Below are 56,650 nucleotides of genomic sequence, written 5' to 3'. Positions count from 1 at the left end.
GCCACCGCGATCATCGCATTGGTCGTGCCATAGGACAGCGTGATGGCCCCGCCAATGGCTTCGAGCGCCAGGAACGAGATGGCCCCTATCGCGGTTTGCGAGATGGTGTCGCTGGAATATCGGCGCGCCGATTTTGCGGTAAAGCGCAACGCATAGTCTTCAAGCGTCTGGTCGGCGACCCAGCGATTATATTCGCGCCTGATCGGAATAATTCGCTGCCGCGCCATGGGCCCTGTCTAATTGTTAATCGCGTTGCGGGACTGCCCAAAAAACTATCGTTGTTATCTCTGCCACGCAATGCACCGCAAAGCCAAGCCAGCCCTGCATTTTTCGCCATAGGACCCGAGCGCGTCCCGGCCGGGTTACGTCAATCGACGTATACGCCAGCGTTAACAATGGTCCCAAGGTCAGCCTCCGTGACCCATCGCCGCCTGGGGGCGTGTTGGGCAAGCGAAATGAACGAGGGACAATAATGATGACTGGAAAACGCCTGATGCGCACGCTCATGGCAGTGGGCCTGCTGGCCGGCACTGCCCTGCCAGCCGTGCCGGCACTGGCGCAGGAAGACACCATCAAGGTGGGCATCCTGCATTCGCTTTCGGGCACGATGGCGATCTCGGAAACCACGCTCAAGGACACGATGCTGTTCCTGATCGACGAGCAGAACAAAAAGGGCGGCGTTCTGGGCAAGCAGCTCGAGCCGGTTGTCGTCGATATCGCTTCGGATTGGCCGCTGGCCGCCGAACTGGCCCGCCAGCTGATCGAAGTCGACAAGGTCGACGTGGTGTTCGGCTGCTGGACTTCGGTGTGCCGCAAATCGGTGCTGCCAGTGTTCGAGGAACTGAACGGGCTGCTGTTCTACCCCGTGCAATATGAGGGCGAAGAAAGCCAGCGCAACGTGTTCTACACCGGCGCCGCGCCCAATCAGCAGGCCATTCCGGCCGTCGATTACCTGGCCAATGAAGAAGGCGTCGAGCGCTGGGTTCTGGCCGGCACCGACTATGTTTATCCGCAAACCACCAACAAGATCCTTGAGCAATATCTCAAGGACAAGGGCGTGGCCGCTGAAGACATCATGGTCAACTACACCCCATTCGGGCATTCCGATTGGCAGACCATCGTTTCCGACATCAAGGCCTTCGGCTCGGCCGGCAAGAAGACTGCCGTGGTCTCCACCATCAATGGCGACGCCAACGTGCCGTTCTACCGCGAACTGGGCAACCAGGGCATCGACGCCGCCGACATTCCGGTCGTCGCCTTCTCGGTGGGTGAAGAAGAACTCGCCGGTCTCGACACCGCTCCGCTGGTGGGGCACCTGGCCGCCTGGAACTACTTCATGTCGGTCGATACCCCCGAAAACGAAGAGTTCATTGCCGCCTGGCAGGCCTTTATCGGCAGCACCGACCGCGTGACCAATGACCCGATGGAAGCCCATTACATCGGCTTCAACATGTGGGTGAAGGCCGTGGAAGCCGCCGGCACCACCGATAGCGATGCCGTCATCGACTCCATCATCGGCGTCGCCGTGCCGAACCTCTCCGGTGGCCTCGCCTCCATGGCGCCGAACCATCACATCACCAAGCCCGTGCTGATCGGCGAAATCCAGGATGATGGCCAGTTCGACATCGTCTACGAAACTCCTGGCCTCGTACTGGGCGACGAGTGGAGCGACTTCCTGCCTGAATCCAAGCCCCTGATCGCCGATTGGCGGGCGCCTCTGTCGTGCGGCAATTTCAACACCGCCACCATGACCTGCGGCGGCGCGACCACCCCATAAGCTGAAATCCCGGGGAAGGCGGCACACGCTGCCTTCCCCATTCTTGCCGTCTAACACCTGGAGAATGCCGATGTCCGTCAAGCGCCTGTCCGCCACCTTGCTGGCGCTGCTCATGCTGCTGATTGGCATTGTGCCCAGCCTGGCCCAGCCATCGGATGCCGAGCTCACCACCCTGATCGACGCCTTGGCGCCCGGCAGCTATTCCGACCGCGAAGCGGCCATTGCCGCCCTCGTCGCCACTGGCGACACCCGCGTCTCCCCCATTCTCAATACCCTCTCCGAGGGCAATCTCTATGTCGTGGAATCGACCGGCCGCGTCGTCTATGTCGAGCGCCAGGGCGACAATTACGCCACGACCGATCCGCTGACCGGCGCAGACCTGGGCGAAGTAGGCCGCCGCGACGCCGAGAAGGTGCGCGTCAACAATAACCTGCGCCGCGTCATCCGCTCCGCTATCGGGCAAATGACGCTGCTCAGCGACAATCCGGCGACACGCCGCGCCGCAACCCAATCGATCATGCGCGATGCCGACCCGGTCAATCTGCCGCTACTTGATGAAGCGCTCGCCGCCGAGACTGATCCCGGCATCAAGACGCTGATGCAAACCGCCCGCGCCTTTATCGTCCTGCAAGACCCTGCTGCCAGTATCGAGGAGCGCGAAGCCGCCGCGCCCGTGGTCGCCAAATCCGGCGATAGCTCGGCCATCACCGTGCTGCGCGGCGCCTTGGCCAATGCCCCAGATGCACTCAAGGCCGATATTCAGGCCAGCCTTGATGGCCTGAGCCGCGATGCGGCCGCCTGGGGCGCCGTGCAAAACGTCTGGTATGGCATCTCGCTCGGCTCGGTGCTGCTGCTGGCGGCCATTGGCCTCGCCATCACCTTTGGTGTGATGGGCGTGATCAACATGGCGCACGGCGAAATGGTGATGTTGGGCGCCTACACCACCTTCATGACGCAGGCGCTGATCCGCCAATATGCGCCGGGGCTGGCCGAATATTCGCTGGCCGTCGCCCTGCCTGCAGCATTCCTCTTCACCGCTTTGGTCGGCATCGCCATCGAACGCGGCGTGATCCGCTGGCTCTATGGAAGGCCGCTCGAAACCCTGCTCGCCACCTGGGGCATTTCGCTGATCCTGCAGCAATCGGTGCGCACCATTTTCGGGCCGACCAACCAGATGGTGTCCAATCCCAGCTGGATGTCGGGCTCGGTCGCCTTTTACGGGCTGTCGATCACCTGGAACCGCTTCTGGATCGTCATGTTCGCCATCGCGGTCTTCCTGATGCTGCTGATGATCCTCAACCGCACCCCGCTTGGCTTGCAAATGCGCGCCGTGACGCAAAACCGGCGCATGGCCTCGGCCATGGGAATCCGCACGCCGATGGTCGACGCGCTGACCTTCGGCCTGGGCTCGGGCATTGCCGGCCTCGCCGGCGTGGCGCTCAGCCAGATCGACAACGTCTCGCCCAATCTGGGCCAGGGCTACATCATCGATAGCTTCATGGTCGTGGTGTTCGGCGGGGTGGGTAATCTGTGGGGCACGCTGGTCGGCGCGCTCACGCTCGGCGTCGCCAACAAATTCCTCGAACCCTATGCCGGCGCCGTGCTCGGCAAAATCCTGATCCTGGTCATGATCATCCTCTTCATCCAGCGCCGGCCGCGCGGCCTCTTTGCCCTCAAGGGAAGGGCGATCGAGCAATGAGAATTTTGCCTAACACCAATTTTTCGGCCGTCGCCTCCCTCCCCCTTGAGGGGAGGGATCGAGGGTGGGGGTCCATCGGTGATCACTGCACCACCCCCTCCCTCAGCCCCTCCCCTCAAGGGGGAGGGGAGCACCAGGCCCGGAGCACCTCACCATGCTGACACAAGCCCTGTTCCGCGCCCTCGACACCAAAGCCTGGTGGCTGATCGGCATTTTGATTGCCGCTGCCATTCTGGTTCCAGCCAGCAATCTCCTGCTCTCGCCCGGCCAATTCGGCTATGTGCCGACCTACCTCGTGTCGCTGTTCGGCAAATATCTGAGCTACGCCATGCTGGCGCTCGCGCTCGACCTGGTCTGGGGCTATTGCGGCATTCTTTCGCTGGGCCATGGCGCCTTCTTCGCGCTCGGCGGCTATGGCATGGGCATGTATCTGATGCGCCAGATCGGCCCGCGCGGCGTCTATGGCAATCCCGTGCTGCCCGATTTCATGGTCTTCCTCAATTACAAGGAATTGCCCTGGTACTGGCTGGGCTTCGACAATTTCTGGTTCGCCATGCTGATGGTCATCCTGGTGCCGGGCATTCTCGCCTTTATCTTCGGCTTCCTCGCCTTCCGCAGCCGCGTCACCGGGGTCTATCTCTCCATCATCACCCAGGCGATGACCTTCGCCCTGCTGCTGGCCTTCTTCCGCAACGATATGGGCTTTGGCGGCAATAATGGCCTGACCGATTTCAAGGACATTCTGGGCCAGCCCATCGCAGCCCAGACCACTCGTGCCTCGCTCTTTGCCGCAACGGCCATCGCCTTGGCGCTGTCGATCTTCGTCTGCTCGATGATCGTCAATTCCAAGCTGGGCAAGGTCATGGTTGCCATCCGCGACGCCGAAAGCCGCACGCGGTTCCTGGGCTATCGCGTGGAATATGTGAAGCTTTTCGCCTTTACCGCCTCGGCCATCATGGCGGGCATTGCCGGCGCGCTCTATGTGCCGCAAGTAGGCATTATCAACCCATCCGAATTCGAGCCATCCAATTCCATCGAAGTAGTGATCTGGACGGCCGTGGGCGGGCGCGGCACCATTATCGGGCCGATCATCGGGGCCATCCTGGTCAATATGGGCAAATCCTACTTCACCAGCGCCCTGCCCGAATTCTGGCTCTTTGCCCTGGGCGCGCTCTTCGTCTTCGTCACCCTGTTCATGCCCAAGGGCATTGTCGGACTGATCGGCCAATGGCGCACCATGACCACCAAGCGCGAACAGGCGCCGCCCAATGCGGCCCTGCAGCCTTCTTCGCCGGAAACCTCGCAAGCCGCCGAACGCGGCGAAGACCCCTCGACCATGCTGGTCGAACCCAAGCCCGCGGAGTAAGACCATGGCCAAAGCAACAGACACCATGCTCTATCTCGACGGCGTCTCGGTCGCCTTCGACGGCTTCAAGGCGATCAACAATCTCTCCATCATCGTGCGGCCCGCCGAAATGCTCGCCATTATCGGCCCCAATGGCGCCGGCAAAACCACGATGATGGACATCATCACCGGCAAGACCCGCCCCGACTCTGGGGAGGTGCTGTTCGACGGGCGCACCGACCTGACCAAGCTCGATGAAGCCGCCATTGCCAATCTGGGCATCGGCCGCAAATTCCAGAAGCCCACCGTGTTCGAAAGCCAGACCGTGTGGGACAATATCGAAATGGCGCTGAAAAAGCCGCGCGGGGTCTTCGCCACCCTGTTCTATTCGGCCAGCGCCGACGACGTCGCCCGGATTGACGAAATCCTCGACACAGTGCGCCTCTCGGCCCGCAAGAACGACTTCGCCGCCAATCTCAGCCACGGACAAAAGCAATGGCTGGAGATCGGCATGCTGCTGGCACAGGACCCCAAATTGCTACTGGTCGACGAACCGGTGGCCGGCATGACCGATAGCGAAACCGTGGAAACCGCCAAACTGCTCAAGCAAATCGCCACCACCCGTTCGGTCGTGGTGGTGGAACACGACATGAGCTTCGTGCGCGACCTCGGCTCACGTGTCACCTGCCTCGCCGAAGGGTCAGTGCTGGCCGAAGGCAGCCTGGCTCAGGTCAGCGCCAATCCGGTGGTGATCGAACGCTATTTGGGACGCTGACATGACCGCACTCTCCATCCAATCCATCGATCTGCATTATGGCGCGGCGCAAGCGCTCAAGGCGGTGTCGCTTGAGTGCAAGCCCAATCGCATCACCGCCGTGCTTGGCCGCAACGGGGTCGGCAAATCATCGACGCTGCGCGCCATTACCGGGATCAATGCGATCTCGGCGGGCGACATCACCTTTGGCGATCAAGTGCTGAAAAAGTCCCCGCCCTATCGGCGCGCGCGCATGGGCATCGGTTATGTGCCGCAGGGGCGCGAGATTTTCCCGCTGCTGACGGTCAAGGAAAACCTCGAAACCGGCTATGCCGGCCTCAAGCGGGCCGACCGCAACATTCCCACCTACATTTTCGAGCTGTTCCCCGTGCTCAAATCCATGTTGAGCCGGCGGAGCGGCGACCTCTCGGGTGGCCAGCAACAGCAATTGGCCATTGGCCGTGCGCTGGTCACCCGACCCAAGGTTCTGGTGCTGGACGAGCCCACCGAAGGTATCCAGCCTTCCATCATCAAGGATATCGGCCGGGCGCTGCAATTTCTGCGCGACGAAAAGGGCATGACCATTCTGCTGGTCGAGCAATTTCTCGATTTCTGCCGTGAAATCGCCGACGATATCTACGTCATGGACCGTGGCGAAATCCAGCATGCGGGTCCCGCCAGCGATCTCGATCTGCCGGAGGTGCGACGCCATTTGATGGTCTAGAAACGCAAAACGCCCGGCACGAATGCCGGACGCCTTTTCTCAAGGGAGATCGAACCCCTGATTACATGGCCGTCACCAAGCCTGCTTCTACGCAGGCTTCCAGGGTCAGGTTGTCGAGATCAACCGTAGTGGTTGCGTTGGCCGCCTCGTTTGGAAGCGGAGCATCCGGAGTGGCAGCGTCACCAGCGTCTTTTACCGTCTCGTCGCCGGCTTTGGTATCGGCCAGCGATGCAGTATCGTCGGCAGTCTTGAGTTCATCGCAGCGTTGCTGCACGGCAGGAAGGTCAGCTTCCGGAACAGCCGCTCCGTTGAGCATGGTCTGGGCGAAAGCCGGACCGGACACAGCGAACGCAGCGGTAAGCGCAAGGGCCGACAGAGTAGTTTTGAGGTTCATTTTTCTTTTCCTATCAAAATTATCCAAGGCAGAGCCTGTGCACCCACCAGAAACGCCGTCCCGTGCAAATCGTTGCCAATAACATCGTGAAAATGCAGCGCGCACGCGGAGTTGGTAGAATTACAACCAAGCTTCGCGACGACGCCACGCACCTGCAAACGCTCTATCAGGAAGGCTGCGCCAAGATCCGCCTGCCCCATACGCATGACCTCAGTCTCGATGCCGTTTTGATCAATACAGCAGGCGGTTTGACCGGCGGCGATCACATGCGCTGGGAGGCCGAAATCGCTCCCGGCAGCCGGGCCACAATCACCACCCAGGCCTGTGAACGCATCTATCGTTCTACCGGCGCGGTCGCAGAGGTGGAAACCCAACTCAAGGTCGGGGCGGACGCCCATCTCGATTGGCTGCCGCAGGAAACCATTCTTTTTGCCGCCAGCCGCTTCCAGCGCCGCATCGACATCGACCTCGCACCAGGCGCCAGCCTCACGGCCATCGAGGCGGTATTGCTGGGGCGCGATGCCATGGGCGAAGAGGCCCGCGACGCCATTTTCCGCGACACCTGGCGCATCCGCCGCAACGGTCGGCTGGTGCATGCCGAGGCCACCCATATCGACGGCTCCGGCCCTGCCCGTGACAATCCGGCGCTATTGGCGGGCACGCGGGCCTTCGCCACCATCCTCCATTTCGGCCCCAATCTGGCGGGCCGGCTCGATCAGGTCCGGGCGCTGCTGCCCGCAGATGCCACGGCCGCCGCCAGCGTCACGGGGGAGCGTCTTGTCATACGAGCCATGGCAAATTCCGGGCTTGCGCTCCGCCGCATGATCGTTCCAATTCTTGGCGCACTTTCCCGCGCCGGCAGCCTGCCGCGACTTTGGCACCTTTAGGACATTCCGATGAACCTCACCCCGCGCGAAAAAGACAAATTGCTGATCGCCATGGCCGCGATCGTGGCTCGCAAGCGCCTCGAGCGGGGCGTCAAGCTCAACCATCCCGAGGCCATTGCGCTGATCACCGATTTCGTCGTCGAAGGCGCCCGCGACGGCCGCCCGGTGGCCGAACTGATGGAAGCCGGAGCCCATGTCATCAGCCGCGAACAGGTGATGGAGGGCATCCCCGAAATGATCCACGACATCCAGGTGGAAGCCACCTTCCCCGACGGCACCAAGCTCGTCACCGTCCACCAGCCCATTCGTTAGGAGCCCCGGCATGATCCCCGGTGAAATCATCCCCAAATCCGGCGACATCGAACTCAATGTCGGCGCACCCCAGATCACTATCGAGGTCGCCAATACCGGCGACCGGCCGATCCAGGTCGGCTCGCACTATCATTTCTACGAAACCAATGCCGGATTGCGCTTCGATCGCGAACAGGCGCGGGGCATGCGGCTCGATATCGCCGCCGGCACGGCAGTCCGCTTCGAACCCGGCCAGACGCGCGAAGTCCGGCTGGTACCGCTCGGCGGCAGCCGCATCGTCTACGGCTTCCGCCAACACATTATGGGACAACTCTAAGACAATGACCGACAAGACTATCTCCGAGGCCGCCATTCTCGACCTGCGCCAGCGTCTCGCCGCCATCCTCACCGACCTCAATGCAGCCGGCCTTGAAGATGGCGAAGCCATGTTCCTGCTGGGCGGAACCGTTACCGGCCTTGTCGATCGCGGCGGCGCCACCGATTGGAAAAGCTTCAAGCAGGGCCTGCCCGCCGCCGATTTCGCGCGCCTGCTCAAGCAGGTCGAAACCGAGGGCAACCAATTGGTCGCCGATGGCAAGCACAAGGCCGCCTATGCATTGCAGGCGCTCGCCGTATCGCTGGTCGCGAGCCGCCAGGACGACAAGGTGCTGCGCGATGGCGAGCAATTGCTGGATGCCGTGATCGACACCACCGTCGCCAATTTCCGCAAGCACGCCAAGCCCACCCCGTCCAAGGCCCACTAAGCCGGAGTTACCATGCCCGCCCGCATTTCCCGCGCCACCTATGCCGACATGTATGGCCCGACCACCGGTGACAAGGTGCGCCTGGCCGATACCGAACTCTTCGTCGAGGTGGAAAAGGATTTCACCATCTATGGCGAAGAGGTCAAATTCGGCGGCGGCAAGGTGATCCGCGACGGCATGGGCCAGAGCCAGCGCACGCGGGCCGAAGGCGCCGTCGATACGGTCATCACCAATGCGCTGATCATCGACCATTCCGGCATCTACAAGGCCGATATCGGCCTCAAGGACGGGCTGATCGCTGGTATCGGCAAGGCGGGCAACCCCGATACCCAGCCGGGCGTCACCATCATTATCGGCCCCTCGACCGAAGTGATCGCCAGCGAAGGGCGCATCATCACGGCAGGCGGGTTCGACGCCCATATCCACTTCATCTGCCCCCAGCAGATCGACGAAGCCCTGATGAGCGGAGTGACCACCATGCTGGGCGGCGGTTCAGGCCCCGCCCATGGCACGCTCGCCACCACCTGCACCGGCGCCTGGCATGCCCAGCGCATGATCGAAAGCTTTGACGGTTTTGCGATGAACCTGGCCCTGGCCGGCAAGGGCAATGCCTCCCTGCCCGCCCCGCTGGCCGAAATGATCCTGGCCGGCGTCTCCTCGCTCAAGCTGCACGAGGACTGGGGCACCACCCCGGCGACCATCGACAATTGCCTCTCGGTTGCCGACGAATATGACGTGCAGGTGATGATCCACACCGACACGCTCAACGAAAGCGGGTTCGTGGAAGACACCATCGCCGCCTTCAAGGGCCGCACCATCCACGCCTTCCACACCGAGGGCGCGGGCGGTGGTCATGCGCCCGATATCCTGCGGGTTGCCGGGCTGCCCAATGTCATCCCCTCCTCCACCAACCCCACCCGGCCCTATACGCAGAACACCATTGCCGAGCATCTCGATATGCTCATGGTGTGCCACCACCTCTCGCCCTCCATCCCCGAAGACGTGGCTTTCGCCGAAAGCCGTATCCGCAAGGAAACCATCGCGGCCGAGGACATCCTGCACGATATCGGCGCGCTCTCGATCATCTCCTCGGACAGCCAGGCCATGGGCCGGGTCGGCGAGGTGATGATCCGCACCTGGCAGACCGCCGACAAGATGAAGAAGCAGCGCGGCCGGCTGGCCGAGGAAACCGGCGAAAACGACAATTTCCGCGTCAAGCGCTATATCGCCAAATACACCATCAACCCGGCAATCGCCCATGGCCTCAGCCGCCATATCGGCTCGGTCGAGGTCGGCAAGCGCGCCGACCTGGCGATGTGGAGCCCCGCCTTTTTCGGCGTGAAGCCCGAAATGGTGCTGCTGGGCGGCTCGATTGCCGCCGCGCCCATGGGCGACCCCAATGCATCCATCCCCACGCCCCAGCCCATGCATTACCGGCCGATGTTTGCCTCCTTCGGCAAGCTGCGGACCAGTTCGTCGGTGACCTTCGTTTCCCAAGCCGCCCATGACGATGGCCTGCGCGGCAAGCTGGGCGTCGAAAAGCAATTGCTGCCCGTCTCCAATACGCGCGGCGGCATCGGCAAGTCGGCCATGATCCACAATTCGGCAACCCCAGTCATCGAGGTCGATCCCGAAACCTATGAAGTGCGTGCCGACGGCGTTTTGCTGACCTGCGAACCGGCAACAACGCTGCCCATGGCGCAGCGCTACTTCCTGTTCTGAGGCGATTGCGCTTGGCGTAGAACGGAATAGTCTCGGCCCCGCGGCAATGGGTCCGCTGGGGTTTGGGGCATTCAAATGATCTACGTTTTTGCAGTGCTTATCGGCGTGGTGGCAGGCCTGCGGGCCATGACACCGCTGGCGGCGATCAGCTGGGGCGCCTATCTCGGCTGGCTCGACTTTTCCGGCACCGCTTTCAGTTTCATCGGCGCGCTGCCCACCGTCATCATCCTGACCATCGTGGCCATTGCCGAATTGGTCAGCGACCAATTGCCGAACACGCCCAGCCGCAAGGTGCCGATGCAATTCGGCGCCCGCATCGTGCTGGGCGCGCTCAGCGGCGCTCTGCTTCTGCCGGGCAACTGGATCATTGGCGCCATATTGGGCGCGGTCGGCGCCGTTCTCGGCACTCTCGGTGGCGCCGAGGCCCGCTCTCGCCTTGCCGCTTCCTTTGGTAGTGATCGCCCCGCGGCCCTCCTGGAAGACGCTGTGGCAATTATCGCGGCTCTGCTGATCGTCTATCTCGTGTGATGGCTTGGTGGCGGCGATCCGGATGCGCTAAGCTCCTGCCAGCACAGGAGACTTGCCGTGATCTACGTCGTCGCCACCCTTCGCATCAGGCCGGAATCGCTGGAGGCCATGGCTGAAGCGGCCATTCCGGCGATAGCGGCAACACGGCGCGAACCCGGCTGCCGCTTTTATGACATGCATGCCAGCATCACCGACCCGGAACGCGTGACCTTTATCGAACGCTGGAGCACCCGCGCGGCGCTCGAAGCCCATTTCGCCAGCACCCATGTCGCGGCCTTTCTGGCAGCAAGCCAACGGCATGTGGTCGCCAGCACGATCGAAATCATCCATCCCGAGCGGGTGGAAAGTCTCTGATCCAAATTCTGCCGCCTGCACGGTCCAGCATCCGCCTTGGACAAAAGAGGAGACAGCGCCAAGATGACGACCATGACCAAGACGATTCTCGCCGCAGTATTGCTTCTGGCCGGCGCCGCAACCGCCGCGCATGGGGTCGAGGCCTCCCTGTCGATCACCCTGGGAACCGACGCTTCTGCCGATATCCAAAAACGCACCGTGAACTATGAATGCGGCGACGGCGCCCCCATCTCCGCCGATTATATCAATGCCTCGCCCAATTTCCTGGCCTTGCTCAACGTGCCCGAGGAAACCGAAAAACTGGTCTTCGCCTCCACCGTTTCGGCTTCCGGCGTGCGCTATGTGTCGGGCAAATGGGCCTGGTGGACGCAAGGGCCCGAAGCCAGCCTCTACGACACCACGTTGGGCGAAGACGCGGCCGCGGTCAGCACCTGTTCCGAAGCCAGCGACGCACCCTGAGCCAGCATGGATCCCCAGCCCATCCATCCGGAGCTTTTCCCGCATATCCGCATCGTCATGGGCATGGTTATCGGCCTTGGCATCACCCGTCTGCTGATGGGTGTTGCCGGGTTGATCCAGCATCCTCATCGCAACAAGCCCTCGACCATTCACCTGCTATGGGTCGGCTCCATCCTGGTGGAACTGGTGCTGTTCTGGTGGTGGGAATTCGCCCTCTTCCAGATCAATAGCTGGTCATTCGGGCTCTTCTTCTTCCTGATTTTCTATGCCGTGACGCTGTTCCTGCTGGCGGCGCTGCTCTTTCCCGACAACATCACCGAATATGCCGGCTATGAGGACTTTTTCCTCAAGCGCCGCAAATGGTTCTTCGGACTTCTTGCTGCGACCTTCGTCTTCGATTCCATCGATACGCTGATCAAGGGCGAGGAACATTGGGAACGCTTCGGGCCGGACTATTTCCTGCAGGTGCCGTTTGGCCTGGTATTGTGCGCGCTGGGCATCTGGTCGGGCAAAAAACGCCTGCACGTCGCCATACCGTCCCTGCACATCGGCTATCAGCTCTATTGGATCATCAAGGTCTTCAACACGATGACCTGACGCGCTAGGGTGTTTCCGGGCCGGGAAGCCTCGTTACCGTCGGAAAGTCTATGATGCTTCGTGCCGTTTCCATCCTGCCGCCAGACCATGGGCAGGGCGCGCCTTTCGACCTCGTTGTTCTCGAACATGACGAACGCCGCCTGCGGCGCAAATTGCTGCGCCTGCGCGGGGGTGCCGAAGTCATGGTGGATTTCCCCCAGACCGTCACCCTCGAACACAAGAGCGCCCTCCTGCTCGATGATGGCAGGCTGGTGGAAATCATCGCCGCCGAGGAACTGCTCTATGAGGTCCGCGGCCGCGACGCGGCCCATCTCGTGCGGCTGGCCTGGCATATCGGCAACCGCCACACTTCGGCGCAGCTCGAAGCCGGCCGTATCCTGATCAAGCGCGATCATGTGCTCAAGGCCATGCTGGAGGGCCTGGGCGCCAGCGTGAGCAATGTCACCGAGCCCTTCTATGCCGAGCATGGCGCCTATCACAGCCACGGCGATGCCGGCCACGCGCTGCTGGCGCGATGAGCGATCTGCAAAAACTGCTCACCTGGCTGTCGCCGGCCTTCCCGGTCGGCGCCTTCGCCTGGTCGGCAGGGCTCGAAGCGGCCATCGTCAAAGGCGTGGTGATTGACCGCACCACGACCCAGCAATGGGTCGAGGGCATTCTCGCCCATGGCGGCCTGCGCACCGACGCCATCCTGTTCGCGCATGCCCATCGCGGCAGCACGGACGCGACGGCCCTGCGGGAGCTTGCCGATCTCTGCCTCGCCCTGACGCCGGCCCGCGAACGCCATGACGAAACGACGATCATCGGCGAGGCCTTTGCGACCGCCGCCAAGGCCTGGCCATCGCCCGTATTCGATCTGCTGCCGCATCCCTGCCCCTACCCCATCGCGGTTGGTGCAATCGCAGCAGCGCATAGCATCGAGCTCAATGCCGCGCTCACGGCCTATCTCACCGCCAGCGTGCATAGCCAGGTCTCCGTGGCCGTGCGCCTGATCCCCATCGGCCAGTCCGATGGCCTTGCCATCATGGCCGCGCTGGAAGGTCCCATTTCCGAAATGGCTGTGCTGTGCGAGCATGCGGTGCTGGACGATATCGGCTCCATCGCCTATGCCGCAGATATTGCCCAAATGGCCCACGAAACTCTGACCACGAGAATTTTCCGCTCATGAGCATGCTGATTTCCGCATTCATGTTCATCGCCTTGCTGGCCGTGTCCTTTGCCCATCTGCTCTGGTCCTTCGGTCGCACCTGGCCGATCCGCGACGAAAAGCTGCTCGCCCAGACCGTGGTGGGCTTTCGCGATGTCCAGCGCATGCCCCCGCGCCTCGCTTCTTTCGCGGTAGCAGTTGCGACCTTGGCCGCCGGCATTATTGCCCTCGCCCTGGCCGATCATGACAGCGGCGGCACGGCCCTGACGCTGCTCGGCATTCCCCTCGCCGCCGTTTTCCTGGCCCGCGGCATCATCGGCTACACGCCCTGGTGGGCCAACCAGACGCCCGAGCCGAATTTCCGGCTGAACGACAGCCGCGTCTATTCGCCCCTCTGCCTGTTCCTGGGCATAGGCTTTATCGCACTCGTCATCATGAGGCTGCTATGAAATCACTGAATGGCCCCCTGCGCATCGGCATTGGCGGCCCGGTCGGCTCCGGCAAGACGACGCTTTGTGAAATGCTGCTCAAGGCATTGCGTGACCGCTATTCCATGGCCGTGGTCACCAATGATATCTATACCCGCGAGGACGCACTGATCCTCGCCCGGGTGCAGGCCATTTCCGAAGACCGCATTGTAGGTGTCGAAACCGGCGGCTGCCCGCACACCGCCATCCGCGAAGATGCCTCGCTTAATCTCGCCGCCATCGACGATCTCAACCGCAAATTCCCCGATCTCGACATCATCCTGATCGAAAGCGGCGGCGACAATCTGGCGGCAACTTTCTCGCCCGATCTGGCCGATCTCACCATCTATGTCATCTCGGTCGCCCAGGGCGAAAAAATCCCGCGCAAGGGCGGCCCCGCCATCTCGCGCTCCGACCTGCTGGTGATCACCCATACCGATCTGGCCCAATATGTCGGGGCCAGCCTCGACGTCATGGAAAGCGACACGCAGAAGGTGCGCGAGAGCCGGCCCTATGTCTTTACCGACCTGTTGCGGCGCGAAAGCCTCGACCAGATCATCGCCTTCATCGAAAAGGCCGGCGGGTTCGTCGACGCCCAGGCCGCCGAATAAAAAGGCGCCGGACCCTGTGCATAGTCCGGCGCCATTTATCAACCCGCAAGGGACGAAGCAGGCGACAGCGGCAAGGTGCGCTGCGGTCGCGGCGAATGTTCGGGCAATTAGCGGAATTGTTCAGGCGTGATTGCGGCTTTGCGGTGGTGCACCCCCATAGGGGCAAGGCTAAGCCCTGACCAGTGCCACCACCGAGCGGGGCGTCAGCGTCGCGGTGCCTTCCGAAAACGCGACATCGACCATGCTGTCCGATTGCACCCCCACCGCCCAATTCCCCTCGGGCAGGCGCGCCACCACCGGCTCGGCGCGGCGGTTGAACCAGACCAGCACCTCGTCATCCTTGTTGCGCAGATGCATGCCCAGCACCGATCCGGCTGAATCGCGCCAATCGCCTTCATTCATCTCGCGCCCTTCCGGGTGCAACCAGACCACGTCGCGCACGCCATTCTTGTCCTGGCCGGTGAGGAAATGGTCATGCGTCAGCGCCGAATGGGCCTTGCGGAAGCCATTCACGGCAGCGACGAAATCCACCAGGTCCCCATCGGCGGCTTCCCAATCGAGCCAGGTGATTTCATTGTCCTGCGCATAGGCATTGTTATTGCCCTGCTGGGTGCGGAACATTTCGTCGCCCTGCTGCAACAGCGGGGTGCCGCGCGACAGGAAAAGCGTGGCCAGCAGCGCCCGCACATCGCGCTTGCGCGCCGCATTGATGGCCGCATCATCCGTCTCGCCCTCGACGCCACAATTCCACGATTGATTGTGGTTGTGCCCGTCGCGATTACCCTCGCCATTGGCCTCGTTGTGCTTGTCGCTATAGGTGACGAGGTCCCGCAGGGTGAAACCGTCATGCACGGCCAGCATGTTGACGCCATTGCTGGGCTTGCGGCCGGCGCTGTCGAAAATCTCCGCCGAACCCGCAGCCTTGCCGGCCAGCGCGCCGATCTTGCCATCCTCGCCCCGCCAGAAGCCGCGGATCTCGTCGCGATAGGTATCGTTGTGCTCTTTGAATTCCTTGCCGAACTGGCCCAGGTGATAGCCACCGGGACCCGGGTCCCAGGGCTCGGCGACCAGGATGCACTGGCTCAGGATTGGATCGGCCTTGATCTTCTTGAGCATTTCGGCGTTCGGATTGAACCCCGGCTCGCGCCCCAAAACGGTCGCCAGGTCGAACCGGAAGCCGGAAACGCCCATCTCCTCGACCCAATAGCGCAAGCTATCGATCACCAGCCGTTGCGTCGCGGGATGATCGCAGCGCAGCGTATTGCCCGTGCCGGTATCGTTGACGAGGTGCTGCTTGCCGTCGACTTCGACAAATCGGTAATAAGTCTTGGCGTCGAGACCCATGAGGCTGAGCATCGGGCCATCCGCATCCCCCTCCCCGGTATGGTTGTAAACCACGTCCAGGATCACCGAGATGCCGTTCTTGCGGTAGAGATCGGTCATATTCCGCAATTCATGCGGCCCGCGTGGCGCCAGGCGCGGATCAATGGCCGAATAGGCCACCGGATTGTAGCCCCAGGCATTGGTCAGGCCCAGCGCGGGCAGATGCCCCTCATCGATCCAGGCCGCCGTCGGCATGAGTTGCAATGTATCGACGCCAATGAATTTCAGATGATCGATCACCCGCTGGGTGGTCAGCGCAGCAACAGTGCCGCGCAACGGCCCCTGTACGCTGGGGTGCCGCATGGTGTAGCCACGCACATTCATTTCATAGAACAGCCCCGGCGCCTTCTTGCGCGGCAGCACCAATTCGTCATTGGGCGTAACCACAATGGCCTTGGGCACCAGCGGGGCCGTATCGACCGCCTCGGCCCGATCCAGCCGCAGCCGGGGCGAACGGACAAAGACCCGGTCGAGGCGTTTCGCATAAGGATCGACCAGCAGCTTTTGCGGATCGAAGAACAGCCCCTGATCGGGATTGTATTCGCCGTCCGCCCGCAAGCCATAGCGTGTTCCCGCACCCAGCCCGGCAATGAGCCCGGCATGGATGTGATCGCGATGCACGTCCAGCTCGAACCGGTCGGTTTCCTCGTCCTGCTCGTTATAGATCGACACCCAGATCGCAGAGGCGCTTTCGGAATAGACGGCGAAATTGACGCCCTCCCCGGTCAGCGTTGCGCCAAGTCGATCCGTCGTCCCGCCATTGGGGACCAGTTCTGGTTTCATAAGTCGTCCGATATCAGGGCAAGCCGCGAGCACCGAAAATCGATGCTCGCGGAACACTTGCGACTACAAAAATCTAGAGCCGGGGCTTTGACGCCGTCAATTCGGCCGGCATTCAGGTAATGACGCTGGGCTGCTGCCGGCCGGTGCGCTGCTTGATCCCCGCCAGGGTGTCGGACAGCGCGATGAGCGGCTCGAGAGCGGCCTGCGTATCAAGGTCGTGCCGTCCGCCGGCGGCTTCGTAACGTTCGAGGTAGAGCCGCAACGTCGCGCCGACCGTACCGGTTCCGCTCAGCCGCAAGACGATGCGCGAACCATCGGTAAAGCCGATGCGAATACCCTGCTTGGCGCTGGTCGAACCATCCACCGGGTCGTGATAGGTGAAGTCGTCGGCATAGGCGACCTGCAGGTCTTCGCCGAAATTCTTGCCCGGCAGCGCCGGCAATTGCGCGCGCAGGTCATCGACCAGCTTATTGGCGATACCAGCGTCGACCTCTTCATAGTCGTGGCGGGTATAGTAGTTGCGCCCGTAAGTAGCCCAATGCTCGCGCACAATCTGGTCCACCCCCTGCTTGCGCGCAGCAATGATGTTGAGCCAGAGCAGCACGGCCCAGAGCCCATCCTTCTCGCGCACGTGATTGGAGCCGGTGCCGGCACTCTCCTCGCCGCAGATCGTAACCCGGCCGGCATCGAGCAGATTGCCGAAGAACTTCCAGCCGGTCGGCGTTTCATGCATTTCGATGCCGAGCTTTTCGGCGACACGGTCGGCCGCAGCGCTGGTCGGCATGGAGCGGGCAATGCCGGCAATCCCGGCCTTGTAGCCGGGCGCGAGATGGGCATTGGCCGCCAGCAACGCGAGCGAGTCCGAGGGCGTCACGAACCGGTTCTTGCCGATGATCAGGTTGCGATCCCCGTCACCATCCGAGGCGGCACCAAAATCGGGACCTTCCGGCGTCATCAGCAGGTCGAACATGTCCTTGCAATAGACCAGGTTCGGATCGGGATGCCCCTTGCCGAAATCCGGCGATGGCGTGCCATTGACGACTGTGCCCTTGGCAGCGCCCAGCTTGCCTTCCAGAATGGCATGGGCATAGGGGCCGGTAATGGCATGCATGGCGTCGAACGTCATGGTGAAGCCGGAGGCGAACAGCGCGCGGATCGCATCGAAATCGAACAGCGTCTCCATCAGCGCCGCGTAGTCGGCCACCGGATCGATGACTTCGACCACCATGTCGCCAACCTGCTGGGTGCCGATCTGCCCCAGCGCGATATCGGGCGCATCGACGATTTTGTAGCTGTCGATCACCTTGGAGCGCTCGAACACCGCATCGGTGATCTTTTCGGGCGCCGGGCCGCCATTGGAAATATTGTACTTGATGCCGAAATCGCCATCCGGCCCACCCGGATTATGGCTGGCCGACAGCACGAGCCCGCCAAAGGCCTTGTGGTGGCGGATCACATGGCTGGCGGCAGGTGTCGAGAGCAGGCCATTCTGCCCCACCAGCACCTTGCCGAAACCATTGGCGGCGGCAATGCGGATGGCTTTCTGGATGGCCACGTCATTGTAGAACCGGCCATCGCCGCCAATGACCAGCGTCTGGCCCTCAAACCCCTCGAGGCTGTCAAAGATCGCCTGGATATAATTCTCGACGTAATTGGGCTGCTGATAGACGGTCACCCGCTTGCGCAGGCCGGAGGTCCCGGGCTTCTGATCGCTGTAAGGCGTGGTCTTAATGGTCTGAACTGTCATCTATTTTCTGCCCGATAAGGGTGGCGTAGAGACCGGCATAGCGCGCCGCGCTCGCTTCCCAGGAAACGTCCGATTTCATTCCTCGCCGTTGGATTTTCTTCCAGAGCTTGTCGTCGGCGAATAGCCGGACCGTGCGCCGGATGGCTTCGTAGAGCGCATGCGCGCTATTGGCGTCGAACATGACGCCGGTGGCAACTTCCGCGGCAATTGCGGCAGGATTGGCATCGATCACCGTGTCGGCCAGTCCGCCAATGCGGCTGACCACCGGCACGCAGCCATAGCGCAACCCATAAAGCTGGGTCAGCCCGCAGGGCTCGAACCGGGAGGGGATCAGGATTGCGTCGCATCCTCCTTGCATGAGGTGGGAGAGCTCTTCGTTATAGCCGGTGATGATGGAAACCTTGCCCGGATGGCGCGCCCAGGCGTGGCGGAAACCGTCTTCGAGATACCCCTCGCCCGATCCCAGCACGGCCAGTCGCGCCCCCAGATCGACCAGCCCATCCACGATCTGCAGCAGCAGGTCCATGCCCTTCTGGTCGGTCAGCCGGCTGACCACGCAGAACAGCGGCCCATCGATCCCGTCGAGGCCAAATCGCTCGGCGACCGCCAGCTTGTTGGCCCGGCGCAGATGGACATTGTTGATCCCATAGGGCTGCGCCAGCGCCTTGTCCGTCGCCGGGTCCCAGGCAGCGATATCGATGCCGTTGAGAATGCCCATGACGGTATCGGCCCGGCCATTGAGCAGCCCTTCCAACCCCATGCCGAAAGCCGGCGTGCGGATTTCGTCGGCATAATTGGGGCTGACCGTGGTGACGAAATCGGCACATTCCATGCCCGATTTAAGATAGGAAATACCGCCGTAATATTCGACGCCATTGACCCCGAAGGCATGTGGCGGCAAGCGCAGCTGCGAGAATATCTCGGGGCCGAAAAAGCCCTTGAACGCGATATTGTGGATCGTCATCACCGTTTTGACGCGGTCGGACGGACCATATTTGATATAGGCGGGCGCCAGGCCCCCCTGCCAGTCATGCGCATGGATGATCTGGGGGTGATAGCCCTCGACCAGCCCCTGACCCAGCTCGGCGCCTACCCAGCTTAGGGCGGCGAACCGCTTCCAATTGTCCGACCAGTCCCAGCCATCGGGGCTGACATAGGGATTGCCCGGCCGGTCATAGAGCGCGGGCGCGTCGATCACGATGATATCGACACCCGCCACGCGGCCCGCAATCAGCTTGGCCGGCACACCGAAGAGATCGGCAATCTCGGCGACAACCCGCCCGCCCGTCAGCTTGTTCATGACGGCAGGATAGCCGGGCACCAGGGTCCGCATATTTATGTCGTTATGCGCCAACGCCCCCGGCAAGGCGCCGGTGACGTCGGCGAGGCCGCCAGTCTTGATCAGCGGATAGAGCTCGGAGGCAACCGAGAGAACTTCGATCATCGGCTCGCCAGGTATTTGTTGACCATGGCCTGGGTGATGAGCGTCACCCCGTCCTCCGTGCGGCGGAACCATTTGGCGTCGAATTCGGGATCGTCACCCACCACGAGCCCTTCCGGAATGTTGACGCCGCGGTCGATCACCACCTTCTTCAGCCGCGCATTGCGGCCAATATCGCAATAGGGCAACACCACCGCCTCATGCAGTTCCGAATAGGAATGAACGCGCGACCCGGTCGACAGCAGCGTCTTCTGCAAATGTCCGCCCGAAATGATGCAATCGCCCGAAACCAGCGAATTGACCGCCGATCCGCGCCGCCCATCGAAATCATGCACGAACTTGGCCGGCGGCGTGATCTCGGCATAGGTCCAGATCGGCCAGTCGCGGTCATAAAGATCGAGCTGCGGCTCGATATCGGTCAGGTCGATCGAGGCCTTCCAATAGGCATCGATCGTCCCCACGTCGCGCCAATAGCTGACCTCTTCCTTGCTGGAGCGCACGCAGGAGCGGGTAAACCGGTGCGCCCAGGCCGTGCCGTTCTTGACGATATAGGGAATGATATCCTTGCCGAAATCGCGGCTCGATCCCTCGGTCGCCGCGTCGCGCCGGAGCTGTTCCATCAGGAACCGCGTCTCGAACACATAAATGCCCATCGAGGCCAGCGCATAATCGGGCTTGTCGGGAATACCCGGCGGATCCTTGGGCTTCTCGACGAAATTGACCACCCGGTCGCGCCCGTCCACATGCATCACGCCAAAGCCGGTGGCCTCCATGCGCGGCACTTCCAGGCACCCGATGGTGACATCGGCTCCGGTGTCCACATGCTGGCGCAGCATGATTTCATAGTCCATCTTGTAGATATGGTCGCCGGCCAGGATGACGATGTAGCGGGCGCCGTAATCCTCGATAATGTCCATGTTCTGGTAAACGGCGTCGGCGGTGCCGGCATACCACATGTCCTCGGCCACGCGCTGGCTGGCGGGCAGGACATCGAAGCTTTCGTTACGTTCCTGGCGCAGGAAGTTCCAGCCGCGCGACAGGTGGCGGATCAGGCTATGGGCCTGATACTGCGTGGCCACCGAAATACGGCGAATGCCCGAATTGATGGCGTTGGACAGCGCAAAATCGATGATGCGCGACTTGCCGCCGAAATAGACGGCCGGCTTGGCGCGCCGGTCGGTCAGTTCCATGAGCCTGGTGCCGCGCCCCCCCGCAAGCACATAGGCCATGGCCTCGCGGGCCAGTGGTGATGGAACTCTGTAGTCTGCCATATCTAACCCTCCACTCGTCGCCCGGATTGGTCCGGGACGTATCCCTCATGCCCGATCACTCAGGCTCGAATTTCAAGAACAGCGTCGATAGCGGCGGCAGGTAAAGTTCTGCCTCCGCCGGCCAATGCTGCCCCTCGACAGCATGGGCAGTCACGGCCCCCTGGTTGCCCGTGTTGGATCCCGAATACCAACCGGCATCGGTATTGATGCGCTCGACCCACCGGCCAGCCTGCGGCATGGGTATCTTGTACCCACTGCGTGGCACTGGCGTGAAATTGGAGACGACCAGCACCGGATCGGCGCCCGGCGCCTTGCGCAGCCAGGCAAAGACGGAATTGGCGTGGTCATTGCCGATCACCCATTCAAAGCCATCGGGCTCGCAATCGCGCTCATGCAAGGCAGGCAATTGGCGATAGGCCAGGTTAAGATCGGCAATCAGCCGGCGCATGCCTTCATGCATGCCCGCTTCGAGCAGATACCAGTCCAGCGACTTGCCATCGGCCCATTCCTCGCGCTGCGCGAATTCCTGGCCCATGAACAACAGCTTCTTGCCCGGATGCCCCCACATGAAAGCGTAATAGGCTCTGAGATTGGCGAATTGCTGCCAGTCATCGCCCGGCATCTTCTCCAGCAGCGAGCCCTTGCCATGCACCACTTCGTCATGGCTCAGCGGCAGCACGAAATTCTCCGAAAAGGCGTAGACCGTGCCGAAGGTCATGTCGTTGTGGTGGAATTTGCGATGCACCGGCTCGCGGCTCATGAAGCGCAGCGTGTCGTTCATGAAGCCCATATTCCACTTGAAGCCGAAGCCCAGCCCGCCGGTATAGGCAGGATGGCTGACCCCCGGCCAGGCCGTGGATTCCTCGGCAATCATGAACGTGCCGGGATGCAGCCGATAGGCCTCCGAATTCACCCGGCGCAGGAATTCCACCGCCTCCAGGTTCTCATTGCCGCCGTGCCTGTTGGGCACCCATTGTCCCGGCTGGCGGGAATAATCGAGGTAGAGCATGGAGGCCACGGCATCGACACGCAGCCCGTCGATATGGAATTTTTCGAGCCAATAGAGCGCGTTATTGACGAGGAAACTCACCACTTCCTTGCGGCCGAAATTGTAGATCGCCGTGTTCCAGTCGGGGTGATAGCCCTGTCGCGGATCGGCATGCTCATAAAGCGCGGTGCCATCGAAATGGGCCAGGCCATGCGCGTCGGTCGGGAAATGCGCCGGCACCCAATCAAGGATGATGCCAAGCCCCGCCTCATGGGCGGCATTGACGAAACGGGCAAAGCCCGCCGGATCGCCAAAACGCGAGGTGGGCGAATAAAGCCCCGTGGGCTGATAACCCCAGCTCGGATCGAACGGATGCTCGGTGACCGGCAGCAGCTCGATATGGGTATAGCCCATATCTGCCGCATAGGGCACGAGCTGCTCGGCCAATTGGTCATAGGTCAGGAAGCCGCCATCGGGCCGCCGGCGCCAGCTGCCCAGATGCACTTCGTAGATCGACATCGGCGTGCGCCGCCAATCACGCGTCGCCCGCTCCTCGATATATTTGTCGTCGGTCCAGGTGAACGGCGTCGGATCTGGCACCACCGAAGCGGTGCGCGGCCGCAATTCGGACTGGCGCGCGAACGGATCGGCCTTGAGCGGCAGCACGACCCCGTCCGGCCCGACGATCTCGAATTTATAGAGCGTACCGGTGCCCAGAACCGGCACGAACACTTCCCAGATGCCGTTCTCGAAGCGGTTGCGCATCGGGTTGCGCCGCCCATCCCACTCGTTGAACGGGCCGACCACGCTGACGCGCTGCGCATTGGGTGCCCAGACGGCAAAATGGGTGCCGTGGATACCCTCGAATTCCATTTCGTGGGCGCCCAGCTTGTCGAACAGGCGAAGGTGACTGCCTTCGCCCATATAATAATCGTCCATCGGCCCCAGCACCGGACCGAAGGAATAGGGATCGTAGATATCCCATTCGCCACCGGCATTCTTGGCGCGATAGCGGATCGGCTGGCGCCGGTCCACATTCACCTTGCCCTCGAAGAACCCGCCCGGATGGCGCGGGAACAGATGTCCCAGCTCGGTGCCCTCCAGCGTATAGGCCGTGACCATTTCCGCGTGCGGAATGAAGGCACGCAGCACCCAAGCGCCCCCGGCTTCCTGCAGGCCCAGAAAGGCGAAGGGGTCCGGGTGGCGGCCATTGACGATGGCCTCCACATCCCCGGTATCGGCTTGCCAGATTTCCTTAGTCACAGGCGCGTCCCCCCATGGACCGCCGCAGGCCGATGGCACTGCGGGTTCCAGATTCATTTATCAAGCGGGTCCGCTCTTGCATGTCGGTTGCCTCGCTGCTCACAATCATGCCGGCGTCGCGGTAACGCCCCAGATTTCCTTGGCATATTGCCGGATCGTGCGATCCGACGAGAAGAACCCCACGCTCGCCGTGTTGCGGATGGCGATGGCATTCCAGCGCTTCTTGTCGTTCCACAGCGCATCCACCTCGGCCTGGGCAGCGACATAGGCGTCGAAATCGCGCGCCACCATGAACCAGTCATGGTCACGCAAGCCGCCGATCAGATCGCGATAGCGGTTGGGGTCATCCGGCGAGAACACGCCCGAAGCGATCGAATCCAGCGCTTCCTTGAGCCGCGGCGAAGCCTCGATGGCAGCAGCAGGCGCTATGCCCTTGGCCCGCTGTTCATTCACCTCGGCCGTGGACAGCCCGAAAATGACGATATTGTCGGCCCCCACTTCCTTGTGCATTTCCACATTGGCGCCGTCCATCGTGCCGATGGTGATGGCGCCATTGGCCATGAACTTCATATTGCCGGTGCCCGAGGCTTCCATGCCGGCAGTGGAAATCTGCTCGCTGAGATCGGCGGCGGGAACGATCACCTCGGCCAGGCTCACATTGTAATTGGGCAGGAACACCACCTTGAGCAGGCCGCGCACCGCCGGGTCGTGATTGATGACCTTGGCGACGTCGTTGATCAGCTTGATGATGAGCTTGGCGTTCCAGTAACCCGGCGCCGCCTTGCCCGCGAAAATCTTGACGCGCGGAACATAGTCGCGTTCCGGATGCGCCCGAATTTCATCATAGGCGGCAACGGCCTGGATGACGTTGAGCAGCTGCCGCTTATATTCGTGGATGCGCTTGATCTGCACGTCGAACAACGCATCGGGCGACACCGTGATATTCGTGCGATCCTTGATCAGCTTGGCGAGCCGCTGCTTATTGGCCTTCTTGACCCCCGCGAACTGCTCCTGGAATCCCGGGTCCTCGGCATGCGCCTTGAGCCCCTGCAGCAGGTCGATATCGTCGAGGAACCCCTGGCCGATCCGGTCGCCGATCAGCTTGGTCAGCCCCGGATTGCATTGCATCAGCCAGCGCCGCGGCGTGATGCCATTGGTTTTGTTATTGATGCGGTCGGGGTAGAGCTTGTGCAGGTCGGAAAACACCGTCTGCTTCATCAGCTCGGTATGCAGCGCCGAAACGCCATTGATCGAATGCGAGCCGACAAAGGCCAATTGGCCCATGCGCACCCGGCGCCCGCCCGCCTCGTCGATCAGCGACACGCTGGCAATCTGGCCATCGTTGAACTTGGCGCGCTGCCGCGCTTCCGCCAGCACATCGGCATTAATCTGGTAGATGATCTGCATGTGCCGCGGCAACAGCCGCTCGAGCAGCGCCACCGGCCAGCTCTCCAGCGCCTCGGGCAGCAGCGTATGGTTGGTATAGCCAAAGGTGCCGCGCGTCAGCTTCCAGGCATCGGCCCATTTGAGACCATTGTCGTCGACCAGGATGCGCATCAGCTCGGCAATCGAAATCGCCGGATGCGTATCGTTGAGCTGAATGGCCACCTTGTCGGGCAGCGAGCCCAGATCGCCATATTGCTGCAAATGCCGCCGGACGATGTCCTGCAGCGAGGCCGAGGAGAAGAAAAACTCCTGCCGCAGCCGCAATTCCTGCCCAGCCGCCGTTGAATCAGCAGGGTAAAGAACCCGCGTAATGGCTTCTGCCCGCGCACTTTCTTCCAGCGCGCCGATATGGTCGCCCGAATTGAACTTGTCGAGCAGAATGGGGTCGATCGGCTGCGCGCTCCACAGCCGCAGCGTATTCACCCTGGCCCCGCGCCAGCCCACAATAGGGGTATCGAAGGCCACGGCCAGCAGATGGTCATTGGGTCGCCATTCCTGGCGCACAGTGCCATCCGGATCGGTCACCGGCTCGACATGCCCGCCAAAACCGATCTCATAGGCGCTTTCGCGCCGCTCGAATTCCCAGGGATTGCCATGCGCCAGCCATTCCTCGGGCAGTTCGACCTGCCAGCCTTCGCTCATTTCCTGGCGGAACAGGCCATGCACATAGCGGATGCCATAGCCATAGGCCGGGATCTTCACCGACGACATGGATTCAAGGAAACACGCAGCCAGACGGCCGAGGCCGCCATTGCCCAAAGCCGCATCGGGCTCGAGATTGATCAGGTCGCCCAGATCGACATTGAGATTCCTAAGCGCGTCGCGCACCGGCTCGATCAGCCCGACATTGCTCATGGCATCGCGCATGAGCCGGCCGATCAGGAATTCGAGGCTCAGGTAATAGACCCGCTTGTTGGACGTCCGCCACGTCTCGCGCGAGGACTCCATCCACAGGTCCATCACCCGGTCGCGGACTGCCAGGATCGTCGCCGCCAGCCAGTCATGCGGCCGGGCGACGATGGGGTCCTTGCCAACGGAATAGATCAGTCTTTCGAGGATCTCGCCCTGGATGGCCTCAACACTTGCCGCCGGGCGTTCGGGGGTGGGCGCGTCGTAAACGATTGGCTTTTGCGGCATATCGCAATCCAGTTTTCATGACGAACAGTTCCCCTCTGTCGTAGTCAGCATTGCACTTAATTTGGGCATGCGGAAGCCCCCTCGCGCAGCCCTACCATGTCTAGGACGCAGGCTGGGCGCTCTTGGCGACGGAGTCCTCCACCGCTTCTTCCGATAGCACGACCCCGCCTTCGCGGGCCTGATCGCGGGCATTGCTGAGCAGCAGATTCTGCCCGGTCCAGTCCTCGCCGGCCAGTTGCAGCTCGAAGCGCTGCCGGTCCCGGTCGCGCACGCCGGCCACCACTTCGGCGGCCTCCTCCTCGGTCGCGCCCAGCATCTGCACCACGTCGCCGCCAAAGGTCAGCGCGGATTCGAACAATTCGCGCAGCTGATACTCCACCCCGGCCTTGACCAGTTCGATGGCATGGCCGCGATCGAAAGCCCGGGCCATGACCCGCACCAGCGGAAATTCGTCGCGCAGCAATTCGGCGATCCGGGTCGTCTGCTCCTTCTTGTCGGTGCAGATCAGGATCACGTCGGCCGTGCCGGCGCCCGCGGCATGCAGGATATCGAGCCTGGTGCCATCGCCATAATAGACCTTGAAGCCGATCTGGGCGGCGACCCGCACCATTTCGGTATCATTGTCGATGATGGACACCGAATGATGCATAGCCAGGAGCGGCTGGCTGGCAATCTGCCCAAACCGGCCAAAGCCGATAATGAGTATCTTGCCCGAAAGCCCGTCGGCCTTCTCGACGCCCTCCATCGACTGCGTCTCCCCCTTGGGCATCACATAGCGCAACCCGATGATGAAGAAGGGCGTCAGCACCATGGAAATGATGACCGTGGCGGTGAAGATCGCATTGGTCGGCGCGTCGATCAGCCCGGCCGTGGCCGCGGTCGTATAGAGCACGAAGGCGAATTCGCCGCCCTGCCCCATGAGCACGGCCCGCTCCAGCGCCTCGCCATGGCTCGATTTCAGCACCCGCGCGATGCAATAGATCGCCGCGGCCTTGACCAGCATATAGGCCACCACGCTGAGGGCGATAATGCCCCAGTTCGCCCACACCGTCGCCAGACCGAGCGACATCCCCACGGCCAGGAAGAACAGGCCAAGCAGAATGCCGCGGAAGGGCTCGACATCGGCCTCCAACTGATGCCGGAAGGTCGAGGTCGACAGCAGCACGCCGGCAAGGAAGGCCCCCATGGCCATGGAGAGCCCGCTGACCTGGAACAGCAGCGCCGCCCCCAGCACCACTAGCAGGGCCGCGGCCGTCATCACCTCGCGCAGCTTGGTCGAGGCCAGCAGCGAAAAGAACGGGTTCATGATGCGGCGGCCGAGGAAAATCAAAAGGCCAATAGCGCCCAGCGCGATGGCAATCCCGGTCAACCGGGTCACCAGCGTCTCTTCCCCGCCGGTCGGCGCAAGAATGGCGACAACAGCCAGTAGCGGCACGATGGCGAGGTCTTCGAGCAGCAGGATGGAAACCATGCGCTGCCCGCTATCGGTCGACAGCTCCCCCCGCTCGCCCAGAATCTGCATGACGATGGCCGTGGACGTCAGCACGAACCCCATGCCGAAGACGAAGGCCACAGCCGGCGCAAAACCGAGCAGAATACCGACCCCGGTCAGCAACAGCCCGCAAATAGAAACCTGAATCACGCCCAGACCAAAAATCTGCTTGCGTAGCGACCACAGCCGCGACGGCTCCATTTCGAGCCCGATGATGAACAGGAACATCACCACGCCCAATTCGGCCAGGTGCAGCACCGAAGCCGGATCATTGATGACTTCAAGCCCCGATGGCCCCAGCAGCAGGCCCGCCGCCAGATACCCCAGCACCGAACCCAGGCCCAGCCGCTTGAACAGCGGCACGGCGATCACCCCGGCAGCCAGCAGCGCCACGACCGGCAGCAGGTCGATCCCGCCATGCGATGCGGCTTCTGCCGCGTGTCCAATCGCTTCGCCCGCCACCAGATTCTCCCGCTACAAATCCGAACCACAATAGGCAGTGTTCCGATCCGTCCCGGCGCGTCAAGCGCCGCGATCGCAGGGCAGCTTCACGTTGCCGGTTCCACCCCGCTTGGCGCGGTCCCTTCGGGAGGCTGCATCCGCTCTTCCTTGCGTTTGTCTTCGGCCTTCTGCTGCTCCTCGCTCTGTTCGCGAATAGCCACCGCGGCATTGGCCAGCAATTCCTCCCGGTCCGTCATATTGCGCGTCCGCCGCACGGGGCGCTTGGGTTTGACCGGCTTGCTGGGCACCGCATGGGTGAGGATGGAATGGGCGATCAGCAGCGTCGGCACGGCGATGAGCCCGCCCACCGGCCCCCAGGCCCAGAGCCAGAAAGTGATCGAAAGAAAGATGATGAAGGGGTTGAGCGTCATCGTCCGCCCGATGAAATGCGGCGTAACGATCTGCCCTTCGACAAAGTTGATGGCCACATAGCACCCCACCGGCAGCAGGATATTTTCGAGGCCGGTTTGCGTGCCCAGGCCCACGGCCAGCAACACCAGGATCATCACCCCCTGCCCCACATAGGGAATGTAATTGAGCACCGCCGCCATCGCGCCCCACAGGATCGGCGACGGCATGCCGATGGCCCACATGGCCAGCGCCACGGCGCAACCGACACAGGCATTGATGAAGGTGATCGACAGCAGAAACCGGCTGACCTTGGTCTCCACATCGAGAAAGATATGCGCCGTGCGCCAGCGCATCCGCCGGCTCACGCAGAGCGAGAGCACCGAGACGCGAATATGGTCCCGCGTCGCCACGAAGAAATAGAGGCTGGCGAGGAAAATCAGCACCTGCGCCCCAATGGCGGGCGCCAGCATGGCAAGGCCAATCACCTGCCCGCCATCCTCCACCGTCACCGCCATGGCCGAGGCGCTGCCGAACAGCGAGGTCAATTGCTCCTGGAACGCGGCCACCGATTCCATCGGCTCGCGCAGCGCCGAGATTTCGTTCTGCAGCTTGTCCCAGATCGCCGGAGCCCGCGCCACCCATTCCGAGAGCGGCACGGCAAACAGCGCCACGCCGCCGAATATCACCGCCAGCAACAGCAGGACGACCACACCTGCCGAGAGCGCCGGCGGAATTCCAAATCCCTCGAGCCGGTCGGCCACCGGCCCGAACATCAGCCCGATGACAATGGCCAGCGTCACCGGCGCCAGAATGACCTTTCCGGCCTGCAATACCACGAGCAATACCGCAAATCCGATCAGCACCAGCGCGATCCGGGCCGTGTTGGTCAGTATCCGCTCGAACTGGCTTTCGTCCATTTCAGTCGATGCAGCGGGTCGGCCCATGCGTGCCATATGGCTTCCAATAGGTGGGAGAAACTGTGCCCATCAGAACGCCCATTCCGATCCAAACGTTCCTCTGCACAAGCCCAGATCGCCAGTCGACCGGCGACGAGAGCGCCGGTACCATCCCCCGTTTTCAACGCCAAGGTTCCGACATGCCCCGCAAAATCATTATCGACACCGATCCTGGCCAGGACGATGCCGTCGCCATCCTCCTGGCGCTGGCATCCCCGGAAGAGCTCGATGTGCTGGGCATTGTCGCCGTCGCGGGCAATGTCGGCGTCGCCCAGAACGCCATCAATGCCCGCAAAGTGGTGGAACTGGCCGGACGCCCGGATATTCCCGTCTTTGCCGGTTGCTCGCGCCCGCTGCGCCGCCATCTCGTCACCGCCGAACATGTGCATGGGCAAACCGGCCTCGATGGCCCCAACCTGCCCGAGCCGCAGATCCCGCTGCAAACGCTCCATGGCGTCGACTACATCATCAACACCCTGATGGCCGCCGAGCCCAAAACCATCACGCTTTGCACCCTGGGGCCGCTGACCAATATCGCCCTGGCGCTGATCAAGCAGCCCGCCATTGCCGAGCGCATCGCCGAAATCGTCATGATGGGTGGCGCCTATTTCGAAGTGGGCAACATCACCCCCGCCGCCGAATTCAACATCTATGTCGATCCCGAAGCCGCCGATGTCGTGATGCGTTGCGGCGCTCCCATCACCATCCTGCCGCTCGACGTGACCCACCAGATTCAGTCGACGCCCGAACGCCTCGCCGCCATCAAGGCCATCGGCAACCAATCCGGCGCGGCCGTCCACGCCATGCTCACCTTCTCGGAAACCTTCGACCTCAAGAAATACGGCTGGACCGGCGCACCGCTCCATGACCCCACCGTCATCGCCCATCTGCTGCAGCCCGAGCTGTTCGAGGGCCGCCACTGCAACGTCACCATCGAAACATCAAGCGAGCTGACCGTGGGCATGACAGTGGTGGACTATTGGCACGTCACCGGCCGTGCCAAGAACGCGACCTACCTGCGCAATGGCAATGCCGATGGATTCTATAAGCTGCTGACCGAGCGATTGGCCCGGCTGCCGTGATGCGATGGGCCTGGTCCTCTACCTCTTTGGCGCAGTAATATTCGTCCTGGTAGTGGGCTGGGCCGTCTATGTGCTGCCCACGCCGGGCCCGCTTGGCCCGGCCTCGCTCGCCACCGCCCTCATTCCCGTTGGGATCATCGTGGGGTCGGTGTTTGCCACCGTGCTGCTCGCCTGGCTCCTGCTGGTACTGGCCCGGGCGCTGTTTCGCATCTGGCGGCACCTCACCAGGTCCTCCTGAAGAAGCCGATTGGCAACCGGCACGGGCAAGCGTAGTGTCCGCCTCCCGAACCGAGGCCTGCCATGGAACCCTTCACCCTCCTGACCTTCACCATCGCCTACGCGATTGCCGTGCTGGTGCCCGGCCCCGGCGTTGCCGCAGTGGTCGCCCGCGCGCTGGGCGGCGGGTTCAAGGGGGCCTTTCCCATGGTGCTGGGCATCCTGGCCGGCGACCTCGTCTATTTCGTCTTCGCCGTCTTTGGCCTTGCCGCCGTCGCCACCTGGTTCGGACCGGTTTTCACCATCATCCGCTGGGCCGGCGCCGCCTACCTGCTCTATATCGCCTATAAATTCTGGACGGCCCGCCCCGGTGCCGAGCAGATGAAACCCAAGAACGAAGACAGCTGGCGAACCTTCCTCGCCGGCTTCTCGCTGACCATGGGCAATCCCAAGACCATCGTCTTCTACCTCGCCATCCTGCCCACGGTGATCCCGCTCGACCAGATGACGCCGATCGCCTTCGCCGAACTGACCGCCATCGTTGTCGTGGTCCTGCTGATCATCGGCTGCGGCTATGCTTGGCTCGCCTCGGCCGCCCGCGAAATGTTCAAGAGCAGCAAGGCCCTCGGCCGCCTCAACAAGACCGCCGGCGTGATGATGGCGACCGCCGCAGGCCTGGTGGTCTGGCAGCACTAGGACCAATCGACATCCAGCTCAGGCTGAGCCGAAAATGGCGGTTTTCGAGAACCGGAGCGCAGCGTACGTTTGGTACGTGAGCACCGGAAGCGCAGAAAATCGGCATTTGCAGGCCAGCATCAGCTGAATGTCGATTGGTCCTAAGCGGCACGACTGTCCAACCAGACAGCCCCTAAATCGCCTTCTCCGTCGCCGGATCGAACAGATGCACATTGGCCGGCGCAATGCTCACCCCGACCGTGTCCCCCGCCTTGACCGCATTGCGGCCGGTATCGACCACCATGATTTCCGGATCGTCACCCAGCGTCAGATAGGTCATCGCCCCCGTCGACTCGACCGCTGACACAACCATGCGCAACACCGCCGGGCCATTGCCCGCCAATTGCAGATGCTCGGGCCGCAACCCGATCACCACCGAACGCCCGGCCTCTATCGTTCGACCCAAAGCCACTGCCCCCGCGCCGGGCAGGTCCGGCAGCACCGATTGGCCATCCGAACTCACCGTCCCCGGCACAAAATTCATCGCCGGCGAACCGATAAACCCCGCCACGAACTTGCTGGCCGGCGTGTCATAGAGCTCCAATGGCGAACCCTGCTGCTCGATCACCCCATCACGCATCACCACCACATGATCGGCCATGGTCATGGCCTCGATCTGGTCATGCGTCACATAAACCGAGGTCGCTCCCAGCCGGTCATGCAGCGCGCGGATTTCCTTGCGCATATGCACGCGCAGCGCCGCATCGAGATTGCTGAGCGGCTCATCGAACAGAAACGCCTTGGGATTGCGAATAATGGCCCGCCCCATGGCCACGCGCTGCCGCTGCCCGCCCGAGAGCTCGCGTGGATAGCGCTTCAGCAGCGGCGTCAGCCCCGTCGTCGCCGCCACCTCCTGCGCCGCCCGCGCCGCCTCGGCCTTGGGCACGCGCTTGAGCCGCAGCGAATAGGTCAGGTTCTGCTCCACCGTCATATGCGGATAAAGCGCATAGCTCTGGAACACCATGGCCACGTCGCGCTTGCGCGGCGGCACCCCATTCATCTGCTGGCCGGCAATTTTCATCGTGCCACCGGAAATGCTCTCCAGCCCCGCCAGGGACCGCAGCAAGGTGGATTTACCGCAACCCGAGGGCCCGACCAGCGCCACGAACGCCCCTTTGGGAATGGTCAGGTCGATATTCTTGAGCGCGTGAAAGCTGCCATAATGCTTGTCGATGCCGATCAGTTCGATTTGCGGCTCTGCACTCATTTGAGGGCTCCCGAGGTAAGACCGGAGACGATCCGGCGCTGCAGGATGACGAAAATGGCCAGGATCGGCGTCACATAGATGGCCGAATAGGCCATGATCGAATTCCAATCCGACGAATTGGGCCCCAGGAACCCGGACAGCCCCACGCTGGCGGGCTGCAAGGCCGGGCTCTGGATGATCGACTTGGAATAGATATATTCGCCGAACGAGCCCATGAAGGTGAGGATGGCGCAGACCAATATGCCATTGCGTGCCAGCGGCAGCACGATGAGGAAAAACGCCCCCACCCGCGAATTGCCATCGACCAGCGCCGCCTCTTCCAGTTCGCGCGGCACGCTCATGAAGGTTGCCCGCACCAGCACCACGAAGAACGGCATGGATTTCGCCGCCGCCGCCAGGATCACCGCCAGCCGCGGGTAATTGAGCAGCCCGATCTGGTTGAACCCCACGAAAAGCGGCGTGATCATCACCGATGCCGGCAACACCTGCAGCATCAGCACGGCAAACAGCCCCACATCGATCCAGGCGCTGCGATAGCGCGCCAGCACATAGGCGCAGCCCGTGCCCAGGATCACGGTGATCGCGGTGACGCCCGAAGCAATGATCACCGAGTTCCACAGGAACGTGGACATGGTGCGCCGCGACCAGACCTGCCCATAGATGTCGGGATTGGGTGTGGTGGGCCAGAAGGTCGGCGGATTAGCGAAAATCTCCGACCCCGATTTGAGGCTGGTGACATACATCCAATAGAGCGGAAAGAGATAGACCGCGGCCAGCGCCAGCGCGACGACCAGCAAGGCCCAGGGTGTGTAGCGCCGGGTCATCCGCGCACCTCATGCCGGGTCGAACGCACATAGAGGATGGAGGCGAACAGCACGAGCACGAACATCATCACCGAAACCGTCGCGCCCTTGGCAAAGTCATAAAGCTGGAAGCTGAGCTGCCAGGACCAATAGCCCGCCACATTGGACGTATTGGCCGGCCCGCCTTCGGTGAGCGCGGGAAAGAGATCGAATTGCTGCAAGGTGCCGATCAGCCCCAGCGACAGCACCGCGCCAATGGTCGAGCGCATCATGGGCAGGGTAATGGTCCAGAACCGCTGCCAGGCATTGGCGCCATCGAGCTCGGCCGCCTCGTAGAGATCGCGCGGGATTGCCGCCAAGCCCACCGACAGCAGCAGCATGTTGAAGGCCAGGCCCAGCCAGATATTGGCGATGATCACGGCCCAGATGGAAAAGCTCGGGTCCGACTTCCAGAAGATATTGGACTGGATGATGCCGAGCCCGCGCAGGACGGAATTGAGTACGCCGAAATCGCCAGCGAGGATCCAGCTCCAGATCGCACCCACCACCAGCCCCGGCATCACCCAGGACACCAGGAACAGCCCGCGAATGGTCGCGGCGCCCGGAAATTTCTGCGCGAAAAACAGCGCCAGCGCGAAACCCAGCACGAATTGCCCGGTCATCGACCCAACGACGAAAATTAGCGTATTGCGCGTCACCAGCCAGAATTCGGGCTGCGCCACCACTGCCGCGTAATTGGTGAAGCCGGCAAAAGGCCGGATCAGCTGGCCCAGGGTGAACATGTCCACCTGCTGGAAGCTCATCAGCACATTATAGACCAGCGGCAGGCCGGCCAGCGCCAGCAGGAACAGCATCGCCGCGCCCACCAGGATCAGGTCGAACCCGACCCCGTCCCGCAAACTATTGAAAAACTTCGCCATCCAGCCTTCCTCGACTCGGGAATGCCCCGGCCGGATCGCTCCGGCCGGGTGGGATCGATCGGGCTAGCCGACAATTCCCTTGATGGTGGCCTGCGCCTCGTCGAGCGCATCCTTGGCCGGCATCTGGCCGGTCAGGGCCTTCTGCATGGCGTCATAGATGGCCTTGGAGATTTTCTGCCATTCCGGATGCGGCCCGCGCGGCTGGGCATATTGCAGCTGCTCCTGGAACACCTTGAGCGCGGCATCCTTGAGCGCAATGCCGGTTTCGGGCAGTGGAATATCGCTGCGCGGCGGAATGCTGCCGAATTCCTCGAAGATCCGGTTATCCTGGCTGGCGAAATATTCGAGCGCCCGGAAAGCTTCGTCTGGATGCTTGGTGGTCGACATGATGCCCCAGTCGAACCCGCCCAGCGCCGAGGAGCGGGTGCCGCCATCGGTCAGGGTCGGCAACAGAGCCACGCCCCAATCGAACTTGGCGTCTTCCACCATGCGGTCCACTTCCCATGGGCCGGAAATGGCCATGGCGGCATTGCCCGAATTGAACGTGCCGGTCGAGTCCCACTGGCCCAGGCTCAACACGTCCTTGGACGCCCAGCCATTGTCGATGATCTTCTTCCAGAGCTCGAGCGCGGCCACCGCGCCCTCGGTATTGACGTTGGAATAATCCCCGCCCGACATCTGGATCAGCGGCAGGAACTGGAACGTGCCTTCCTCGCCGGCGCGGGCCGAGAAGGTCACGCCATAGACGTTATTGGCGGGGTCGGTCAGCTTTTCGGCATATTCGGCCACCTGTTCCCAGGTCTTGGGCGGCTCGGTAATGCCCGCCTTGGCGAACAGGTCCTTGTTATAGAACACCCCGATCGTATCGGTATATTTGGGAATGCCGAAATACTTGCCATCCCAGGTCACCGAGTTGAGCGGACCGGGGAAATAATTCTCGGCCTTGATCACCTGCGAATTGGCGATGCGGTCGGTAATGTCGAGCATGGCCCCGCGCGAGGAGAACATCGCGAAATCGGGATTGTCGAACGAGACGATATCGGGAGCATTGCCGGTGGCGAAGGCGCGCAGCGTCTCGTTCACCAGATCGTCGAACGGAATACCGCGATACTCGACCACGATATCCTCGTTCTGCTCGTCGAATTCCTTGGAGAAGGTGTCGGCGATGCCCGGACGGTCCACCCCGTCGATCGACCAGATCTTGAGCGTCACCTGCGCCATGGCAGGCCCTGCCGCCAGCAGCGCGCCCAATGCGATACCGGCCGCAAGGCCGAATGTACTCAGCTTCATTGTCTTCCTCCCTTGGCGGCGATGTGCCGCGTTCCACACTCGAGCGGGGCCCTCCTGCCCCGCCCGCCGGTCTAGCTGGCCAGGGCGACGAAATCGCCGCCGCGGCAATTCTTGAGATAATTGAGGCCGCGCACCTGCCCGGTCATTTCGAGCGCATCGCGATAGACCGGGTCATGCCAGCCCTCGATATCGATCGAGCCCTGATAGCCGGCCAGCCGAAGCTCGGAGATCACATCGGTCCAATTGGTGTCACCAAAGCCCGGCGTCCGCATGAACACGAACTTCTCCTTGCCGAAAATGCCGTGCTCCTTGATCACGTCCCAGCGGATGGTCGCGTCCTTGCCATGCACATGGAAGAATTTGTGCGCCCACTTGCGGATCTGAGGGATGGGATCGATCAGATAGACCAGCTGGTGGCAGGGCTCCCATTCGAGCCCGATATTGTCGTCCGGCGTCTCGTTGAACATCAGCTCCCAGGCATCGGGATTATGCGCGATGTTCCAGTCGCCGCTCGCCCAATTGCCGTCCATCGCGCAATTCTCGAAGGCGATTTTGACGCCCTTGTCATCAGCGCGCTTGGCCAGCTCAGACCAAACCTTCTTGTATTGCGGCAGGCTGTCCGTCAGCGGCTTGTTGCGCACGCGACCCGTGAACCCGGCCACGGTCGTCGCCCCGAAATGGTGTGCATTGTCGATGCAGTCCTTCCAGCCCTGCAGGGTCTGGCGGTCCATGTCCTGGTCCTCCAGCGGATTGCCGAACATGCCAATGGTGGAAATGGTGATGTCGCGATTGCCAATGGCGTCGAGCGAACGCTTGCCCAGCTCCGCCAGATCCTGCCCATTGGTCGTCTGCCAGAAAAACGGCTCGAAACTCTCAAAGCCCAGATCGGCAATAGCGGCAATATTCTCGGCCGCCTTGCCGGCCGTCGCCTGGATCATGGTGCCGATGCGGATGGTCTTGGCTGGATCGCTCACTTGGCTCTCTTCCTAAACTGCAATGGTGACGCGTTGCCGGGTCTTGGCGCTTTCGATCGCCGCAAAGACCATGGCAAGGCTCTTGATATTGTCGTTGCCGGCAGTCTCCGGCTGGCGGCCCGCTTCGATGGCGCCGAGAAATTCGGCGATGACGCTGGCATGGCCATGGGTCTGGGCGATATCCGCCGGTTCGGGCACATCGATTGCAGTCAGCTCGCGGAAAAACCCACTGTCCCCCGCCACCACCTTGGCCTCGAACTGGTCCTCGCCATTCCACAACAGCGAGCCCTTGGTCCCCACGATGCGCCAGGCGCTTTCCCAGCTGGTATTGGCCCCTTCGGCCGACCAGCTACCGCGATAGGTGAAGACCACATCGTCGGAAAATTCGAAGATCGCATTGGCCGCCGCGCCATTGGCATACCAGGAGCCGCGCGGATTGGTTTCGAGGCAATAGACCGCCAGCGGCACCTTGCCCGCCATGAACCGGGCAGCATCCAGCGTATGGATGGCCATGTCGAGCAGCAGCACATTGTCCATTTCCTCGCGGAAACCGCCGAAATGGGCGCCGATGAAGAAGTCGCAATGCAGCGCCGTCAATTCGCCCAGCGCCCCGCTCTCGATCAGCCGCCGAATGCGCCGCACGCCGGAGATAAAGCGCCGGTTCTGCACCACCGCATGCACCCGCCCGGCATCGCGCGCCAGCTTGACCAGGTCCTGCCCCGCCGCCAGCGATGTCGCCATCGGCTTTTCGCTCAGCACATGGCATCCATGCCTGAGCCCGGTCGCCACCACATCATGCCGGGCCACCGGCACCACCACGTCAAACAGCAAATCCGGCTTGACCTCGGCCAGCATGGCATCGAGATCCGTGCCGATCGCGGCCCCGCTCAGCCCGAACTCATCGGCTCGCGCCTGCGCCGTTGCGCGGTCGAGATCGACCAACCCCACAACATCAATCCGGCCAGCCAATTCCGGCGCCTCGAGAATGGCCTTCAGCCACCCTCTGGACATAGCTCCGCACCCAGCCAGAACTGCCGTTTTCGTCAAACTGATATCCTCCATACGGATTTTCGGGGTTGCGGTTTCCTCCTCCGCAAGCCTTTCCGTAAACGTTTACGACGGTATATAAACAGCCTGATCCGTGTCAATAGGGTGTCCGGAGCGCCGTGCAAAACCGGCCATGGCACCAATGCACGCCGAGGGGGAAAAATGGTTGGCATCAAGCGCTTGGCCGAGCATCTCAATATTTCGATCGGGACGGTTTCCCGCGCGCTCAATGGCAAGCCCGACGTCAACGAACAGACCCGCCAGCGCGTATTGGAGGCCGCATCCGCACTGGGTTACGTCCCCAACCAGGCCGGCCGCGCCCTGCGCAAGGGCTCCACAGGCGTTGTCGGCTTCATGATGCAGACCGGCTCGGAGATAACAGGGGAAGGCGACGTCTTCTTCATGAGCGTCTTCGATGGCGTGCAGACCGTCTTCGCCCGCCACCAGCTCGACCTCGTCGCCCTGCTCTGCTCGTCGGAGGAAGACCCCGATGCCTATCTGCAGCGCGTCGTCGCCCGCGGCTTTGCCGATGCCCTCATCATCTCGGCCACCAAGCGCCACGATCACCGCATCGACTACCTGGCCGAACAGGGCATCCCCTTCATCGCCCTGGGCCGCAGCCTCACCGATGCCGGCCATCCCTGGCTCGATCTGGATTTCGAAGGCATGGCCGAAGCCGGCGCGACCCGTCTCATCGAAAAAGGCCATCGCCGCATCGGCGTCTTTGCCCCGATCGACGATACCAATCTGGGCTTCGTCTTCGTCGACAGCTACCGCAAGACGCTTGAGCGCCACGGCATCGCCTACGATCCCGATCTGGTCTTCCGCACTTATCCCAATGAGCGCGGCGGCCACCAGATTGCCCGCGCCATCGCTGCCATGCCGCAGGACAAGCGCCCCACCGGCTTTGTGCTGATCAACGAGAAGCTTTCCGTTGGCCTTTATGGCGGCCTGCACGAAGCGGGCCTGGCACCCGGGCGGGACATCGCCATTATCGGCCGCGACAGCACCCACGCCCACTACCTCATGCCCAAGCTCACCTGCTTCTCGCTGTCGCTGCGCGATCTCGGCATCGCCCTGGCCGAGGCCCTGCTCGCCACCATGCCCGCCTATGCTGCCCAGTATCCGCTGGGCGTCGTCCGCAAGGTCGTGCCCATGGAACTGGTGGAAGGCGACAGCGACAATGCCCTCCCCCTTTGACACGAGCCCCGACCCTGCTATGAGGCTGCCAAGGGCCTATAGCTCAATGGTTAGAGCCGACCGCTCATAACGGTCTGGTTCCAGGTTCGAGTCCTGGTGGGCCCACCATTTCCCTCGCCGACGCCACCGTTGATACCCGCCAAACTTATGCGGGCCTTATACCGGCGCGGCACAATCCCTATCGAGCGCTTATGCGGCCCTGGCCCATGCTGCCGGCTCCAAACTATGGAGTCCGTCATGTCTCGCTATCCCTGGTATCCAGAACTCTATCGCGCCCATATGAGCAGCGAACGGTCACACGCCATGTCCGGGCGCGCGGCCTGGATACTGGCTGGCCTGGCCGTTCTGGTTGCCGCCGCCTACGCCATTTTGTTCATCTCGCTTATTTTGGCCTGAGGAAACGCAGCCATGTCCCAGGCCCATTCTCTCAAGCCATATGACACCTTCGCCCGCCTGCGCTGGGCTAACCGCGCCGACGCAGAAGCCCTTTCCGCCCTTTCGGGTTCGGCGCGCGGCGGGGACTTTGCCGTCGAGAACCCCGACCAATGGCAACAGGTGCTGGACACCGCCAATCTCCGCGTATTGGTGGCGGTGGAATGCCAGATCCTCGTCGGTGCCTGCATCATGCGACACCATCCAAGCGCCGCTCTCGCCCGCCTCAGCTGGCTTGCCGTGACCCCGGCGGCACGCGGCCGCGGCATCGGCCGGCTGCTGCTGGAAACGACCATCGACAATGCCCGCGCCGAAGGCGCCGCAACGCTACAGACCGATACGCCCGACAGCGGCTCGGTGGCCGAACATCTGTTTGCGACCGCCGGCTTTGCCACCAACATGCACAAGACCGGGCTCAGCATCAGTCTCTGGAACGATCATCGCGCCCTCTCCTATTGCGACATCCCCCTGCCCGAGCATCCTCCGGTCAGCGCGGCCATGGCGCCGGCAGTGGCCTTGCTGACGGCGATGGGCGCCCTTGATCGCAGCTTGCTCATGACGCATCGCGCCGAGAAAGTGCTTGCCTTCGAAATCGGCGAGGGCGGCGACGAGCTGGCCAATATGGTGCTGGCCGCCGTGCGGCGCGGCTATTTCGTCCATCTCGATGCACCAATGGACATGCCCGAGCGGCTGGTCCCCGACTATGCCGAGCGCATTGTGACCGACGATGGCCCCCTCAATCCGGAGCGGCTGGTGGGCCGTCTCTCGCGCGGGCATCTGGCCGTGCTGTATCTGCAGTTTCCGCGGCTGAACGCCGATGCACCCTGCTGGTATCTGGTCAATGGCTTTGATGGCTATCTCTTCCGTATCGCCAATGTCTCGGCGCCGGCAAACCCAATCGAGGCCGTGACCGCCAGCGAAATGCGCGTGGCCATCCAGACCTCCAGCCGCGGCAAGGGATTTATCCTGGCCAAGGTGCTGTGATGACAAGGAAGTCGCACCCTTCTCCCGCCGAGCGCGCCCAGGATCGTGGCGCGCTCATGACCATGGCCATCGTCTGCGTGCCCGCCATCGTGGCCGCTATCGTCATCACGCTGCTGCAAGGCGGCTGACCATCATATAAAGATTTCTTTATATCCTTGTTGACAGCACGCGCAGAGGGCGGCATGTTTATGCTGCCCATGGTCTCCGCAAGGGGATAACAGGGAATCCGGTGCGGCCTCGCCAAGTCCGGAGCTGCCCCCGCAACTGTAGGCGGTGACGGATGTTCAGAATGCCACTGGCCCAGGGCTGGGAAGGCGAACATCCGGCAAGACCCGCGAGCCAGGAGACCTACCTTGGGATTGAATGCTCGCAACATGCCGGTCGGGCGGACCGGTCGAGGAATTGCCATGACGCCTAGCCAGACGACCACCACCGCAAGCCAGTTAGGGTTCCGAATGCGTCGCTCCTGACGCTCGCAACGCTACGTCCCTGATTTCGTAACCGCCCGACCATGGCCGCCACACGCGGCCGGTGGGCCATCACGCTTGCATCGGTATCATTATGACCAAATCAGCCAATCTCGGCTTCCCCCGCATCGGCGCCCACCGCGAACTCAAAAAGGCGCTCGAAGCCTATTGGAAAGGCGAGACAACGGCCGCCGCGCTCCTCGCCACCGGCACAGAACTCCGCGCCCGCCACTGGCAGCTCCAGCAGCAGGCCGGGATCGACATCATCCCCTCCAACGACTTCTCCTTCTACGATCACGTGCTTGATACCACCGCCATGCTCGGGGCAATTCCCCCGCGCTTTGCCGGGATCGAAGACCCATTGGCTCGCTATTTTGCCATGGCACGCGGCACGGCCGATGCCCCGGCCATGGAGATGACCAAGTGGTTCGACACCAATTACCACTACATCGTCCCCGAACTGCATGAGGGCCAGAATTTCCGCCTCTCGACCAGCAAGGTTCTGGACGAATATCGCGAGGCCAAGGCGCTCGGCATCGACACGCGGCCGGTTCTGGTGGGCCCCGTAACCTGGCTGAGCCTCGGCAAGGCCAAGCAGGACGGGTTCGATCCCTTGACCCTGCTCGATGCGGTCCTGCCGGTCTATGCCGAACTCCTCGCCGCCCTCAAGGCGGAAGGGGCCGGCTGGGTCCAGATCGATGAGCCGATCCTGGCGCTCGACCTCACCGAGGCCCAGCGTGCCGCCCTGCGGCAGGCCTATCACGCGCTCCACGCATCGGCACCCAGCATCATGCTGACCACCTATTTCGGCGCCCTGCTCGACAATACCGCGCTGGCCGTCGACTTGCCGGTCGCTGGCCTCCATGTCGACCTCGTCCGGGCACCCGAACAGCTCGTTCCGCTGCTGAAGGTCCTCCCGGCCGACAAAGTGCTCTCCATCGGCCTCATCGATGGCCGCAATATCTGGCGGGCCGATCTCGACCGCCAATTGGCCCTGGCCACCAGGGCCTGGGACAGCGTCGGCCCCGACCGCCTCGTCATCGCCCCCTCCTGCTCGCTGCTGCACAGCCCGGTCGATCTCGATGGCGAAACCGAGCTGGACGACGAATTGCGCTCCTGGCTGGCCTTCGCCCGCCAGAAGCTGTCCGAAATTGCAGCGCTGACATTGGGCATCCAGCGAGGCCGCGGCGCAGCCCGCGATGCCTTCGACGCAAGCGCCGCCGCCATCCGCTCGCATCGTCAATCGCCCCGCATCCATCAGCCCGAGGTCAAGGCCCGTACCCGAACCTCTATTGACCTGAACCGCGGCAACGCCTTCCCCACCAGGCGAACGGCCCAGCGCCAGCGTTTCAACCTGCCGGCCTTCCCCACCACCACGATCGGCTCCTTCCCGCAAACCGCCGCCATCCGCGAGCAGCGTGCCGCCTTCAAAAAAGCCCGCATTGCCGAGGCCGATTACGAGACCTTCCTCGAAGCCGAAACCGAAAAGGCCATCCGCATCCAGGAACGCATCGGCCTCGATGTGCTGGTCCATGGCGAGTTCGAGCGAAATGATATGGTCGAGTATTTCGGCGAGCAGCTCGATGGCTTCGCCTTCACCAGAAATGGCTGGGTCCAGTCCTATGGCTCGCGCTTCGTCAAACCGCCGGTGATCTATGGCGATGTGTCCCGCCCTGCCCCGATGACCGTGCGTTGGTCGGCCTATGCCGCCTCGCTCACCGACCGCCCCATGAAGGGCATGCTCACCGGCCCGGTGACCATCCTGCAATGGAGTTTTGTCCGCGTCGACCAGCCTCGCGCGGAGACCTGCCGCCAGATCGCACTCGCCATCCGCGACGAAGTGCTCGATCTGGAAGCGGCAGGCATCGGCATGATCCAGATCGACGAGCCGGCCCTGCGAGAGGGCCTGCCCCTGCGTCGGCGCGATTGGGAAGCCTATCTCCGCTGGGCGGTCGATTGCTTCCGCATCACCGCCTCCGGCGTCGCCGACCAGACCCAGATCCACACCCATATGTGCTATGCCGAGTTCAACGACATCATGCCCGCCATTGCCGAAATGGATGCCGATGTCATCTCCATCGAAACCTCCCGCTCGGACATGGAACTGCTCCGCGCCTTCCTCGACTTCCGCTACCCCAATGAAATCGGTCCGGGCGTCTGGGACATCCATTCCCCGCGCGTACCGGGACAGGACGAGATGGAACTGCTCCTGCGCAAGGCCGCCGAGGGCATTGCCGCCGATCAGCTTTGGGTCAATCCCGATTGCGGCCTCAAGACAAGGGGCTGGCCGGAGGTGGAAAGCGCCCTCACCAACCTGGTTGCCACGGCCAGATCGCTGCGCGGGGAGAAGAGTGGGCAGAACCTGCAATAGCTGCTAACTCTCTAGGCCTTTATGAATGGAGCTCATGAATGCCTCGCGAGGACATCAGCGATCTGGTCGCCTTTGTCGCGGTCGCCAATGAGCGCAGCTTCACCCGCGCCGCCGCACGCATGGGTGTGTCTCAGTCCGCGCTGAGCCACACCATTCGCAAGCTGGAGGCCCGCCTGGGTCTCCGGCTGTTGACGCGCACCACCCGCAGCGTTTCCCCCACCGAAGCGGGCGAACGCCTGCTGGTGACCGTGGCCCCGCGCTTCGAGGAAATCGAGGCGGGTCTCGCCGCGCTCCGCGATCTCAGCGAAAAACCCTCGGGCACCATCCGCATCACCGCAACCGAGCATGCCACCAATACCGTCCTCTGGCCCAAGCTCGCCCGCGTCCTGCCCCTCTATCCAGATATCAAGGTCGAGATCATCATCGACCAGGGCTTCACCGATATCGCCGCCCACCAATTCGATGCCGGCGTGCGGCTGGGCGAAGATGTCGAGAAAGACATGATCGCCGTGCGCATCGCGCCCGATCTCAAGCTCGTCGCCATCGCCGCTCCCGCCTATCTGGCCGGGCGGGATCGCCCGACAATTCCCCAGAACCTGACGGCCCATCGCTGCATCAATCTGCGGCTATCCACCCATGGCGGGCTCTATGCCTGGGAATTCGAGAAGAATGGCCAGTTCCTGCGCGTTCGCGTCGATGGCCAGCTGACCTTCAACAGCACCCCGCCCATCGTTCGCGCCGCGCTGGCCGGGTTCGGCATTGGCTTCGCCCCGCTCGACATGGTGCAGCCCCATCTCGACACCGGCGAACTGATCGAGCTGCTCCCCGACTGGAGCCAGACCTTCACCGGCTTTCACCTCTACTATCCCAGCCGCCACCAGAACTCGCCCGCCTTCCGCATCGTGATCGACGCCCTGCGCTATCGCGTCGGAGCCTAACCGGCACGACTGTCGTCGCAATGTCATCTGCCACCGCTAACGGGGCGCGATGACCATCATTACCCTGGATGCCGTCTCCAAGCAGTTCGGCAGCAATTTTGCCGTGCGCGACGTCAGCGTCACCCTGCCCAAGGGCTCGTTCACCGCCCTGCTCGGCCCCTCCGGCTGCGGCAAGACCACCCTGCTGCGCCTGATTGCCGGCTTCGAGCAGCCCACATCCGGCACGATCCAGTTCGATACCCGTCTCATGGCGGGCCCCACGCTCAGCGTGGCGCCGGAAAAGCGTGACCTCGGCATCGTCTTTCAATCCTATGCCCTTTGGCCGCATATGGATGTCGCCGCCAATGTGGCCTATCCGCTGCGGGCGCGCGGCATCGGGCGCGCCGAAATCGAGCAGCGCGTCGCCCGGGCACTGGACATGGTCTCCCTCGCCGGCTTCGAACAGCGCAGCGTCGATGCGCTGTCGGGCGGCCAGCGGCAACGCGTGGCGCTGGCCCGCTGCCTCGTCACCGGCACCGACATCATCCTGCTCGACGAACCCCTGGCCAATCTGGACGTGCATCTGCGCGCCGCCATGCTCGACATTTTCGCCGATATCCACCGGCGCACCGGCGCAACCATCGTCTTCGTCACCCACGACCAGTCCGAGGCCCTGGCCCTGGCCGACCGCATCGTCATGCTCGACCACGGCCAGGTGCAACAGACCGGCACGCCACAGCAGCTCTATGCCGAGCCCGCCAATGCCACCGTCGCCGGCTTCATCGGCCGCGGCAGTATCCTTGCGGCCCAAGCGGCTACCGACGGCACATTGCTGGCCGGGCGCCCGATCAATGCCCGCGGCACCGGCAAGGGCCCGGTACAGGTACTGGTCCGCCCCGAAGCCGTACGCCTGGGCGACACCGGCATTGCCGGCCAGGTGGCCCGCTGCCGCTATACCGGCGCCAGCTACGAAACCGTCCTCACCCTGGCATCGGGCGAAACGCTGATGCTCGATACCCCCAACCGGCTGGACATCGGCGCCGCCATACACCTGACCATCAACGACGCCTGGATCATCCCCGGCTGATCAGCGCCAGGGCAAGGTTCCAGCCGGCAACCGCCGCCCCAGCCGGTCCAGAACCAGCAGCAGCACCACGACGACACCCACGGTCACCACCGCAATCGCAGCCGCCTGCGTCGAGAGCCCCGCTTCTTCCAGACTGAAGAGAATAACCCCCAGCGTCTCATTGCGGCTGGACCACAGCAGCGCCGACACGGTCAATTCATTGAACGCGCTCATGAACACCAGCAGTGCCCCGGCTGCCGATGCCGGCGCCACCAGCGGCGCCGCGATAGTCACCAGCCGCCGCAATGGTCCCGCCCCCGAAGCGGCAGCCGCCTCAAGCAAATTGGGTGGAATCTGCGCCAGCGCCACATCGACCGGCTTCAAGGCCAGCGCCGCAAAGCGCATCAGATAGGCCACCAGAATAATCCACGGCGTCGCATAAAGGCTGCCCAGCAGCGGCAATGGCCGCAGGAACAGCAGAATACAGGCAATGGCCAGCACGATGCCCGGTAGCGCATAGGGCAATTCGAGCGCCCCATTCGTCACCTGTCGCAGGCCCGGCCGAAGCCGCGCCAGCCCCAGCGCCATCGGCACGGCGAGCACTGCCAGCAGCGCCGCGGCAAGCAGCGACAGATAGCCGGAATTGAAAAAGGCCCGCGCCGTGGACGCCTGCCGCACCAGCACTTCCACATAATTGTCGCCGGTCAGCGTCGAAAGGCTGAGCGGCACGCCATAGGCAGGCACCAGCGAGGTCGCGACAAGCGCGACCAGCGGCAAAAACAGCATGAAGCCGATGACAGCCAGCCCACCCATGGCCAGCGGCCAACGCCACCGCCCCAGGCCGAAGCGCACCGGCATGCCCCGCCCCATGGCAAAGCCCCCGCCCCGCAGCGCCGCCACCTGCACGCCCACCCCAACAAGCGCGATGACGCCGATCAGCAGCGACAGCACCGCCACCTGCGGCAGCACCGCCGGGCCATTGCTGGCCAGTTGCTGGTAGATCAGCGTCGCCAGCGTCAGGTAGTTCTGCGGCATGCCCAGCAGCGCCGGAATGCCGAAATTGCCCACGCCCGACACGAAGGCCAGCGCCACGGCCGCAATGAGATAGGGCCGCAGCAGCGGCAATATGATGCGCCAGACCACCGCCAGCGGCCCGGAACCGGCAGATCGCGCCGCCTCCACATAATCGCGCGGCACCAGCGCCAGCCCCGCGCGCAGGGTAATAAAGACGATCGGGGCATGCTGCACGCCGAACAGCGCGATGATCCCGCCCCGCCCCAGCAGCGGATTGGCCGTGCCCGGCGGCGGCGCCATGCCAAGCGCCCCCAACAGGGCGCTGGAGGGCCCAAGCAGATGCATCCAGGCCAGCGCCGTCACCTGCGGCGCAATCATCAGCGGCAGCAGCAGCAGAAAGCCCTGCATCCTGCGCCATGGCATATCGGTCAGGGCAATGAGGAACGCAAAGGGCGCGCCGATCGCCAGCGCCAGCAGCGCGCCGAAAAACGAAGTATCGAGCGTATTGAGGATGGCCCTCTGCGTCGCGCCGCGCGCCAGCCTTTGTATCAGCAGCGTGGCATCGAACACCCCGTCATGCACCAGCGCGGCGGTGACCAGGCGCCCGAGCGGCAGCACCGCCAGCACGCCCACTGCAAACAAGACAAGGACGGCGGGCAACAAGTGCCGCGCCGTCCTGATGAGGCGTCCGTCCGGAGACAGCAAGGGAGGAACCACCCCGTCCGGACGCTTCATTGTTGGAAGAAGGGAAACGCTCAAGCGAAATTACTGTCCGAAGATCTCGCTGAACTGTTCCTTGTTGGCCGTTTCATTGGCCAGGGCCGCCGCGGCGTCATAGCCGAGCACCTTGATATCGGCGCGAGCCGGATAACCGGCCGGCAGCGCGATATCGGCCCGAGCAGGCACATAGCCCATATCGGAGGCCAGCTGCTGGCCTTCCTGCGACAGCAGGAAATCGACGAACAGCTTGGCATTGTCGGTATTCTGGGCCGAGGCCAGGATCGCCACCGGCTCGGTGACGGCCGAAACGCCTTCACTGGGGAACACGAACTTGACCGGAGCGCCCTTGGCCGCTTCGCGAATGGGCAGATAATCCACGATCATGCCATAGAGCTTCTCGCCGCCCGAAACGGCCGTCAGCACGTCGCCATTGCCGCCCGAGGCCTGCGCCCCGTTGGCGGCCAGTGCCGAATAATAGTCCCAGCCTTCGGCCAGATTACCGGTCAGCGTCACGGCATGGATCAGCGCTGCGCCCGAAGTCAGCGGGCTGGGCATGGCCAGCTGGTCCTTGTATTCCGGCTTGACCAGATCGGCCCAGCCGGCGGGAATGGCAGTGGCGGCGCTATTGTAGACGATACCCGTGGTGATCAGCTTGGTGGCGAAATAGGCGCCATCCTCATCGATCAGGCTGGGATCGATGCCCTCGGCCTTGGCCTCGGGGAAATTCAGCAGCAGGCCTTCAGCCTTGAGCCCTTCCATGGTCACCGCATCGGCGATGAGCAGCACGTCGGCCTGGGGCGCACCCGCTTCCAGCTCGGCGCGGAACTTAGCCATGATCTTGGGCGTGCCATCGCGCACCCATTCCACGGCAATGCCCGGATACTTGGCCATGAAGGCATCGGCCGTGGCCTGCGCATCAGTATTGGGCTGGCTGGTATAGAGCACCAGCTTGCCTTCTTGCGCGACGACGGGCGAAATTGCGGTCGCCAGCAACAGGCCGGCGGCGATCAGGGTGCGCATCTGCATCTCCAAATTGGACGCTGCGGCGGGGAGGCGCCGGCAGCTCGCTGGGTGGACTAATGTGTGCGTTTGACGCTGCGATGACAGCGCCAGGCAAAGCGGAGGAAAGCTTCCTAGTGGCTGCTCGGCCCGATCAGGCGCGAGCGGATGGCGGTCGAGATATTGTCGAACAGGAACACCACGAACAGGATCAGCAGCACCATATAGGCGACCTTGTCCCAGTCCGAATTGGTGCCCATGGCCTCAAGCAGCTTGAGCCCGATACCCCCTGCCCCGACAGCGCCGATAATAGTGGCCGAGCGCGTATTGCTCTCCCAGAAATAGAGCGACTGCGACACGAAGACCGGCAGCACCTGCGGCACCACGCCATAGCGATTGACCGCCGCCGGGCTCGCCCCCACCGATTTCATGCCCTCGCGCTGCTTATCATCCACATTCTCCAGCGCCTCGGCATAGACCTTGCCCAGGGCACCGGTATCGGTGAAGAAAATGGCCGCGATGCCGGGGATCGGGCCGGGGCCGAAGCCGCGAGTAAAGAACAGCGCCCAGATCAGCATGTCGATCGACCGCAGGAAGTCGAATGTCCGCTTCATCAGCCAGTTTGCCGTGCCGTTGAGCGTGATGTTGCGCGCGGCAATGAAGGCCAGCGGAAACGCCACCAGCGTCGCAAACAGCGTACCGACAAAGGCCATGACCAGCGTCTGCATCAGCTTGGCCAGGATATCGCCATGCTGCCAGGCCCTATTGCCCAGCCATTCGTCCAGCACCATCTGGGCATTGGACTTGTCCGGATTGACCCGCTCCCCGCTGAAGATCAGCCCGATGGAGCTGAACAGGTCATTGCCCCAGAGCGGCGAGCGCGGGTCGTAGAGGAAATTGGCCCAGCCCAGGAACCGCCGCTGCACATAGACCTGGTTGCTGCGGATTTCGGCCTGCCCGGCAAAGCCGAAATTGACCAGCACCTTCTCGCGGTCCTGCACCATGGCACCGGGCAGGTCGGCCGGCGCTACCGCCGCCTCGGGCGTGATGGTGACCGGATAGGCCACGCCATCGATATAGACATCGACCCGATTGGTGGTGATCTCCAGCCGGTCGTCGCTGTCGAAGGTCGCCGTCATGCTGCCATCGTCATGCGGCGTCAGCCAGTCAATATCAGCATCGGCCGGATATTGCCCCCGGCTCGACCATTGCGGCACCACTTTGCCATCCTCGAACCGCAGCCGCGGCTGCGCCCGCCAGGAATACCAATCCTGCACATAGATCGCCGCGCGATCCCATTTGCCGTTTTGCAATGCCGGCCCGACATTGAAGAAGAACCAGCAGAAGACCAGATAGACCAGCGTTATGCCCAGGCCCACCGGCAGGCCCCAGCGCTGCAGGAAATTCTGCTGGAAGACCTCGGGATATTTCTTTTCGAGCCGGCTGCGTTCGGCATGGCTGATGGCACTCATCATGCGGCTCCCCGGCCCAGTTCGAAGGATTGATTGCCCACCAGCCGGCGGCGCAGCCAGCCGGAGAACTGGTCGATGCACACAATGGTGATCAGCAGCAGAATGATGATGGCATAGGTCTTGGCGGCATGGTCGCGCCCGATCGACAGGCGGAACACTTCACCGATACCGCCCCCGCCCACCGCCCCGATAATGGTCGAGGCCCGCACATTGATCTCGGTCCGCAGCAAGGCATAGCTGACGAAATTGGGCATGACCTGGGGCACGATGGCAAAGCGCACGCGCTCGAGCCAATTGGCGCCCACCGAGCGCAGCCCTTCTTCGGGCTTCATGTCGGCATTCTCGACCACTTCGAAGAACAGTTTGCCCAGCGCGCCGATCGTATGCAGCGACACCGCGGCAATCGCCGCGATCGGGCCGATGGACAGCACCGCCGTCAACAGCCCCGCGATAACGATTTCCGGAAACGCCCGGAACACTTCCATGATGCGCCGCACGATCCAGCGCACCGGCCCCGCGCCAACCAGGTTGGTGGCTGCGAAAAAGCACAGCAGAAACGCCAGCCCGCCCCCGATAATCGTCGAGACGATGGCGATATTGACCGTGATGATCAGCTGATAGATGAAATTGGGAATGTAGAGCCCACCGGCGATATAGTGCCGCTCGGAGGTATAGTCGAACTTCTGCGACCCGTCGTAATAGGGCGATTCCAGATCGAACATGGCCCGGAATATCTCGAGCGGATCATTGGGCACGAAGTTCTTGAGGAAGTCGAACATATAGGGGATGCGTTCGAAGAACTTTCCCGAATTGGCGGCATTGGCAAAGTTCATCGCCGCGCCCAGCGCCACCAGCACCAGCACGACGCCGATGACCGAATAGATGCGCCGGATGAAAACCTGGCTTCGGTAATGCCGCAGCAGCAGGGCCGATGACGGGCTCAAGCCATTAGGTTCGGAAAGGTCGGCCATGTCTGCGCCCCTATGTGGGAACGGCGGCGCCTCTAAGCGCCGCCGTCTGGTTCAATCCGGAAAATCAGCCGCCGATGACCGACTTACGGGCGTCGATGATGGTCTGGTACATCTGCTGGTCGGCATCAACGAAGTTGGTGTAACCGCCGGCGGTGAAGGCGTCGAAGCATTCGAAATTGGTTTCCGGCAGGGCCTTGAAGAAGGCGGTGACCTTTTCCTTCATGTCGGCCGGCAGGCTGTTGGAGACCATCAGCGGACCGTTCGGGATGATCGGCGACTGCCAGACTTCGACCAGGTCGTCCATGTCCAGCAGGCCCTTGTCGACCATGATGCGCAGGTTGCCCGAAGTGTAGCCCTCGGAGAATTCGCCCTGGCCCGAGCCAAAGGTGGTGCCCACGTCCCAGGTGCCGTCCAGCACGCCCAGAACCAGGTTTTCGTGACCGCCGCCAAAGCCGGTTTCGCTGTAGAATTCAGCGATCGGCGCGCCGAGATCGGCCGGCAGCGACACGTTGGGGACCAGGTAGCCCGAGGTCGAATCCGGGTCGGCGAAGCCGAGCTTCTTGCCCTTGGTCGAGGCCAGGTCGGTGATGCCCGAATCCTTGCGGGCAACCATGATCGAGTGGTAGCCGGTCGAGCCGTCTTCCTGCTGGGTGGTCAGCACCGGGTCAACGGCGTCCGGGTTCTGCAGGTAGATGGCGGCATAGGACGAAGCGCCCATGATGGCGATGTCGATGGTGCCGCCGAGCAGGCCCTGGATGATGCCGTTATAGTCCGGCGAGGGGAAGAACTGGACTTCGGAAACGCCGGTCGCGGCCTTCAGCGGCTCGGCAACGCATTCCGAACGGCGCAGCTGGTCCGATTCGTTCTCGCCGCCATCGAGGCCGATGCGCAGCACGGTGACGTCCTGGGCAAAAGCCGCGGTCGACATGGAAAGGGCAACCGAGGCCAGAAGCAGTTTGCGGATCATGATAGATCTCCTTGAGGTGACGTAGAGGATCGTCGGCATGCCGCTCCGCCCGCTGGCGGTTTACGGCAGCGGAACTTCGGTTACGGAGCGCGGCCCGCGCTCGCGGTCTTGGTGACGGGGGGAACGGCCAGCGGCGTGATCGAGGTCGAGGTCAGCGCCTCGGAAAACGCCTCTTTCAGGCCATCTGCGCCGTAAATCGTACGGGCGACATCGGTGGTCAGCTCGTCGGGCGTGCCATCGAACACCACCTTGCCCGCCGCCATGCCGATAATGCGTTCGCAATAGGCGCGCGCCGTATCGAGCGTGTGCAGATTGGTGATGACGGTGAGCTTGCCCTCGGCATTGATGTCGCGCAGGCTGTCCATCACGATCTGCGCATTGCGCGGGTCGAGGCTGGCGATCGGCTCGTCCGCCAGGATCACCTTGGGGCCCTGCATCAGCGCCCGGGCAATGGCCACGCGCTGCTGCTGGCCACCCGAAAGCGTCTGCGCCCATTGCGTTGCGGTCTGGGCGATATCGAGCCGCTCCAGCGCCTTGAGCGCGGCAAATTGCTCGTCGGCCGAAAACACCTGCAGCAGGTTGAGCATCGGGTTGCGGCCATTGAGCCGCCCCAGCATCACATTGGTGATGACATCGAGCCGCGGCACCAGGTTGAACTGCTGGAAAATCATGGCGCAATCGCGCTGCCATGCCCGCAAGGCCTGCCCGCGCAATTCGGACACCCGCTGGCCGTCATATTCGATATAGCCGGCCGAAACGTCGTTGAGCCGGTTGATCATGCGCAGCAGGGTCGATTTGCCGGCGCCCGACCGGCCGATAATGCCGACCATCTGCCCCTGCGGGATCTCGAGCGTCACATCGTCGACGGCAAGCTTGTTACCGAACCGTCGCGAAACGTGAGAAATCTTGAGCATCCAGCGCGCCCCGCCGTTGAAACCGAGGCACAACTAGGGCCGCTGATTGACGCCCCCATGTATGTTTGATGAAGCTTTTGTGACGGTGCATAACCCGCCATTCAAGCAAAAAGCCCCGCTAATGCGGGGCTTCTTTGTTAGTGATCGACAAGCCCGGCGGAAGGAATTTCAGCGCCGCCTTCGGCATATTCCCTCAGCTTGTTCCGCATTGTCCTGATCGAAATGCCCAGGACATTGGCGGCGTGGGTACGGTTTCCTTCTGTCTGCCGCAGCGTCGCCAGGATCAGATCTCTTTCGACATCTGCTACCGGCAGTCCAACCAGGGCCTCCGTGGCGCTGGCATCGGGTGCGAAGTCATACATTGGTCGTCGCTTTCTGAGCCCCCAAAACCTGTTTACTCAGAATGCTGTCAGGGTGACCCCGTATGGTTAACCAGAGGTTAACATTTACGTGATGACGGCCTTTCCCGCGCCGATAGCTGCCGTTTCTTCGCTTGCCCTATGCCCGGCGCGCTGCGCAATCACCGCGCAGACGAACAGCTGAATCTGGTGAAAGATCATCAGCGGCAAGACGATAAGGCTCACCGTCTGACCGGCAAACAGGATATTTGCCATCGGCAGGCCGCTGGCCAGGCTCTTCTTGGAGCCGCAGAACAACAGCACGAGCCGGTCCTCACGCACCAGGCCCGATAGCCGCCCAACCAGGCTGGTGCCGATCATGATGACCGCCAGCAAAAGCGCGTCCGCGCCGATCATGATGGCCAGGGTCGAAACATCCACCTGCTGCCAGATGCCGGCCACCATGCCGGCGCTGAACGCCGAATAGACGATCAGCAAAATCGAGCCGCGGTCCACGATCTGCGTCAGCTTGGCATGCCGCTGGATGAACTTGCCCACCAGCGGCCGCATCAGCTGCCCCAGCGCGAAGGGCAGCAATATCTGCACCCCGATATCGAGCATGGACCCGAGATCGATTCCCCCTTCCCCGCTGGTATGCAACAGCAGCGCCGCAAACAGCGGCGTGATGAAAACGCCCAGCAGGTTTGAGATCGATGCCGCGCAGACCGCGGCCGGCACATTGCCATGCGCGATCGAGGTAAAGGCGATCGACGACTGCACCGTCGACGGCAGCACCGCCAGATACAGAATGCCGATGACGATTTCCGGCCGCAGCCACGGCGATAACGCGCTCGACAGGACCAGCCCCGCGATAGGGAAGGCAATGAACGTGCTGCCAAAGACCAGTGCCTGCAGCCGCCAATTGGCGAGGCCCGCCACGATGGCGCCGGTATTGAGCTTGGCGCCATAGAGGAAGAACAGCAGCGCCACGGCGAAATAGGCGACCTGCGACAGCAGAACCGCCCCCATGCCCCGCGCCGGCAGCAGGCTCGCCAAGATCACCGTGCCCAGCAGCATCAGGAGGTAGGAGTCAAAGCCAATGCGTTTCAGTCTGCTGTTCAATGACATGGTGCTTCCATCGGTATTGCGCTTCCCGGCCTAGTCGAAACCGGCAATATTGCGAAGACGGCAGGACCCGATATCGGTCATCACAATTCGCGATTGGCAATATGAATACGCTCTCTGACATTGCGCCGGCCCTGTTGCGCTCCTTCGTAGCCGTCGCCGAAACCAGGAATTTCACCGCGGCCGCCCGGCGTCTCGGCCTGCGCCAATCCACCGTGAGCCAGCACGTGCAAAAATTGGAACAGGCGGCGGGCCGTAAGCTCTTTTCACGCGACACCCACACCGTGGCCCTGACCGCCGATGGCGATGCCATGTGCGATTTCGCCACCTCCGTGCTGGCGGCGCATGACCGGATGGCCGGCTATTTCTTCGGCGCCGCCGGGCGCGAACGGCTGCGGCTTGGCATTTCCGAGGATTTCGCCATGTCCCAGCTCGCCGACGTTCTGGCAAATTTCCGCACCCGCTATCCCGCGGTCGATCTGGAGCTTGAAGTCGGGCTCAGCACCATTCTCTATCAGCGCTACGATGCTGGAGAGCTTGACGTCATCTTCGCCAAGCGCCGCGCCGGCGATGAACGCGGCGAGATCGCCTGGCGCGAGCAGCTCGCCTGGATCGGCCGGCCGGGGTTTCGCATCGAACCCGGCGCGCCCATCCCGCTGGTTTCCTATGCCCCGCCCTCCATCACCCGCGCTCTCGCGGTCGCCGCGCTCGAACAGGCCCATCGCCCCTGGCGCATGGCCTGTTCGAGCGGCAGCCTGAACGGCCTGCGCGCCGCGGCCATGGCCGGGCTCGGCATTGCCGCCCATTCGCTGCGCCTCATCCCCGAGGGCCTCGCGGTCGTCGATCCCGTCAACGACCTTCCCGCCCTGGGCGAAGTCGAATTCGTCGCCATCGGTCCCGGCCGCCACCACGCCAGCGCCAATGGCCTGATCTCGGCACTGGTCGCCAATGCGCAGGGATCAGTTTGAGGACTTGCTTCCGCAAACGCCGGCCTCCAAAATCTGCGAAAACAAACACAGAGCCCCCATGCCCCTTCACATCCGGCCTGCCCGCCAGGACGACCGCGCCGCCCTCTTCAATATCTGTCTGCTCACCGCCGATTCCGGCACCGATGCCAGCGCGCTGTTTTCCGATCCCGATTACCCGGGCCTCGTCTGGTCCGTTCCCTATCTGGATTTTGCACCCGAACATGCTTTCGTGGTCGACGATGATGGCGAGGCCGTCGGCTATATCGTCGGCACACCCGACACCACCGCCTTCGAGGCCCGGCTGGATGCCGAATGGTGGCCGCAACTGGCCAAACAATATGCCGGCCGCACGGCAAAAGCTCCGTTCGACGCCAAGGTTCTCGACCGGATCGCGGCGCCGGCCCACAGCCATCCCGGCGTCGTCGCCACCCATCCCGCCCATCTCCATATCAACCTGCTGCCGCCGGCCCAATCGGGCGGCTGGGGCCGCAAATTGATCGAAGCCGAGCTGGCCTCGCTGCGGCAGGCGGGCGCCAGGGCCGTCCATCTGGGCGTCAGCCCCACCAATACCCGCGCCATAGGCTTTTACCACCATCTCGGCTTCGAGGAGATCGAGCGCAGCGAAGGCCTCCACCTCGGCAAGGCCCTTTAGCGGCCCGGCCACCAATGCCTCTGCTCCGCCTCCCCGCTACTATTTGAGCGGCAGATGAAGCTCCACGACAACTTCACGCGCCTGCATCCCTGGTATCGGCATGAGCCGCCGGCGCGCATAGATCGGGAAGTCACGGGCCTCTTCGCCGCTTTGCGGAAGCCAGTCGCGGTAAAGATACAAGGCTGCCGGCTCAAGGTTGTTGGTATTGCCCGGATAGCGCAATACCGCGCAGCGCCCGCCGGGGATTGTGCCGGCCTTCACCTGCCCGTCACCGGCAACAGGACCATCGGTGCCGACGCACAGGTCCATGCTGTAGTCGTCGGGAACCGCGGGCTCCCTCTCGGAGCGAAAGACCATGAAGCTGGATCGCCCGGTCTCGGGCGGCAGCCCGGATGCCTTGCACCAGGCCCGGAAACGCTCGGACGTTTCCCCAAGTTTCGCGCGGTTGCCTCGATGTTCCATCATCGCCACCGGCGTATCCGGCACATCGAGAATTTTGACGTCGTCCTGTTCGAATGTGATCTTCATAAGCTTGTTTCTCGCATTGTCCAAAGGTCCAAAGGCCGTAAGCCACGAAGCCCAGTCGGGTGACTTCCGGAACGACGAGGGCGATTGCGCAAGCCGTTGCCGGAAGGCCCGGGCGAACGCATCGGGTGCGTCGTATCCGGCATCCATCGCTATATCCGTGACGCTTTGAGCATCGTCCCGGGCAAGCGCCTGCGACGCCCGCTTCAGGCGGGCAAGCTGAACATAGCGATGCACGGACAACCCAAAGGTTGCCGAGAACTGCCGGTGGAAGTGAAATTTGGAGAAGGCAGCGACGCCGCTCAACGTTGCAAGGTCCAATTCGCCGTCCAGATGAGCGTCGATATGGGCCAGGGCACGCTGCATACGGGCCTGATAATTCTCAAATGCTGCCGTCATCATTTTTCCTTCGTGGTGTCTTATCTACGCACGCACGGCCCAGATCGGCTCGACCGATCTTGCTATCTGGAGTCATTCGAAAATGGGCAGCAGCCTTTGAATGGCACGCAGAGCTTGGACGGCGTACCGATCTCCACGCCGCATCGGTACGCCGCCCAGTGCAGCATCTATACCGCTGTCAGGGTCGAAGCCGCTTTGGCGTGCGGCTGAGCAAGGTGACCTCCCTGATGCTGGCGGCATTCAGCAGGCGCATGAGGATGCGGCCGAGACCCACGCCCATTCCGCCGTGTGGCGGGCAGCCGAAGCGGAAGAAATCAAGATAGTCGGAGAGGCTGTCCAGCCGCATCCCACGCTCCTCGGCCTGGGCCACGAGGCGGTCGTAGCGATGTTCGCGCTGCGCGCCGGTAGTGATCTCGAGGCCGCGCCAGAGCAAATCGAAGCCCTTGGTAAGGTCTGGCCGATCCTCATGGCGCATATGATAGAAGGCGCGGCCGCTAGCCGGATAATCGGTGATGAAAACGAACTCATGGCCGGTTTCGGTGGCGATGCGTTCGCACAGCAAACGCTCGCCTTCTGCATCCAGGTCATCCTGACGA

At 62.7% G+C, this 56,650-nt stretch carries 55 protein-coding genes, 1 tRNA gene, 1 pseudogene and 1 riboswitch (2 of these 58 only partly in view); of the genes and pseudogenes, 31 read left to right on the top strand and 26 right to left on the bottom strand.

Going from position 1 to position 56,650, the window contains the following annotated elements:
* Positions 1–227, bottom strand: partial view of a hybrid sensor histidine kinase/response regulator gene (locus QQL79_RS03805; RefSeq protein ID WP_284388066.1) — the 5' end (the start) only. Its footprint begins 3,151 nt before the window's first position; the window shows 227 of its 3,378 coding nt (coding positions 1–227); its start codon is at positions 225–227; the stop codon falls past the left edge of the window.
* 278 nt (positions 228–505) lie between these two features.
* On the opposite strand from QQL79_RS03805, the gene urtA reads away from it, so the two are divergent.
* The 5 genes from urtA (at position 506) to urtE (ending at position 6,299) form a co-directional block, all read left to right on the top strand.
* A complete protein-coding gene (gene urtA, locus QQL79_RS03800; protein WP_284392812.1) occupies positions 506–1,777 on the top strand; it encodes an urea ABC transporter substrate-binding protein in 1,272 nt (423 codons plus the stop codon).
* Positions 1,778–1,847: 70 nt separating this feature from the next.
* On the top strand, positions 1,848–3,476 hold the full coding sequence (gene urtB / locus QQL79_RS03795) for an urea ABC transporter permease subunit UrtB (RefSeq protein WP_370461176.1): 1,629 nt from the start codon (positions 1,848–1,850) through the stop codon (positions 3,474–3,476).
* 154 nt (positions 3,477–3,630) lie between these two features.
* Positions 3,631–4,842, top strand: a complete 1,212-nt coding sequence (gene urtC, locus QQL79_RS03790; protein ID WP_284388064.1) for an urea ABC transporter permease subunit UrtC — start codon at positions 3,631–3,633, stop codon at positions 4,840–4,842.
* A gap of 4 nt (positions 4,843–4,846) precedes the next feature.
* A complete protein-coding gene (urtD, locus tag QQL79_RS03785; RefSeq protein WP_284388061.1) occupies positions 4,847–5,596 on the top strand; it encodes an urea ABC transporter ATP-binding protein UrtD in 750 nt (249 codons plus the stop codon).
* Position 5,597: 1 nt separating this feature from the next.
* On the top strand, positions 5,598–6,299 hold the full coding sequence (urtE, locus tag QQL79_RS03780) for an urea ABC transporter ATP-binding subunit UrtE (protein WP_284388059.1): 702 nt from the start codon (positions 5,598–5,600) through the stop codon (positions 6,297–6,299).
* Positions 6,300–6,360: 61 nt separating this feature from the next.
* On the opposite strand, the gene QQL79_RS03775 is transcribed toward urtE, so the two are convergent.
* Positions 6,361–6,693 carry a hypothetical protein gene (locus QQL79_RS03775; protein WP_284388057.1) on the bottom strand — a complete coding sequence of 111 codons (333 nt, stop codon included), beginning with the start codon at positions 6,691–6,693 and terminating at the stop codon, positions 6,361–6,363.
* Between the two features lie 92 nt (positions 6,694–6,785).
* Here QQL79_RS03775 and QQL79_RS03770 point away from each other — a divergent pair, with 92 nt between their 5' ends.
* The 13 genes from QQL79_RS03770 to ureG all read left to right on the top strand — a co-directional run bounded on the left by QQL79_RS03770 (position 6,786) and on the right by ureG (position 14,520).
* Positions 6,786–7,580 carry an urease accessory protein UreD gene (locus tag QQL79_RS03770; RefSeq protein ID WP_284388055.1) on the top strand — a complete coding sequence of 265 codons (795 nt, stop codon included), beginning with the start codon at positions 6,786–6,788 and terminating at the stop codon, positions 7,578–7,580.
* A gap of 9 nt (positions 7,581–7,589) precedes the next feature.
* On the top strand, positions 7,590–7,892 hold the full coding sequence (locus QQL79_RS03765) for an urease subunit gamma (protein WP_284388053.1): 303 nt from the start codon (positions 7,590–7,592) through the stop codon (positions 7,890–7,892).
* A 10-nt stretch (positions 7,893–7,902) separates the two neighbouring features.
* Positions 7,903–8,208, top strand: coding sequence for an urease subunit beta (locus QQL79_RS03760; protein WP_284388051.1), 306 nt, complete (start codon positions 7,903–7,905; stop codon positions 8,206–8,208).
* Positions 8,209–8,212: 4 nt separating this feature from the next.
* Complete coding sequence (locus QQL79_RS03755; protein WP_284388048.1) at positions 8,213–8,635, top strand: hypothetical protein; 423 nt, start codon at positions 8,213–8,215, stop codon at positions 8,633–8,635.
* A 12-nt stretch (positions 8,636–8,647) separates the two neighbouring features.
* On the top strand, positions 8,648–10,357 hold the full coding sequence (ureC, locus tag QQL79_RS03750; RefSeq protein ID WP_284388046.1) for an urease subunit alpha: 1,710 nt from the start codon (positions 8,648–8,650) through the stop codon (positions 10,355–10,357).
* A gap of 75 nt (positions 10,358–10,432) precedes the next feature.
* Entirely contained in the window at positions 10,433–10,885 is a 453-nt protein-coding gene (locus QQL79_RS03745) for a DUF4126 family protein (RefSeq protein ID WP_284388044.1), read from the top strand.
* A gap of 57 nt (positions 10,886–10,942) precedes the next feature.
* A complete protein-coding gene (locus tag QQL79_RS03740) occupies positions 10,943–11,239 on the top strand; it encodes a putative quinol monooxygenase (RefSeq protein WP_284388042.1) in 297 nt (98 codons plus the stop codon).
* 63 nt (positions 11,240–11,302) lie between these two features.
* Positions 11,303–11,698, top strand: coding sequence for an MliC family protein (locus tag QQL79_RS03735; protein WP_284388040.1), 396 nt, complete (start codon positions 11,303–11,305; stop codon positions 11,696–11,698).
* A 6-nt stretch (positions 11,699–11,704) separates the two neighbouring features.
* Positions 11,705–12,295, top strand: coding sequence for a hypothetical protein (locus QQL79_RS03730; RefSeq protein ID WP_284388038.1), 591 nt, complete (start codon positions 11,705–11,707; stop codon positions 12,293–12,295).
* A 50-nt stretch (positions 12,296–12,345) separates the two neighbouring features.
* Positions 12,346–12,813 carry an urease accessory protein UreE gene (locus QQL79_RS03725; protein ID WP_284388036.1) on the top strand — a complete coding sequence of 156 codons (468 nt, stop codon included), beginning with the start codon at positions 12,346–12,348 and terminating at the stop codon, positions 12,811–12,813.
* Entirely contained in the window at positions 12,810–13,463 is a 654-nt protein-coding gene (locus tag QQL79_RS03720; RefSeq protein WP_284388034.1) for an urease accessory protein UreF, read from the top strand. Before QQL79_RS03725 ends, QQL79_RS03720 begins: the two co-directional genes overlap by 4 nt.
* Positions 13,460–13,891 carry a DUF3995 domain-containing protein gene (locus QQL79_RS03715; RefSeq protein ID WP_284388032.1) on the top strand — a complete coding sequence of 144 codons (432 nt, stop codon included), beginning with the start codon at positions 13,460–13,462 and terminating at the stop codon, positions 13,889–13,891. The genes QQL79_RS03720 and QQL79_RS03715 overlap by 4 nt, the downstream gene beginning before the upstream one ends.
* The gene (gene ureG, locus QQL79_RS03710) at positions 13,888–14,520 is read left to right on the top strand and encodes an urease accessory protein UreG (RefSeq protein WP_284388030.1); all 633 of its coding nucleotides are present in this window, start codon (positions 13,888–13,890) and stop codon (positions 14,518–14,520) included. Before QQL79_RS03715 ends, ureG begins: the two co-directional genes overlap by 4 nt.
* A 168-nt stretch (positions 14,521–14,688) precedes the next feature.
* Here the strand turns inward: ureG and glgX are convergent, their stop codons facing one another.
* The 8 genes from glgX to QQL79_RS03670 all read right to left on the bottom strand — a co-directional run bounded on the left by glgX (position 14,689) and on the right by QQL79_RS03670 (position 29,276).
* Positions 14,689–16,686, bottom strand: a complete 1,998-nt coding sequence (gene glgX / locus QQL79_RS03705; protein WP_284388029.1) for a glycogen debranching protein GlgX — start codon at positions 16,684–16,686, stop codon at positions 14,689–14,691.
* A 112-nt stretch (positions 16,687–16,798) separates the two neighbouring features.
* The gene (locus QQL79_RS03700) at positions 16,799–18,433 is read right to left on the bottom strand and encodes an alpha-D-glucose phosphate-specific phosphoglucomutase (protein WP_284388027.1); all 1,635 of its coding nucleotides are present in this window, start codon (positions 18,431–18,433) and stop codon (positions 16,799–16,801) included.
* Complete coding sequence (gene glgA / locus QQL79_RS03695; RefSeq protein ID WP_284392810.1) at positions 18,414–19,874, bottom strand: glycogen synthase GlgA; 1,461 nt, start codon at positions 19,872–19,874, stop codon at positions 18,414–18,416. The genes QQL79_RS03700 and glgA overlap by 20 nt, the downstream gene beginning before the upstream one ends.
* Positions 19,874–21,145 carry a glucose-1-phosphate adenylyltransferase gene (glgC, locus tag QQL79_RS03690; RefSeq protein ID WP_284388025.1) on the bottom strand — a complete coding sequence of 424 codons (1,272 nt, stop codon included), beginning with the start codon at positions 21,143–21,145 and terminating at the stop codon, positions 19,874–19,876. The genes glgA and glgC overlap by 1 nt, the downstream gene beginning before the upstream one ends.
* A 55-nt stretch (positions 21,146–21,200) precedes the next feature.
* Positions 21,201–23,453 carry a 1,4-alpha-glucan branching protein GlgB gene (gene glgB, locus QQL79_RS03685; RefSeq protein ID WP_284388023.1) on the bottom strand — a complete coding sequence of 751 codons (2,253 nt, stop codon included), beginning with the start codon at positions 23,451–23,453 and terminating at the stop codon, positions 21,201–21,203.
* Positions 23,454–23,501: 48 nt separating this feature from the next.
* Positions 23,502–25,979 carry a glycogen/starch/alpha-glucan phosphorylase gene (locus QQL79_RS03680; RefSeq protein ID WP_284388021.1) on the bottom strand — a complete coding sequence of 826 codons (2,478 nt, stop codon included), beginning with the start codon at positions 25,977–25,979 and terminating at the stop codon, positions 23,502–23,504.
* Positions 25,980–26,079: 100 nt separating this feature from the next.
* Positions 26,080–27,933 carry a monovalent cation:proton antiporter-2 (CPA2) family protein gene (locus QQL79_RS03675; protein ID WP_284388019.1) on the bottom strand — a complete coding sequence of 618 codons (1,854 nt, stop codon included), beginning with the start codon at positions 27,931–27,933 and terminating at the stop codon, positions 26,080–26,082.
* A gap of 86 nt (positions 27,934–28,019) precedes the next feature.
* On the bottom strand, positions 28,020–29,276 hold the full coding sequence (locus QQL79_RS03670; protein ID WP_284388017.1) for an AI-2E family transporter: 1,257 nt from the start codon (positions 29,274–29,276) through the stop codon (positions 28,020–28,022).
* Between the two features lie 143 nt (positions 29,277–29,419).
* Here QQL79_RS03670 and QQL79_RS03665 point away from each other — a divergent pair, with 143 nt between their 5' ends.
* The 3 genes from QQL79_RS03665 (at position 29,420) to QQL79_RS03655 (ending at position 31,273) form a co-directional block, all read left to right on the top strand.
* Complete coding sequence (locus QQL79_RS03665; protein ID WP_284388015.1) at positions 29,420–30,361, top strand: nucleoside hydrolase; 942 nt, start codon at positions 29,420–29,422, stop codon at positions 30,359–30,361.
* Between the two features lie 4 nt (positions 30,362–30,365).
* Positions 30,366–30,599, top strand: coding sequence for a hypothetical protein (locus QQL79_RS03660; RefSeq protein ID WP_284388013.1), 234 nt, complete (start codon positions 30,366–30,368; stop codon positions 30,597–30,599).
* Positions 30,600–30,661: 62 nt separating this feature from the next.
* Complete coding sequence (locus QQL79_RS03655; protein ID WP_284388011.1) at positions 30,662–31,273, top strand: LysE family translocator; 612 nt, start codon at positions 30,662–30,664, stop codon at positions 31,271–31,273.
* A 172-nt stretch (positions 31,274–31,445) separates the two neighbouring features.
* Here the strand turns inward: QQL79_RS03655 and QQL79_RS03650 are convergent, their stop codons facing one another.
* The 6 genes from QQL79_RS03650 to QQL79_RS03625 form a co-directional block, all read right to left on the bottom strand.
* Positions 31,446–32,519: an ABC transporter ATP-binding protein gene (locus QQL79_RS03650; protein WP_284388009.1), complete on the bottom strand. Its 1,074-nt coding sequence runs from the start codon at positions 32,517–32,519 to the stop codon at positions 31,446–31,448.
* Complete coding sequence (locus QQL79_RS03645) at positions 32,516–33,343, bottom strand: carbohydrate ABC transporter permease (RefSeq protein WP_284388006.1); 828 nt, start codon at positions 33,341–33,343, stop codon at positions 32,516–32,518. Before QQL79_RS03645 ends, QQL79_RS03650 begins: the two co-directional genes overlap by 4 nt.
* Positions 33,340–34,242: a carbohydrate ABC transporter permease gene (locus tag QQL79_RS03640; RefSeq protein WP_284388004.1), complete on the bottom strand. Its 903-nt coding sequence runs from the start codon at positions 34,240–34,242 to the stop codon at positions 33,340–33,342. Before QQL79_RS03640 ends, QQL79_RS03645 begins: the two co-directional genes overlap by 4 nt.
* A gap of 63 nt (positions 34,243–34,305) precedes the next feature.
* On the bottom strand, positions 34,306–35,532 hold the full coding sequence (locus tag QQL79_RS03635) for an ABC transporter substrate-binding protein (protein ID WP_284388002.1): 1,227 nt from the start codon (positions 35,530–35,532) through the stop codon (positions 34,306–34,308).
* A 71-nt stretch (positions 35,533–35,603) separates the two neighbouring features.
* Entirely contained in the window at positions 35,604–36,506 is a 903-nt protein-coding gene (locus QQL79_RS03630; protein ID WP_284387999.1) for a sugar phosphate isomerase/epimerase family protein, read from the bottom strand.
* Between the two features lie 12 nt (positions 36,507–36,518).
* Complete coding sequence (locus QQL79_RS03625) at positions 36,519–37,517, bottom strand: Gfo/Idh/MocA family protein (protein WP_370461175.1); 999 nt, start codon at positions 37,515–37,517, stop codon at positions 36,519–36,521.
* Between the two features lie 198 nt (positions 37,518–37,715).
* Here QQL79_RS03625 and QQL79_RS03620 point away from each other — a divergent pair, with 198 nt between their 5' ends.
* The 8 genes from QQL79_RS03620 to QQL79_RS03585 all read left to right on the top strand — a co-directional run bounded on the left by QQL79_RS03620 (position 37,716) and on the right by QQL79_RS03585 (position 45,011).
* A complete protein-coding gene (locus tag QQL79_RS03620) occupies positions 37,716–38,753 on the top strand; it encodes a LacI family DNA-binding transcriptional regulator (protein WP_284387996.1) in 1,038 nt (345 codons plus the stop codon).
* A 32-nt stretch (positions 38,754–38,785) separates the two neighbouring features.
* A tRNA-Ile gene (locus QQL79_RS03615) sits at positions 38,786–38,861 on the top strand.
* A gap of 129 nt (positions 38,862–38,990) precedes the next feature.
* Positions 38,991–39,149, top strand: coding sequence for a hypothetical protein (locus tag QQL79_RS03610; protein ID WP_284387994.1), 159 nt, complete (start codon positions 38,991–38,993; stop codon positions 39,147–39,149).
* Between the two features lie 12 nt (positions 39,150–39,161).
* The gene (locus QQL79_RS03605) at positions 39,162–40,169 is read left to right on the top strand and encodes a GNAT family N-acetyltransferase (RefSeq protein ID WP_284387992.1); all 1,008 of its coding nucleotides are present in this window, start codon (positions 39,162–39,164) and stop codon (positions 40,167–40,169) included.
* On the top strand, positions 40,169–40,297 hold the full coding sequence (locus QQL79_RS03600) for a hypothetical protein (protein WP_284387990.1): 129 nt from the start codon (positions 40,169–40,171) through the stop codon (positions 40,295–40,297). Before QQL79_RS03605 ends, QQL79_RS03600 begins: the two co-directional genes overlap by 1 nt.
* Positions 40,298–40,350: 53 nt before the next feature.
* Positions 40,351–40,539: riboswitch (cobalamin riboswitch) on the top strand.
* 191 nt (positions 40,540–40,730) lie between these two features.
* Complete coding sequence (gene metE / locus QQL79_RS03595; RefSeq protein ID WP_284387987.1) at positions 40,731–43,007, top strand: 5-methyltetrahydropteroyltriglutamate--homocysteine S-methyltransferase; 2,277 nt, start codon at positions 40,731–40,733, stop codon at positions 43,005–43,007.
* A gap of 38 nt (positions 43,008–43,045) precedes the next feature.
* A complete protein-coding gene (locus tag QQL79_RS03590) occupies positions 43,046–43,945 on the top strand; it encodes a LysR family transcriptional regulator (protein ID WP_284387985.1) in 900 nt (299 codons plus the stop codon).
* Positions 43,946–43,994: 49 nt separating this feature from the next.
* The gene (locus QQL79_RS03585; protein ID WP_284387983.1) at positions 43,995–45,011 is read left to right on the top strand and encodes an ABC transporter ATP-binding protein; all 1,017 of its coding nucleotides are present in this window, start codon (positions 43,995–43,997) and stop codon (positions 45,009–45,011) included.
* Here the strand turns inward: QQL79_RS03585 and QQL79_RS03580 are convergent, their stop codons facing one another.
* The 8 genes and pseudogenes from QQL79_RS03580 to QQL79_RS03545 all read right to left on the bottom strand — a co-directional run bounded on the left by QQL79_RS03580 (position 45,012) and on the right by QQL79_RS03545 (position 53,513).
* Positions 45,012–46,664 (bottom strand): ABC transporter permease, encoded by a 1,653-nt coding sequence (locus tag QQL79_RS03580; RefSeq protein ID WP_284387981.1) that lies wholly within the window; start codon positions 46,662–46,664, stop codon positions 45,012–45,014.
* Positions 46,665–46,769: 105 nt separating this feature from the next.
* On the bottom strand, positions 46,770–47,744 hold the full coding sequence (locus QQL79_RS03575; RefSeq protein ID WP_284387979.1) for an ABC transporter substrate-binding protein: 975 nt from the start codon (positions 47,742–47,744) through the stop codon (positions 46,770–46,772).
* A 113-nt stretch (positions 47,745–47,857) separates the two neighbouring features.
* Positions 47,858–49,195 carry a phosphonate ABC transporter, permease protein PhnE gene (gene phnE, locus QQL79_RS03570; RefSeq protein WP_370461174.1) on the bottom strand — a complete coding sequence of 446 codons (1,338 nt, stop codon included), beginning with the start codon at positions 49,193–49,195 and terminating at the stop codon, positions 47,858–47,860.
* Positions 49,195–50,166: a phosphonate ABC transporter, permease protein PhnE gene (gene phnE, locus QQL79_RS03565; RefSeq protein ID WP_284387974.1), complete on the bottom strand. Its 972-nt coding sequence runs from the start codon at positions 50,164–50,166 to the stop codon at positions 49,195–49,197. Before phnE (QQL79_RS03565) ends, phnE (QQL79_RS03570) begins: the two co-directional genes overlap by 1 nt.
* Positions 50,167–50,230: 64 nt before the next feature.
* Complete coding sequence (gene phnD / locus QQL79_RS03560; protein WP_284387973.1) at positions 50,231–51,133, bottom strand: phosphonate ABC transporter substrate-binding protein; 903 nt, start codon at positions 51,131–51,133, stop codon at positions 50,231–50,233.
* A gap of 80 nt (positions 51,134–51,213) precedes the next feature.
* Complete coding sequence (gene phnC, locus QQL79_RS03555; RefSeq protein WP_284387971.1) at positions 51,214–52,047, bottom strand: phosphonate ABC transporter ATP-binding protein; 834 nt, start codon at positions 52,045–52,047, stop codon at positions 51,214–51,216.
* Between the two features lie 137 nt (positions 52,048–52,184).
* A pseudogene (locus QQL79_RS03550) lies at positions 52,185–52,379 on the bottom strand (helix-turn-helix domain-containing protein); the annotation flags it as partial.
* A 114-nt stretch (positions 52,380–52,493) separates the two neighbouring features.
* A complete protein-coding gene (locus QQL79_RS03545) occupies positions 52,494–53,513 on the bottom strand; it encodes a bile acid:sodium symporter family protein (RefSeq protein ID WP_284387969.1) in 1,020 nt (339 codons plus the stop codon).
* Positions 53,514–53,614: 101 nt separating this feature from the next.
* Between QQL79_RS03545 and QQL79_RS03540 the strand changes: the two genes are divergently transcribed.
* Positions 53,615–54,478, top strand: coding sequence for a LysR family transcriptional regulator (locus QQL79_RS03540; protein WP_284387966.1), 864 nt, complete (start codon positions 53,615–53,617; stop codon positions 54,476–54,478).
* Positions 54,479–54,536: 58 nt separating this feature from the next.
* Complete coding sequence (locus tag QQL79_RS03535) at positions 54,537–55,130, top strand: GNAT family N-acetyltransferase (RefSeq protein ID WP_284387963.1); 594 nt, start codon at positions 54,537–54,539, stop codon at positions 55,128–55,130.
* A 39-nt stretch (positions 55,131–55,169) separates the two neighbouring features.
* On the opposite strand, the gene QQL79_RS03530 is transcribed toward QQL79_RS03535, so the two are convergent.
* Both QQL79_RS03530 and aspS read right to left on the bottom strand, forming a co-directional pair.
* Positions 55,170–56,054 (bottom strand): AraC family transcriptional regulator, encoded by an 885-nt coding sequence (locus QQL79_RS03530; protein WP_284392809.1) that lies wholly within the window; start codon positions 56,052–56,054, stop codon positions 55,170–55,172.
* A 178-nt stretch (positions 56,055–56,232) separates the two neighbouring features.
* Positions 56,233–56,650, bottom strand: partial view of an aspartate--tRNA(Asn) ligase gene (gene aspS, locus QQL79_RS03525; RefSeq protein WP_284387961.1) — the 3' portion only. Its footprint extends 899 nt past the window's final position; only the last 418 of its 1,317 coding nucleotides appear in the window; its start codon lies beyond the right edge, outside the window; the stop codon is at positions 56,233–56,235.

This window comes from Devosia yakushimensis (assembly GCF_030159855.1).
GTDB classification, from domain to species: Bacteria; Pseudomonadota; Alphaproteobacteria; order Rhizobiales; family Devosiaceae; genus Devosia; species Devosia yakushimensis.
Note: the sequence above shows the minus strand (reverse complement) of the source record. Positions and strands in the feature narration are given on the sequence as shown.

Excerpts from the sequence above, each read along its gene's own strand:
- urtA (WP_284392812.1), top strand. The coding sequence starts at position 506 with ATGGCAGTGGGCCTGCTGGCCGGCACTGCCCTGCCAGCCGTGCCGGCA.
- urtB (WP_370461176.1), top strand. The coding sequence starts at position 1,848 with ATGTCCGTCAAGCGCCTGTCCGCCACCTTGCTGGCGCTGCTCATGCTG.
- urtC (WP_284388064.1), top strand. The coding sequence starts at position 3,631 with ATGCTGACACAAGCCCTGTTCCGCGCCCTCGACACCAAAGCCTGGTGG.
- urtD (WP_284388061.1), top strand. The coding sequence starts at position 4,847 with ATGGCCAAAGCAACAGACACCATGCTCTATCTCGACGGCGTCTCGGTC.
- urtE (WP_284388059.1), top strand. The coding sequence starts at position 5,598 with ATGACCGCACTCTCCATCCAATCCATCGATCTGCATTATGGCGCGGCG.
- QQL79_RS03775 (WP_284388057.1), bottom strand. The coding sequence starts at position 6,693 with ATGAACCTCAAAACTACTCTGTCGGCCCTTGCGCTTACCGCTGCGTTC.
- QQL79_RS03770 (WP_284388055.1), top strand. The coding sequence starts at position 6,786 with ATGCAGCGCGCACGCGGAGTTGGTAGAATTACAACCAAGCTTCGCGAC.
- QQL79_RS03765 (WP_284388053.1), top strand. The coding sequence starts at position 7,590 with ATGAACCTCACCCCGCGCGAAAAAGACAAATTGCTGATCGCCATGGCC.
- QQL79_RS03760 (WP_284388051.1), top strand. The coding sequence starts at position 7,903 with ATGATCCCCGGTGAAATCATCCCCAAATCCGGCGACATCGAACTCAAT.
- QQL79_RS03755 (WP_284388048.1), top strand. The coding sequence starts at position 8,213 with ATGACCGACAAGACTATCTCCGAGGCCGCCATTCTCGACCTGCGCCAG.
- ureC (WP_284388046.1), top strand. The coding sequence starts at position 8,648 with ATGCCCGCCCGCATTTCCCGCGCCACCTATGCCGACATGTATGGCCCG.
- QQL79_RS03745 (WP_284388044.1), top strand. The coding sequence starts at position 10,433 with ATGATCTACGTTTTTGCAGTGCTTATCGGCGTGGTGGCAGGCCTGCGG.
- QQL79_RS03735 (WP_284388040.1), top strand. The coding sequence starts at position 11,303 with ATGACGACCATGACCAAGACGATTCTCGCCGCAGTATTGCTTCTGGCC.
- QQL79_RS03730 (WP_284388038.1), top strand. The coding sequence starts at position 11,705 with ATGGATCCCCAGCCCATCCATCCGGAGCTTTTCCCGCATATCCGCATC.
- QQL79_RS03725 (WP_284388036.1), top strand. The coding sequence starts at position 12,346 with ATGATGCTTCGTGCCGTTTCCATCCTGCCGCCAGACCATGGGCAGGGC.
- QQL79_RS03720 (WP_284388034.1), top strand. The coding sequence starts at position 12,810 with ATGAGCGATCTGCAAAAACTGCTCACCTGGCTGTCGCCGGCCTTCCCG.
- QQL79_RS03715 (WP_284388032.1), top strand. The coding sequence starts at position 13,460 with ATGAGCATGCTGATTTCCGCATTCATGTTCATCGCCTTGCTGGCCGTG.
- ureG (WP_284388030.1), top strand. The coding sequence starts at position 13,888 with ATGAAATCACTGAATGGCCCCCTGCGCATCGGCATTGGCGGCCCGGTC.
- glgX (WP_284388029.1), bottom strand. The coding sequence starts at position 16,686 with ATGAAACCAGAACTGGTCCCCAATGGCGGGACGACGGATCGACTTGGC.
- QQL79_RS03700 (WP_284388027.1), bottom strand. The coding sequence starts at position 18,433 with ATGACAGTTCAGACCATTAAGACCACGCCTTACAGCGATCAGAAGCCC.
- glgC (WP_284388025.1), bottom strand. The coding sequence starts at position 21,145 with ATGGCAGACTACAGAGTTCCATCACCACTGGCCCGCGAGGCCATGGCC.
- glgB (WP_284388023.1), bottom strand. The coding sequence starts at position 23,453 with ATGAATCTGGAACCCGCAGTGCCATCGGCCTGCGGCGGTCCATGGGGG.
- QQL79_RS03680 (WP_284388021.1), bottom strand. The coding sequence starts at position 25,979 with ATGCCGCAAAAGCCAATCGTTTACGACGCGCCCACCCCCGAACGCCCG.
- QQL79_RS03670 (WP_284388017.1), bottom strand. The coding sequence starts at position 29,276 with ATGGCACGCATGGGCCGACCCGCTGCATCGACTGAAATGGACGAAAGC.
- QQL79_RS03665 (WP_284388015.1), top strand. The coding sequence starts at position 29,420 with ATGCCCCGCAAAATCATTATCGACACCGATCCTGGCCAGGACGATGCC.
- QQL79_RS03660 (WP_284388013.1), top strand. The coding sequence starts at position 30,366 with ATGGGCCTGGTCCTCTACCTCTTTGGCGCAGTAATATTCGTCCTGGTA.
- QQL79_RS03655 (WP_284388011.1), top strand. The coding sequence starts at position 30,662 with ATGGAACCCTTCACCCTCCTGACCTTCACCATCGCCTACGCGATTGCC.
- QQL79_RS03650 (WP_284388009.1), bottom strand. The coding sequence starts at position 32,519 with ATGAGTGCAGAGCCGCAAATCGAACTGATCGGCATCGACAAGCATTAT.
- QQL79_RS03645 (WP_284388006.1), bottom strand. The coding sequence starts at position 33,343 with ATGACCCGGCGCTACACACCCTGGGCCTTGCTGGTCGTCGCGCTGGCG.
- QQL79_RS03640 (WP_284388004.1), bottom strand. The coding sequence starts at position 34,242 with ATGGCGAAGTTTTTCAATAGTTTGCGGGACGGGGTCGGGTTCGACCTG.
- QQL79_RS03635 (WP_284388002.1), bottom strand. The coding sequence starts at position 35,532 with ATGAAGCTGAGTACATTCGGCCTTGCGGCCGGTATCGCATTGGGCGCG.
- QQL79_RS03625 (WP_370461175.1), bottom strand. The coding sequence starts at position 37,517 with ATGTCCAGAGGGTGGCTGAAGGCCATTCTCGAGGCGCCGGAATTGGCT.
- QQL79_RS03620 (WP_284387996.1), top strand. The coding sequence starts at position 37,716 with ATGGTTGGCATCAAGCGCTTGGCCGAGCATCTCAATATTTCGATCGGG.
- QQL79_RS03610 (WP_284387994.1), top strand. The coding sequence starts at position 38,991 with ATGTCTCGCTATCCCTGGTATCCAGAACTCTATCGCGCCCATATGAGC.
- QQL79_RS03605 (WP_284387992.1), top strand. The coding sequence starts at position 39,162 with ATGTCCCAGGCCCATTCTCTCAAGCCATATGACACCTTCGCCCGCCTG.
- QQL79_RS03600 (WP_284387990.1), top strand. The coding sequence starts at position 40,169 with ATGACAAGGAAGTCGCACCCTTCTCCCGCCGAGCGCGCCCAGGATCGT.
- metE (WP_284387987.1), top strand. The coding sequence starts at position 40,731 with ATGACCAAATCAGCCAATCTCGGCTTCCCCCGCATCGGCGCCCACCGC.
- QQL79_RS03590 (WP_284387985.1), top strand. The coding sequence starts at position 43,046 with ATGCCTCGCGAGGACATCAGCGATCTGGTCGCCTTTGTCGCGGTCGCC.
- QQL79_RS03585 (WP_284387983.1), top strand. The coding sequence starts at position 43,995 with ATGACCATCATTACCCTGGATGCCGTCTCCAAGCAGTTCGGCAGCAAT.
- QQL79_RS03575 (WP_284387979.1), bottom strand. The coding sequence starts at position 47,744 with ATGCGCACCCTGATCGCCGCCGGCCTGTTGCTGGCGACCGCAATTTCG.
- phnE (WP_370461174.1), bottom strand. The coding sequence starts at position 49,195 with ATGAGTGCCATCAGCCATGCCGAACGCAGCCGGCTCGAAAAGAAATAT.
- phnE (WP_284387974.1), bottom strand. The coding sequence starts at position 50,166 with ATGGCCGACCTTTCCGAACCTAATGGCTTGAGCCCGTCATCGGCCCTG.
- phnD (WP_284387973.1), bottom strand. The coding sequence starts at position 51,133 with ATGATCCGCAAACTGCTTCTGGCCTCGGTTGCCCTTTCCATGTCGACC.
- phnC (WP_284387971.1), bottom strand. The coding sequence starts at position 52,047 with ATGCTCAAGATTTCTCACGTTTCGCGACGGTTCGGTAACAAGCTTGCC.
- QQL79_RS03545 (WP_284387969.1), bottom strand. The coding sequence starts at position 53,513 with ATGTCATTGAACAGCAGACTGAAACGCATTGGCTTTGACTCCTACCTC.
- QQL79_RS03540 (WP_284387966.1), top strand. The coding sequence starts at position 53,615 with ATGAATACGCTCTCTGACATTGCGCCGGCCCTGTTGCGCTCCTTCGTA.
- QQL79_RS03535 (WP_284387963.1), top strand. The coding sequence starts at position 54,537 with ATGCCCCTTCACATCCGGCCTGCCCGCCAGGACGACCGCGCCGCCCTC.
- QQL79_RS03530 (WP_284392809.1), bottom strand. The coding sequence starts at position 56,054 with ATGACGGCAGCATTTGAGAATTATCAGGCCCGTATGCAGCGTGCCCTG.